The organism is Aeromonas sp. 600886 (genome assembly GCF_049174935.1).
In the GTDB taxonomy this organism is placed as follows: domain Bacteria; phylum Pseudomonadota; class Gammaproteobacteria; order Enterobacterales; family Aeromonadaceae; genus Aeromonas; species Aeromonas veronii_A.
In genome coordinates this window covers 1-57,671 of sequence record NZ_JAAKUB010000025.1, presented here as the reverse complement: position 1 = coordinate 57,671, position 57,671 = coordinate 1, and the positions used below count along the sequence as shown (strand labels likewise).

Genomic DNA, 57,671 nt, shown 5'->3' with positions numbered 1-57,671 from the left:
ACCTGGAAGCCCGCGTGCAAGTAGACCGATGCAAGGAAAAAGCTCACGGCGACCTGGCTACCAACCTGGCCATGCTGCTGGCCAAACCGGCCCGCAAGAATCCCCGTGAGCTGGCGTCTGCCATCATCGAGCACCTGCCTGCCTCCGACCTGATCGCCAAGGTCGAGATCGCCGGTCCCGGCTTCATCAACTTCTTCTTCGACCAGCGCTGGCTGGCCGGTCAGGTCGAGGCCATGGTGACCTCTGCCAACGCCAACGTACGGTTGCCCGCGCCACAAACCGTGGTGGTGGACTACTCCGCCCCCAACGTGGCCAAAGAGATGGCGGTGCACCACATCCGCTCCACCGTACTCGGTGACGTGGCTGCGCGCGCGCTGGAATTCCTCGGCCACAAAGTGATCCGTGCCAACCACATCGGCGACTGGGGCACCCAGTTCGGCATGCTGATCGCCTATCTGGAGAAAATGTCCAACGAGCACGCCAGCGACATGGCGCTCAAGGATCTGGAAGCCTTCTACACCCAGGCCAAGCGTTGCTACGACGAAGACGAAGCCTTCGCCGAGCGTGCCCGTAACTACGTGGTCAAGCTGCAGGGTGGCGATGAGTACTGCCGTACCATGTGGAAGAAGCTGGTCGACATGACCATGGAACAGAACCAGATCAACTACGACCGCCTGAATGTCTCCCTGACCAACAAGGACATCATGGGCGAGTCCATGTACAACGACATGCTGCCGGAGATCGTTGCCGACCTGAAAGCCAAGGGGCTGGCGGTCGAGAGCGAAGGCGCCACCGTTGTCTTCCTGGACGAGTTCAAGAACAAGGATGGCGAGGCCATGGGCGTCATCATCCAGAAGAGCGATGGCGGTTTCCTCTACACCACCACCGACATCGCCTGTGCCAAATACCGTTATGAAACCCTGGGCGCCGACCGTGTCATGTACTTCATCGACTCCCGTCAGCACCAGCACCTGATGCAGGCCTGGACCATCACCCGCAAGGCGGGTTATGTGCCGGAATCCGTGCCGCTCGAGCACCACGCCTTCGGCATGATGCTGGGCAAGGATGGTCGTCCCTACAAGACCCGCTCCGGTGGTACCGTCAAGCTGGTTGATCTGCTGAACGAAGCGGAAGAGCGCGCCGCTGCGCTGCTGGAGAGCCGCAACAGCGACCTCTCTGCCGAAGAGAAAGCCCAGGTGGTCAACGCCATCGCCATGGGCGCGGTCAAGTATGCGGATCTCTCCAAGAACCGCACTACCGACTACATCTTCGACTGGGATCTGATGCTGTCGTTTGAAGGCAACACCGCCCCTTACCTGCAGTATGCCTACACCCGTATCCAGTCCATCTTCCGCAAGGCTGGCGTCGATGCCGCTACCCTGACCGGCAATGTGACCCTGAACGAGGAAGCAGAAGAGGTGCTGGCCCAGAAGCTGATCCAGTTCTCCGACGCTGTCAACGGCGTGGCCGACAAAGGCATGCCGCACCTGCTCTGTACCTACCTGTACGAGTTGTCCGGCAACTTCATGACCTTCTATGAAGCCTGCCCGATCAACAAGGATGGCGTGGACGAAGCAACCCGTCAGAGCCGTCTGCTGCTGTGCGCCGCCACCGCCAAGGTGCTGAAACTGGGCCTCGGCGTACTGGGCATCCATACCCTGGAGCGCATGTAATAGATGGCAACCCGGGATTATGTCGGCAGCCGCCCGCGACGTCGGGCGGGTGGCCGCAATACCAAGAAAGCGGCCCCTCGCCGCTTTCCTGTTATTCCAGTGCTGCTGGTCGTGGCACTGCTGGCAGGCTTTGGTGGCTTCCTTTACATGATCAATGGCAAGGGCAGCGACGCCCCCACCATCGAAGAGCAGGTAAAGGCCAACAAGCCAAAACCACAGAACAACGGGTTGCCACAGGAGAAGTGGAGCTACATCGAACGGCTTGAGAACAAGCAGGTCGATGTTATCGAGCCACCGCCCCAGCCGGGCGTGCTGCCACCGCCCCCCGCCGATACTCTGACCCTGCAGCCGGAAAAGCTGCCGCAACCGGTACCGACCGACATTCCCCAACCGGGGACGCCCATCGGCCAGTCCAAACCCTATCAGACCAATCCGGCGACCACGCCTGACAACGGTGCGCCCGTTGCCAGCGCTCGGGAACAGGTGATCGATCGCCAGGCCGAACGGGAGCGAATGGAGCGGGAGATCCGTGCCGAGCTGGAGCGGGAGCAGGCCGAAGCGGCCAAGGCCAAAGCGGCTAACCCGCCAGCCCAGACCGCAGCCGCCAACAGCGGTCGCTATATGATGCAGTGCGCGGCTCTGCGCTCGCAGGATTCCGCAGAGTCGCTCAAGGCACGTATCGCCTTCACCGCCGGTCTCTCTTCCAGCCTGCAGGTGGTCAACACAGCCAACGGTACCGTCTACAAGGTGATGGTGGGCCCCTTCAACGGCAAGGCGGCCGCCGACGCGGCCAACGGCAAGCTGCAGAGCTCCGGCATCAGCGGCTGCATTGCCAAGAAGGGTTAGCATACTGTCAGGCTGAACCAGCAGAGAACCAGAACATGACAAATTCGAAACAGCCACCAAATGGCCTTCCGGTTTACCGCTTGATTACTGGGCCTGATGACGCGACATTTTGTTTTCGTGTCAGCGAGGCACTAGCTCAAGGCTACACGCTGTATGGTTCTCCCTCGGCGACGTTCAATGGCCAAACTGTGATCGTGTGCCAAGCGGTAGTCTGGTCTGAAACAACATAATGCGGACAGTGTGCAGCAGGGCCGGGTGGCAACACCCGGCCCTGCTCTTTTGGTGTCACTCGCACCCACGCTCTTTATTACCCCGTTTATCCCGACCAAAGGCAGGGTTGAAAAGCCCGTTTGCCATCCCCATCTTTCTTGCCATGCACAGTCAGGCCGTCATTCGGCTCAAGCGAGGTAAGTAAAGTGACTACCATAGTTTCAGTTCGCCGCAACGGTCAGGTCGTCATCGGTGGCGATGGCCAGGTCTCTCTTGGCAACACCGTCATGAAGGGCAACGCCCGCAAGGTTCATCGTCTCTATAACGGCAAGGTGCTGGCCGGTTTCGCTGGCGGTACCGCCGACGCCTTCACCCTGCTCGAGCGTTTCGAAGCAAAACTGCAGGCCCATCAGGGTAATCTGGAGCGCGCCGCCGTGGCGCTGGCCAAAGATTGGCGCACCGATCGCGCTCTGCGCCGCCTCGAAGCACTGCTGGCCGTGGCCGACGAACACAAATCCTTCATCATCACCGGCAACGGTGACGTGGTGCAGCCGGAGCACGATCTCATCGCCATCGGCAGCGGCGGCAACTTTGCCCAGTCCGCCGCCATCGCCCTGCTGGAAAACACCGAGCTGGATGCCAGGACCATTGTCGAGAAGTCCCTCAAGATTGCGGGCGACATCTGCGTCTTCACCAACGGCAACCACACCATCGAAGTGCTGGACTACGCCGCCAAATAAGGCCACCAGCCAAACCCAATTTCCCAAGGGGTGGGCACTGCCCGCCCCGGATACAGGAACACCATCATGTCCGAGATGACCCCGAGAGAAATCGTCCACGAGCTGGATCGTCACATCATTGGTCAGGCCGATGCCAAGCGCGCCGTTGCCGTTGCCCTGCGCAACCGCTGGCGCCGGATGCAGCTCAACGAAGAGATGCGCCATGAAGTGACCCCGAAAAACATCCTGATGATCGGCCCGACCGGTGTCGGCAAGACCGAGATCGCCCGTCGTCTGGCCAAGCTGGCCAACGCCCCCTTCATCAAGGTGGAAGCGACCAAGTTCACCGAAGTGGGCTATGTCGGCAAGGAAGTGGACAGCATCATCCGCGATCTGACCGATGCCGCCATCAAGCTGGTGCGCGAAACCGAGATGGAGAAGATGAAATACCGCGCCGAAGAAGCCGCCGAAGAGCGCATCCTCGACGCCCTGCTGCCCAACCCGCGCAACACCTGGGGTGAGGAAGAGAAAGCCGACAACTCCAACACCCGCCAGATCTTCCGCAAGAAACTGCGGGAAGGTCAGCTGGATGACAAGGAGATCGAGCTGGAGCTCTCCGCCTCCCCGATGGGCGTCGAAATCATGACCCCGCCGGGCATGGAAGAGATGGCCAACCAGCTGCAGGGGCTGTTCCAGAACCTGGGCCAGAACCAGAAGAAGAAGCGCAAGATCAAGGTCAAAGAGGCCATGAAGGCGCTGATCGAAGAGGAAGCGGCCCGTCTGGTCAATCCTGAAGAGCTGAAGCAGAAAGCCATCGCCGCTGTCGAGAACAACGGCATCGTCTTCCTCGACGAGATCGACAAGATCTGCAAGCGCGGCGAGAGCTCGGGCCCCGATGTCTCCCGTGAAGGGGTACAGCGCGACCTGCTGCCGCTGGTCGAGGGCTGCACCGTCAACACCAAGCACGGCATGGTCAAGACCGACCACATCCTGTTTGTCGCCTCCGGCGCCTTCCAGATCGCCAAGCCGTCCGACCTCATCCCCGAGCTGCAGGGCCGTCTGCCGATCCGGGTCGAGCTGACCGCCCTGACCACAGATGACTTCGAGCGCATCCTGACCGAACCGAACGCCTCCCTGACCGATCAGTACAAGGCGCTGATGGCCACCGAAGGGGTCAATATCGAGTTCACCAAGGATGGCATCCGCCGTCTGGCCGAAGCGGCCTGGCAGGTCAACGAGCGTACCGAGAACATCGGTGCCCGTCGTCTGCACACCGTGATGGAGCGCCTGATGGAAGATATCTCCTACGACGCCTCCGAGAAGTCCGGCGAGACCTTTGTCATCGACACCGACTACGTCAACGCCCATCTCGGTGCGCTTGTCGAGGATGAGGATCTGAGCCGCTTTATTCTGTAAGCGCGATCGATGGATCTGAAAACGCCTCCCTTTTGGAGGCGTTTTTATTTCTCCACCGCCTCCGTCATCTACACGGATTCTGGCCCTTATCTGCGGCAACCCATTAAATCAAAAGACGTTTTCAAACCATCTCTTTCGAATGCCCGCCGTTTTTCATCCCTGCTGAAATCTGCTCAAAAAAAGATCTATCAACTTCTGTGTGATTGATTTATACATATGTATAAATCTGTGCAGCAGGAACCAGAAAGATGAATCCAACCCGGCAGAAACTGCTCGATACCGGCCTCGCCATCGCCACCGAGAAGGGGCTGCGCGGCCTGACGGTGCGCGAGCTGGCGGCGGCGGCCGAAGTGAACCTCGGCTCCTTTGTCTACCACTTCGGCAACCGCGACGCCTTTATCGACGAGCTGGTCGAACTCTGGTACGCCCCCCTCTATGACGAACTCAAGGCGGTGGCAGCCAAGGGCTCCTACCCCTCCGCCATCGCCATGTTCGAGGCCACCATGGAGGCGCTGATCGGGCTGGTGGCGCGCCAGCGCGGCTTTATCAACCACCTGTTTGGTGATGCGCTGGCGGGCGAAGGGGCAGCCCAGCGTTTTCTGCTCAGCCTGCCGCGCCGCCATCCCCTGCTGCTGATCGAACAGGTACGGATGGCACAGGCGGAAGGTTCGCTGGTCGCGGGTCACCCGCTCCAGCTGATGATCTTCATCATGGGGTCGGTCGGCCTGCCGCTGGTGATCGCCGGCAGCGGTCGTCAGCTCGGCTGGCTGCCCGAACAGGCCGGCCCCTTTCTCAGCCAGATAGACAGCCCCGAGGCCGCCAGACAGCGGCTGGTATGGGCCCTACGCGGCCTGCGCCCCACCGACATGAAGGAAGGAGAAGCGGCATGAAACAACGCATCGCGATGGTAGCTCTGCTGCTGGCGGTTCCCAGTGGTTACCTCTGGTTACAGCGCCATCCTCAAGGAGAAGCGTTATGAAGCAACGCATTGCCATCGCAGCCCTGCTGCTAACCGTTATCGGTGGCTACCTCTGGTGGCAGGGGCGCCCGGCTGACGGCTCCATCCTCTACGGCAACGTCGATATTCGCGACGTCAATCTGGCCTTTCGGGTCGGCGGCCGCGTCGATCAGATACTGGTCGATGAGGGGGATAGGGTAAAAGCCGGTCAACTGCTGGCCCGCCTCGATCCGGTTCCCCTCACCCACAGCCGCGACAGCGCCCGCGCCAATCTGGCCGCGCTCACTGCCGCCAACACCTTGATCCACAAAGGCTATCGCAGCGAAGAGACCGACCGCGCCCGGGCCGCACTGGCCGCCGCCGAAGCCGCTGCACTGGAAGCCGACCAGCAGTGGCGCCGCCAGAGCGCATTGGCCGCCACCGGCGCCATCTCCCGCGGTCAGCTCGATACCGCCCGCTCCCAGCGGGATCAGACCCAGGCGCAGGTACGCTCGGCACGCGAACAGCTCGCCCAGCTCGAAACCGGCTACCGCCCGGAGGAAATCGCCCAGTCCGATGCCCAGCTGGAAGGGGCCAAAGCGGCGCTCGCCAGTGCCGAACTGGCGCTGGCGGATGCCAGCCTGACCGCCCCCAGCGACGGCATCATCATCAGCCGCGCCATCGAGAACGGCAGCATGGTGCAGAGCGGAGCGACCGCCTTCAATCTCTCCCTGACTGCGCCGGTCTGGGTGCGCGCCTATGTGGAAGAGCCCTGGCTCGGCCACTTCCCGAGCGGCGCCAAAGTGACCCTCACCACCGACTCGCGGCCGGACAAGCCCTATCACGGGGTGGTGGGATTTGTCTCGCCGACCGCCGAGTTCACCCCGAAATCGGTGGAGACGCCGGACCTGCGCACTCACCTCGTCTACCGGCTGCGCATCGTGGTGCAGGATCCCGACCCGGCCCTGCGCCAAGGGATGCCGGTCACCGTCAGGCTGGCGCCATGAGCTGCGCCATCTCCCTTGAGGGGCTCACCAAACGCTTTGGCGAGCGGGTCGCCCTCAACGCCATCTCGGCCACCATTCCGGCTGGCGGCATCACCGGGCTGGTCGGCCCCGACGGCGCCGGCAAGAGCACTTTGCTGCGCCTGCTGGCCGGTCTGCTGATCCCCGAAGCGGGCACCATCCGGGTGCTGGGGCTGGATCCGGTGAGCGAGGGGGATCTGCTACGCCAGCGCCTCGGCTACATGCCCCAGCAGTTCGGCCTCTACGAGGATCTCAGCGTGCTGGAGAACCTCACCCTCTACGCTGACTTGCGCGGCGTACTGGAGCCCGAACGCACGCCCACCTTCGCGCGGCTGCTCGCCTTCACCGATCTTGCCCGCTTCACCGCACGACCGGCAGGCAAGCTCTCTGGCGGGATGAAGCAGAAACTCGGGCTGGCCTGCGCCCTGCTCGGCACCCCGGATGTGCTGCTGCTCGATGAACCCGGGGTCGGGGTCGATCCCATCTCCCGCCGCGCCCTCTGGCAGATGGTGCGCGAGCTGGCCAAGGGGGGGATGACGGTGCTCTGGAGTACCGCCTATCTCGATGAGGCGGAGCTGTGCGACCACGTGCTGCTGATGGCGGATGGCGAGGTGCGCACCAGCGGCACGCCGGCCGATCTGATGGGAGCCATGGCCAGCCGCTGCTGGCTGCTGGAGGCGGGGCAACTGGATGGCCGCGAGCGGCGCGCCCTGCTGCGCCGGGCACTGGCTCACCCGGCGGTGATGGATGGCGCGGTGGCGGGGGAGCGGGTGCGCCTGCTGCTGCACCCGGGCATGACGCCCCCGCCGCTGGCGGAGCTGCAGCTGGCCAACGGAGCTTTTCAACCGGCCCAGCCGCGGCTGGAGGATGCCTTTATTGACCTGCTCGGCGGCGGCCCCGGCGGGGAGTCGAGTCTGGCGGCGGGGATGCGGGAGGCCGAACTGCCGCAGGGGGTCTCCCCCGAGGCGGTGATCGAGGCGCGCCACCTCACCAAGCTCTTCGGCGATTTTACCGCCACCGATGATGTCAGCTTTGCGGTGCGCCGCGGCGAGATCTTCGGCCTGCTCGGCCCCAACGGGGCGGGCAAGTCCACCACCTTCAAGATGGAGTGCGGCCTGCTGCGCCCGAGCGAGGGACAGGCGCTGGTGACCGGCATCGATCTGGCTCACAGCCCCTCGGCGGCGCGCCAGCGCCTCGGCTACATGGCGCAGAAGTTCTCCCTCTACAAGCAGCTCACCGTGGCCCAGAACCTCTCCTTCTTCGCCGGTATCTACGGCCTGTTCGGCCGCCACCAGCAGACGCGGATCGATGCCATGGTGACTGCCTTTGCCCTCGCCCCCTGGCTCGATCAGAAGGCGGAATCCCTGCCGCTCGGCCTGCGCCAGCGCTTATCGCTGGCCTGCGCCCTGCTGCACGAGCCGCCGCTGCTGTTTCTCGACGAGCCCACCTCCGGGGTCGATCCGGTGACCCGGCGCGAGTTCTGGTCTCACATCAACGCGCTGGCCGACCACGGCGTCACAGTGCTGGTCACCACCCACTTTATGGACGAGGCGGAGTATTGCGACCGCATTGCCCTCATCTATCGCGGCAAGCTGCTGGCGCTCGGCACTCCGGACGATCTCAAGGGGCTGGCCGCCAAAGAGGCGGCGACCTCTTTGCCAACCGGCTCCTTGCCGACCTGTTCTTTGCCAACAATGGAAGAGGCCTTTATCACCCTGGTCGAACGGGCCAGCGAGGAGGAAGCATGAGCATCAACCGTCGGCGACTGCTGGCCCTCTGCCGCAAGGAGACGCTGCAAATCGTCCGTGACCCAAGCAGCATCCTCATCGCCTTCATCATGCCGGTGGTGCTGCTGGTGGTGATGGGTTACGCCATCAATCTGGATGTGGACCACCTGCGCCTCGGCATCTGGCGTACCGATAGCGGCGCCCCGGCGGTGCGGCTGGAGCAGGCCCTGCGCGGCTCAACCGCGCTGGAGATCCACAGCGGCCCGAGCAGGGAGTCCCTGCTCGCCAGTCTGGCCCGTGGCGAGATCCGCGGCCTGCTGGTGATCGATGACGGCTTCTCCCGCGCCATGGCCGGTCAGAGCAATGGCACGCCGCAGGCGCTGCTGCTGACTGACGGCTCCGAGCCCAACACCGCCAACTTCGTCACCAACTATGTGCAGGGGATCTGGCAGGGGTGGCTCGCCGGCGAGGGGGTTGCCATGCCGGTGTCGATAGAGAGCCGCGCCTGGTTCAACCCGGCGCTGGTGAGCCGCAACTTTCTGGTGCCGGGCTCCATTGCGGTGGTGATGACCAGCATCGGTGCCCTGCTCACCTCGCTGGTGGTGGCGCGGGAGTGGGAGCGTGGCACCATGGAGGCGCTGCTCGCCACCCCGGTCACCAAGGGGGAGCTGCTGCTCTCCAAGCTGTTGCCCTACTACGGCCTTGGCATCATCGCCATGCTGCTCTGCCTGCTCTTCTCGGTGGCGGTGATGGGCGTACCGTGGCGCGGCTCCCTGCTGCTGCTCTTTCTGGTCACCAGCGTCTTTCTCGGCAGCGCCCTCGGACTCGGGCTGTTTCTCTCCACCGTGATGCGCAGCCAGTTCAACGCCGCGCAGGCAGCGCTGATCGCCGCGTTTCTGCCCGCCGTGATGCTGTCGGGCTTCGTCTTCGAGATCGCCAGCATGCCACCGCTGCTGCGGGCCATCACCCACCTCATTCCGGCCCGCTACTTCGCAAGCTCCCTGCAGACCCTCTATCAGGCGGGCAGCGTCTTCTCGATCCTGCTGGTCAACGGTTTCTGTCTGCTGCTGCTGGCCGGTTTCTGGCTGGCCCTGACCGCCCGCAAGACGCGGCGCACTCTGGAGTAACCCATGCTGATCCGACTCTGGTGGCTGATCCGAAAAGAGCTGCAGGCCCTGATGGGCAATACCCAGGGGCGCTTTCTGCTCATCATGCCGGTGCTGCTGCAAACCGCCCTCTTCCCGTTCGCCGCCACTCTGGAGGTGACCGGCAACACGCTGGCCATCTACAACCAGGATGGCGGTGCCCAGAGCCGCGAGCTGCTGGAGCGCCTCACCCATATGCCCGCCTTCACCACCATCATCCCGGTGCAGGGCGAGGCGGGCATGACCGAGGCCATCACCGGGCAGCAGGCGCTGCTCGGGCTGATTATTCCGGGGGATTTCTCGCGCCGGCTGGCGCGGGGCGAACCGGCCAAGGTGCAGCTGATTATCGATGGCCGTCGCTCCAACGGCGGTCAGGTGGCGGCTGGCTACATCAGTCAGGTTATCGCCCGCTGGCAAAGTGAGGGCAAAGGGCAACCCGAGCTGGCGGTACGTAACCTCTACAACCCCAACGTCGAGTTCCACTGGCATATCCTGCCAGCGCTGGTAGCCATCATCACCACCACCGGCTGTCTGATTGTCACCGCCCTCTCGGTCGCGCGGGAGCGGGAAGAGGGCACCTTCGATCAGCTGCTGGTCTCGCCCCTCACCGCGGGCTGGATCATGGCGGGCAAGGCGGTGCCCGGCATCATGGTGGCGGTGGGACAAGGGTGCATAGTCGCGCTGGCCGCCCGTTTTGTCTTTCACCTCCCCTTTGCCGGCAGCCTCAGTCTGCTGATGGCGGGCATGGTCTGCTACGGGCTGGCACTGGCCGGGATCGGGCTCTTCATCTCGTCGTTCTGCTCGACCCAGCAGCAGGCCTTTCTCGGGGTCTTCTCCTTCACCGTCCCGGCGGTGATCCTCTCGGGCTACATCTCACCGGTGGAGAACATGCCGCAGGTGTTCCAGTGGCTGGCGGCCATCGACCCCCTCACCCACTTCATCGTGCTGCTCAAGGGGGTCTTTTTGAAGGGGTTCGACTGGTCGGCCGCCTGGCCCCTGCTCTGGCCGCTGCTCGCCATCGCCGGCGTCACCCTGTCGCTGGCGCTCGCCATGTTCCGCCGCCATATCGCCTGACGTGCAGCCTTGCTCGGCTGATGCCGGTCTCGCCCAGTGCGAGATCGGCTTTTTCCGACAGAAGTTTTCACTCCCCGGCTTTTGCTAAAGCGCTCTTGCTCTCCACCACCCCTCACTCCAAGCCAGCGCAGAAATCATCAACTGGTATACCTATTTTTGTATATCTTTGAATTTTATCGAATTACCCCTGACGAGATATATAAATAGACACTTGATTTGCATCAATTGCCCGCCCCGACTGACTGGGTAGCCTAGCCCCAGAATGATGTTTTATTACTCCAAACTAGAGGCAATCATGAGCAAAGTCAGACTGGTCGTTGTGGGCAACGGCATGGTGGGGCACCGCTTCATCGAAGAGTTGATCGAGCGGGCCGAGCCGGGCCGCTACGAGATCACCGTCTTCGGTGCAGAACCCCGTCCCGCCTACGATCGCGTCCATCTCTCCTCCTACTTCTCCCATCACACCAGCGAAGATCTCTCCCTCGTCAAACCCGGTTTCTACGACAAGCACGGCATCCGCCTGCTGCTCGGCGAAGCGGTGAAAAAAATCGACAGGGCCAACCGCGAAGTGCACTCCAACAAGGGCTCTGTGGTCGGGTACGACAAGCTGGTGCTGGCCACCGGCTCCTACCCCTGGGTGCCGCCCATTGCGGGCAGTCAGCACCACGAGTGCTTCGTCTATCGCACCATCGAGGATCTGAAAGCCATTCGCAGCGCCGCCAGGAGTGGCAAGAGCGGGGTGGTGATCGGGGGCGGTCTGCTTGGCCTTGAAGCGGCCGGTGCCCTCAAGGCGCTGGGTCTCGAGACCCACGTGGTGGAGTTTGCTCCTGTGCTGATGGCCGAGCAGCTCGACGGTCAGGGCGGCCAGCTGCTGCGCCGCAAGATCGAATCCATGGGCGTGCAGGTACACACCAGCAAGAGCACCAGCGAGATCCTGATGCATGGCGGTGAGCAGGCGAAACACCGCCTCGCCTTCGCCGACGGCAGCCAGCTTGAAGTGGACGTAGTGGTCTTCTCCACCGGTATTCGCCCGCAAGATACTCTGGGCCGTTACGGTGATCTCGCCATCGCCGAACGCGGCGGCATCGTCATCGACGATCACTGCCTCACCTCCGACCCCGACATCTACGCCATCGGCGAGTGCGCCGCCTGGCAGGGCCGCTTCTTCGGGCTGGTGGCGCCGGGCTACAAGATGGCCCAGATCACCGTCGACCATCTGCTCGGCGGCGACAGCCGTTTCGAGGGGGCGGACATGAGCGCCAAGCTCAAGCTGCTCGGCGTCTCCGTCGGCTCCATCGGCGATGCCCATGGTCGCACCCCAGGCAGCCACAGCTATGTGTTTCAGGACGATCAGGCTGGCGTCTACAAGAAGATCGTGGTGAGCGAAGACAACAGCCGATTGCTCGGCGCCGTGCTGGTGGGTGACGTGGAAGATTACGGCAACCTGCTGCAGATGATGCTCAACGCCCTGCCGCTGCCGAGCCACCCGGATACCCTGATCCTGCCCGCCTACGCCGGTGCCAAACCGACGCTGGGGGTAGATGCCCTGCCGGAAAGCGCCCAGATCTGCTCCTGCTTCGACGTCTCCAAGGGCGACATCGCCAAGGCCGTAGCCGAGGGTCACACCACGCTGGCCGCCATCAAGCAGCACACCAAGGCCGGTACCGGCTGCGGCGGCTGTGTGCCGCTCATCAGTCAGGTGCTCAACGCCGAACTGGTGAAGCAAGGCATCGAGGTCAACAACCACCTCTGCGCACACTTCCCCCACTCCCGTCAGGAGCTGTTCCATCTGGTCAAGGTGGAGGGGATCAGGAGCTTCGACGAGCTGCTGGCCAAGCACGGTCAGGGCTATGGCTGCGAGGTGTGCAAACCGACCGTCGGCTCCATCCTCGCCTCCTGCTGGAACGAGCATGTACTGAGCCCGCGCAACATCCCGTTGCAGGACACCAACGATATCTTCCTCGGCAACATGCAGAAGGACGGCAGCTACTCCGTCATCCCGCGCATGGCCGGTGGCGAAGTGACTCCGGAGGGGCTGCTGGCGGTGGCCGAAGTGGCCCGCGACTACAAGCTCTACACCAAGATCACCGGCGCCCAGCGCATCGGCCTGTTCGGGGCCCAGAAGGATGATCTGCCTGCCATTTGGCGCAAGCTGCTGGCGGCGGGCTTCGAGACAGGTCAGGCCTACGCCAAGGCACTGCGCATGGCCAAAACCTGCGTCGGCAGCACCTGGTGCCGCTTCGGCGTGCAGGACAGCGTTGGCCTCGGGGTCTTCCTCGAGAACCGCTACAAGGGCATTCGCACCCCGCACAAGATGAAGTTTGGCGTCTCCGGCTGTACCCGCGAATGTGCGGAAGCGCAGGGCAAGGATGTCGGCATCATCGCCACCGATGCGGGCTGGAACCTCTATGTGGGCGGCAACGGCGGCATGAAACCGCGCCACGCCGATCTGCTGGCTTCTGACCTTGACCGCGAAACCCTCATCAAGCTGATCGACCGCTTTATGATGTTCTACGTCACCAGCGCCGACAAACTGCAGCGCACATCGGTCTGGCTCGGCAATCTGGAAGGGGGCGTCAACTACCTGCGCGAGGTGATCGTCGACGACAAGCTGGGGCTGGCCGAGACGCTGGAGCGCGATATCCAGACCCTCATCGACAGCTACGAGTGCGAATGGTCGCGCACCCTTAATGAAGAGGAGGCGCTCAAGCGCTTCAGCCACTTCATCAACAGCGACAAGCGTGACCCGGACGTCCAGTTCGTCAGCGAACGCGACCAGCACCGACCGGCGACCCCGGCCGAGCGCATCCCCGTCTACCAGATCGAAGTGGAAACCAAATGATGAAATTCGCCTGCCAACTCAACGACATCCTGCCGGGCACCGGTGTCTGTGCACTCATTGAAGGTCGCCAGATTGCCCTGTTCCGCCCGAGTGCGGCCGCCGAGGTGTTCGCCATCGACAACCGGGATCCCTTCTTCGCCGCCAACGTGCTGTCGCGGGGCCTGATCTGCGAACACGACGGCGAGCTCTGGGTGGCCAGCCCGCTCAAGAAGCAGCGCTTTCGCCTGAGCGATGGCCACTGCTTCGACAACCCTGCGATGTCGGTGCAGAGCTATCCCGTTGAAGTGCGCGATCAGCAGGTCTGGGTCGCCGTCTAAAGCCAAATTCACTCTCTTTCGGGCTGCCAGAGGGCAGCCCTTTCAAGGACTCACAAGATGTACACGGAAACCATCAGCAAGTGCGCCACCAACGCGGCCCGCATCAACCGCTTCGAGCGCAGCGACAAGCTCGGCTTCTGGCTCAGCTCCGCCATGGCGGGGGCCTATGTGGGCCTCGGCATCATCCTTATCTTCACCCTCGGCAATCTGGTGGATCCCGCCATCCGGCCGCTGGTGATGGGGGCCACCTTCGGCATCGCCCTGACCCTGGTGATCATCGCCGGCTCCGAGCTGTTTACCGGCCACACCATGTTCCTCACCTTCGGGGTGAAGACGGGCAAGATCACCATGGCCGACCTGCTGCGCATCCTGCCGCAGACCTGGGCCGGCAACCTGATTGGCTCCATCGTGGTGGCGCTCATCTACTCCTACGGCGGCAGCCTGCTGCCGGATGCGGGCAGTCTGGCCCACAAGGTGGCACTGGCCAAAACCCAGGCACCGGCCCTGACCCTGTTTATGAAGGGGATCCTCTGCAACTGGCTGGTCTGCCTCGCCATCTGGATGGCGCTGCGCACCGAAGGAGCCGCCCGCTTCATCGCCATCTGGTGGTGCCTGCTGGCCTTTATCGCCTCCGGCTACGAGCACTCCATCGCCAACATGACCCTGTTCGCCCTCTCCTGGTTTGGCGTCCACTCGGAGGCCTACACCCTAGGCGGCATCGGCCACAACCTGCTGTGGGTGACCCTGGGCAACACCGTCTCCGGCGCCCTCTTTATGGGCCTCGGCTACTGGTATGCCACCCCCAAGGCCGAGCGACCGGTCGCGGTGAGCGAAACCACCAGCACCGCCAACCAGACCCGAACCGCCTGATCCGGAGGCCCCATGGACTACTTGCCCATCTTTTGCCGACTCGACAACAAACCCGTGCTGCTGGTCGGCGGCGGCGAGGTGGCGGAGCGCAAGGCGCGCCTGCTGCTGGATGCCGGTGCCCAGCTCACAGTGGTCGCGCCCAAGCTCGACCCCGAGCTGGCGGAGCTGGCTGCCAACGGCAGCATCGAGTGGCTGGCCGGTGAATTTGCGCCGCAGCAACTGGCGGGCAAGTGGCTGGTGGTGGCCGCCACCGATCGGCGCGAGGTGAATGCGCTGGTCTACCAAAGCGCCAATCAGGGGCGGATCTTTGCCAACGTGGTGGACGACCCGAAACGCTCCAGCTTCATCATGCCGTCGATCATCGACCGCTCGCCGCTGATGGTGGCCATCTCCTCCGGTGGCAAGGCGCCGGTGCTGGCCCGGCTGCTGCGGGAAAAACTGGAAGCCCTGCTGCCCCAGCATCTGGGTGCCGTCGCGGCCTTCGCCGGCAGCCTGCGGGAGCGGGTCAAGGCCCGCTTCGCCAGCATGGGGGAGCGGCGCCGCTTCTGGGAGCGGCTGCTCGGGGCAGACCAACTCGGGCAGGCACTGGCGCGGGGCGATCACGCCTCTGCCCACCAGCTGGCCGACAACCTGTTTGCCGATGAAAGTCACTCCCGTGGCGAGGTGGTGCTGGTGGGGGCTGGCCCCGGCGATCCGGGCCTGCTCACCCTGCACGCCCTGCGCCAGATGCAGCAGGCTGACGTGGTGGTCTATGACCGGCTGGTCTCCGACGAGGTGATGGCGCTGGTGCGCCGCGACGCCAAGCGCATCTTCGTCGGAAAGCAGGCGGGCAACCACTGCGTGCCGCAGGAGGGGATCAACCAGCTGTTGCTGGAGGAGGCGAAGAAAGGCCAGCGGGTGGTGCGGCTGAAGGGGGGCGACCCCTTCATCTTCGGCCGTGGCGGCGAGGAGCTGGAGACGCTGGTCGGCAGCGGCATCGGCTTTCAGGTGGTGCCCGGCATCACCGCAGCCAGTGGCTGCGCCGCCTACGCCGGCATTCCGCTCACCCACCGCGACCACGCCCAGAGCGTTCGCTTCGTCACCGCCCACGGCAAGGGGGGCGCCCGGGATCTCGACTGGCCGCTGCTGGCCAAGGACAAGCAGACGCTGGTGTTCTATATGGGACTCTCATCCTGCGCCACCATCCGCGAGCAGCTGCTGGCCCACGGCAAGGCGAGCAGCACCCCGGTGGCGCTGATCGAGCGCGGCACTCAACCCTGCCAGCGGGTCATTCGCGGCACCCTTGATGAGCTGCCCGCGCTGGCGGTGGGGGTCGAGAGCCCGGCGCTGATCATGGTGGGCTCGGTGGTGACTCTGGCCGACCAGCTCGCCTGGTTTGGCACGGCACCGCAGGTTCAGCGAGCCCTCGCCTGAGGGCTCCTCGTCAAACGATCATGAGGCCACCAGCAGGTGGCCTCACTTTTACCCCCCTCTTCTCCCATCACGGTCATAACCTGTTGTTTTAAGTCTGGTATCCTATGGGCATTGAGCCCTTGGCTACCATCTCAGGAATTCATCCCATGTCTCTTCCCATCAAGAACAGCGCCCGGCAGCGCGCGGATGACAGATCCCGCATTCTCACCCTGCTGCTGCGCGATGATGCCCTCACCGACAGCCTGCTCGATCCGCAGGTGGTGCAGGATGCCGAGCAACGCGATCAGACCAGCGAACTCACCACACTGGTCAACGGGCTGCCTGCCGCCGACGTCGCCGATGCGCTGGAGTCGCTGCCGCCCGATGAACGTCATGCCCTGTGGGCACTGGTGGAGGAGGACAAGCGCGGCCAGATTCTGGTCGAAGCGTCGGAGACGGTGTGGGACAGCCTCATCAGCGGGATGAGCGACAAGGAGCTGCTGCACGCCCTGCGCACCCTGGATATCGACGACCAGATCTATCTGGGCCAGTACCTGCCGCGCAACCTGATGGGGCGGCTGCTCACCTATATGGCCCCCGCCGACCGGGATCGGGTACGCGAGGTGATCCGCTACGGCAAGCACACCGTCGGCGCCATGATGGACTTCGAGATCATCACCATCCGCCCCGAGGTGACGCTCGCCACGGTGCAGCGCTATCTGCGCCTGCGCGGCAAGATCCCCGCCAACACCGACAAGCTGTTCGTCATCGACCGGCGCAACCACCTGCTGGGGGAGCTGGCCCTCACCACAGTACTGCTGCACAAGCCCGCCACCCTGGTGAGCGACGTGATGGAGCGGGATCCGGTCACCTTCGATCCGGAGGATAACGACGAAGCGGCCGCCCGCACCTTCGAGCGGGATGACCTGCTCTCCGCCGCTGTGGTGGATGGCAAGGGCAAGCTGATGGGCCGCCTCACCGTCGAAGAGGTGGTGGATCTGGTCTATGAGGAGAGTGACACCGACCTGCGCCGGATGGGGGGTATCAGCGAGGATGAAGACGTATTCGCGCCCGTCTCCAAGGCGGTCAAGACCCGCTGGGCCTGGCTTGCCATCAACCTCTGCACCGCCTTTGTCGCCTCGCGGGTGATCGGCCTGTTCGAGCACACCATCTCGCAGCTGGTAGCACTGGCGGCGCTGATGCCCATCGTCGCCGGGATCGGCGGCAACACCGGCAACCAGACCATCACCATGATAGTGCGGGCGCTGGCACTGCAGCACATTCAGGCGGGCAACCTCTCCTTCCTGCTGCTGCGGGAACTCGGCGTCGCCTTTATCAACGGGCTGGTGTGGGGCGGCACCATGGGCATTGCCACCTACCTGCTCTATCAGGATGCGGCGCTCGGCGCCGTGATGACCCTGGCCATGATGCTCAACCTGCTGGTAGCGGCCCTGATGGGGGTGATTATCCCCATGACCATGACCCGCCTCGGCCGCGACCCGGCAGTCGGTGCCAGCGTGATGATTACCGCCATCACCGATACCGGCGGCTTCTTTATCTTCCTCGGGCTGGCGACCCTGTTCCTGCTGTAAACCGTGCGTTGAAAACAACAAGGGAGCCACTGGCTCCCTTGTTGTTTCAGGCGCGTTTGCCCGCCCCTGCCGTTGGGCTGCTTATCGCTTGTCAGCGGTGATCAGCAGGCCATTGGTGTCGGGGAAGCCGATGACCAGCGCCTCTTTTTTGGCATCCGCGGTATAGGTGGTGACATAGGCGACGCGGTTATCCATCGCCCGGGCCAGAGCAGCATTCCAGAGGTTTTCGATCGGCGTGGCGGCAGCGGATTGCTTGAAGGTGCACTTGCCAAACCCGGTCATGGTCAGCTTGCTCAACCCGGCAGTGGCACTCCCCTCGCCCACCAGCGTACAACCTGCCGCCGGGAACTCGATCGCCACCGTCAGCTTGCCGCCGTTGTTGGTGGTATCCACCTTGCCCACCATGTCGCTGCTGAAGCCATCGCTGCCCGTGGCGCTCCAGCTGGCCGTGGTCACCGCTTTGGTGGTCAGGGCCGTCACCGCCACATGACCGCTGAAACCGGAATAGATGGGGGAGTTGTCGGAGAACTTGGTGCCGGTTCGGGTGAAATCAAAAACCCAGCGCTTGATCTCCTTGCCCTGCAGATCGATGACCGGCTGATCCTGGAAGGTGATGAGGTTGTGGTCGTTGGTCGCCGAGCTGAGCGCCGTGCTGGTGCCGAGCCGTTCGCTGTTGCGGATCAACTGCACCGGGTAGATCCCGTCTTTGTCGGCTTTCTGGTCAGCCTGACCCAGCCACTGGCTGTTGGTCTCGACCTTGCCCACCTGATGATCCACCCAGACACCCCAGTACTGCACGGTTTCACCCTTCGGGTAGACCAGCGCCAGACCATCCAGATCCTTGATCATGCGCGGCGTCGCCTTGTCGCCGTCGCGGCTCATCAGATTCGCTTGGTAAAGACCCGCCTCCGGCAGGGCCAGTGGCACCCGCTTGGCAATGCTGTTGGCAGCTTTTTCGCTGTCACAGGCAGACAGGGCCGCAGCGCAGGCGATGGCCAGCAGCGCTTTGTTGTGCATTTTCATGAGTTTTTATTCCTTGCTGTCGCTTTGTAATTTTTTAGATGCAATCAATCGCCGCTGAATTTAAGGGAAAGGTCATCAATCAGTCGAATGGAGATCTGTAACCAACCATTACAGCCTCGCAGGAGCGGCAGGCCGCGCAGCTTGCCCCGACCGCACTGCGGTGACGACAGGGTGACTCACGGCGGAAAAGCAGCGAAAGTAGCGGCCCTGAATAAAGACAAAAAAACAGATGAAAATCAGAGCCATAACTCTATTAACAGGAGGGTAATTAGCCCGAATTGCCAGCCTGCTCACAATAGGATTCTTTTGCTGTCGATAGAATGCACCACGCTGGCATACCCATAACAAGAGAATCCAACAATGAAAACCACCCTCAAACTGAGCGCGGTGGCAGTTATCTTTTTGCTGTCCGGCTGTGACGACAACAACTCTCAGGCCCCCGGTGATCTCACCCTGCGGCTGATCGAAACCTCTGATATCCACTCCAACCTGCTGAGCTACGACTACTACCAGAACAAGCCGGATGCCTCGCTGGGCTTCGCCCGCACCGCTGTGCTGATCCGCAAGGCACGCGAAGAGAACGCCAACAACTTGCTGATCGACAACGGCGACCTGATCCAGGGTACCCCGCTGGCCGACTATATCCACGACCAGCAGGTCAAACAGCAGTGGCTGAGCAAGCAGACCCACCCCGCCATCAAGGCGCTCAACACCATGAGCTATGATGTCGGCAACCTGGGCAACCACGAGTTCAACTTCGGTCTCGACTTCCTCTCGGAGACCCTGAAAGGGGCCAACTACCCCTACATCAACGCCAACGTCTTCCAGGCCGATGCCTTCAGCCGTGATGGCAAGGGCACCATCGACTGGAGCAAGCAGAAGTTCAAACCCTATGTGGTGCTGGATCGTCAGGTGAAGGATGCTAACGGCAATACCCAGACCATCAAGGTCGGGGTGCTGGGCCTGACTCCGCCCCAGATCACCCAGTGGGACAAGCGCAATCTGGAAGGCAAGGTGGTGGTGGCCGATATGGTCGAAACCGCCGAGCACTATGTACCCGAAATCCGCGCCAAGGGCGCAGACATCGTCGTAGTCGTGGCCCATACCGGCATCATAGGTGACCCGCGCGAACCCATGATGGAGAACGCCGCCCTGCCGCTGGCCAAGGTGAAGGGGGTCGATGCCCTGCTGCTGGGCCACGCCCACCGCACCTTCCCGGGCGATTACCCCAACATGACCGATGTGGACAACGAGAAAGGCACTCTGGCGGGCGTACCGACCGTGATGCCGGGCGTCTGGGGCAACCACCTCGGCATCATCGACCTGCACATGACCTGGAAAGAGGGTCGCTGGGAAGTGGCCTCCAGCCAGTCCCAGCTGCGCAAGATCGACAGCAGCGCCAGCAGCACCGAAGATCAGGCGGTAGTCGATCAGGTCATTGCCGAGCACGAGCAGGCCAACCAGTGGCTGGACGAGCCCCTCAGCAAGATCACCAAGCCAATCCACAGCTTCTTCGCACTGGTACAGGATGACCCCTCCATCCAGATCGTCAGCGACGCCCAGCTGTGGCACGCCAAGAAACTGCAACAGGATGGTCAGCTCAAGGAGAAATGGCCCATCCTCTCCGCCGCCGCGCCATTCCGCGGCGGTCGCAACGGCCCGACCGACTTCACCTATGTACCGGCTGGCGATATCTCCCTGCGCAACGTGGCCGACCTCTATGTCTACCCCAATACCCTGCAGGTGGTCGCCATCAATGGCGCGACCGTACAGGAGTGGCTGGAGAAGAGTGCTGTCCAGTTCAACAAGATCGATGCCGCCAGCACCGCCACCCAGTGGCTGGTGAACGAGAAGTACCGCACCTACAACTTCGATGTGATCGACGGTGTGAACTATCAGGTCGATGTGACCAAACCCGCCCGTTACGATGTGGATGGCAACAAGGTGAGCGACAGCTATCGCATCACCAACCTCACCTATCAGGGCAAGGCGATCGACCCGACCCAGATGTTCTACGTGGTGACCAACAACTACCGCGCCAGCGGTGGTGGCAACTTCCCGGGCATCAACACCAAGGTGATCGTCCATGAAGATCAGTTCGAAACCCGCGAAGTGCTCTCCGAATACCTCAAGGATCTGGCAGAGAAGAATCCGGCCGGTTTCGAGCCCCCGGCAGACAACAACTGGCAGCTGGCCCCCCTGCCCGCCAATCTGGATCTGCGCATCTACAGCTCGCCACGCAGCGAGGCTCAAGCCCTGACCGGCGGCAAGCTGAACTATGTGGAGACCCTGCCACCCACCGATGCCAAACACCCCGGTTTTGGCGTCTACAAGCTGGTGCTGGCCCCCTGAGCCACACCGCTGACCCAGCAATAACCAGTGCAACCCCCTCCTGATACGAGGGGGTTTTTGATGGTGCAGGCAGAGGGTCAGCTCTTGTACGCCAGCCGCTACCTGCGGCAGTTCACGCAGCCCCTTTATCCCTTCACGCCATCGCCTCCCTCTATCACACCATCCAGATCCCGGTTGGTCTGCCCCATACCGCCCATAAAAAAACAGGCCCACCGAAGTGGGCCTGCAGTTATTTGCGTGGGTGGGAGTATCGCGATAGAGGGCGCTACTCCCGCTCCTTCACATAAGGTGTACCAAGCGCCTTGGGTGCCACCGCACGGCCGATAAAACCGGCCAGCAGGAACACGGTCAGGATGTAGGGCAGTGCCTCGATGGCCTGCACCGGAATGGCGAAGCCACCGATGCTGACCCCTTGCAGGCGGATGGCGACCGCATCGAGAAAACCGAACAGCAGACAGGCAGCCATGGCATTCCAGGGGCGCCACTTGCCGAACACCAGCGCCGCCAGCGCCATAAAGCCCTTGCCCGCACTCATGTTGGGGATGAACTGGGCCGTCTGGGCGACCGCCAGATAGGTGCCACCGATACCGGCCAGCAGGCCGCCGATGAGGAGCGCGGTGTAGCGCATCCGCACCACAGAGATACCGGCGGTATCGACCGCAGCGGGCGCCTCACCCACCGCCCGCAGACGCAGACCGAAGCGGGTACGGAACATCACCCACCAGGCCAGCGGTACGCAGGCGAAGGCCACGTACTCCAGCAGGGAGTGGCCGCTCAACAGCTCGCTGTAGAGCTGGCCGATCACCGGCACATCCCACAACTCCTTGGCATAGGGCAGATCGATGGGGGCGAAACGGGCATCACCGGAGAGCGCCGGGGTCTGGCCACCCTGATCGAACCAGTAACGGCCCAGGGTTACGGTCAGACCGGCCGCCAGAATGTTGATGGCCATACCGCTCACCACCTGATCACCGCGGTGGGTGATGGTGGCAAAGCCGTGCATCAGGGCAAACAGGATGGAGACACCCACCCCGGCACCCAGACCTACCCAGGCAGAACCGGAGACCGCCGCAGCCGCACCACTGGCGAACGCTGCTGCCAGCAGTTTGCCTTCCAGCGCGATATTGACCACCCCGGAGCGCTCGCAAAACATGCCGGCCATGGCGGCGAGAATGAGGGGCGGCGCGGTACGAATGGTCGCATCCAGCATCAGGATCAGAATTTCAAACATGATCAGACTCCTTTAGCTTGCGCGGCTGAGCGGTTGGCAAACGCCAGATAGAGCTGCTCGATGCGTGGACGCATCATGTGCTCAAGGGCGCCACAGAACAGGATCACCAGACCCTGCAACACCACCACGATGTTGCGGTCGACACCGAACTCGAAGCTGAGCTCGGCGCCCCCCTGATAGAGGAAACCGAACAGCAGGCTGGCGATGATGACGCCGACCGGATGGTTGCGCCCCATCAGCGCCACCGCGATACCGGTGAAGCCGAACCCTTCCACAAAGTTGAGCTTGATTTGGTGCAGCTCACCCTGCAGCACGTTGAGGGCAAAGAAGCCCGACAGCATGCCGGAGATGACCATGGCCAGGATCACCACCTTGGGATAGGAGATACCGGCGTAGGCGGAGGCGCTTTGGCTGGCGCCGACCGAGCGGATCTCGTAACCCCAGCGGGTGTGCCAGATAAAGACCCACACCAGCGCCGCACAGATCAGCGCCCAGAAGAAGCTGATGTTGAGCGGGCTATTGGGGATCTCCATCCCGAACAGGTTCGCCAGCCCGCTCATCTTGGGCAGCCAGCTTGCTTCGGCAAACACCTTGCTCTCGGTCGCCATCGAGCCGGGCGGCTTGAACACCTCCACCAGCAGATAGGCCATCAGCGAGGCGGCGATGAAGTTGAACATGATGGTGGTGATCACGATATGGCTGCCGCGCTTGGCTTGCAGCCAGGCCGGAATAAAGGCCCAGGCCGCACCAAACAGACCGCCGGCAATGATGGAGAGCGGCAACAGCAGGGCAAACGGCAGCACATCGCCGAGCATCAGACAGACCAGACCGACACCGAGCCCGCCGATATAGGCCTGACCTTCACCACCGATATTGAACAGACCGGCGTGGAAGGCGACCGCCACCGACAGACCGGTAAAGATAAAGCCGGTTGCGTAGTAGAGGGTGAAGCCGACCCCTTCACCGGTACCGAACGCGCCGTACCACATGATCTTGGCGGCATCGACCGGGTTGATGTCGAGGTAGTAGAACAGAATGGCCGACACCAGGAAGGCCAGCAGGATGTTGACCGCAGACAAGACGCCTACGGAGACCCAGGCAGGAATACGTACTTGGCTCATCAGTGGGCCTCCTTGGCAACTTCATCCGGCACTATATTCGCCATCATCAGGCCGATAGTGCGCTCGTCCGCTTTGGCGGCATCCAGCTCGCCGACGATGCGACCGTCGGCAATGACCAGAATGCGGTCTGCGAGGCTCATGATCTCGTCCAGCTCCACCGAGACCAGCAGCACCGCCTTGCCCTTGTCGCGCATGGCGATGATCTGCTGGTGGATATACTCGATGGCGCCGATGTCGACCCCGCGGGTCGGCTGGCCGATCAACAGCACATCCGGGTCCTGCTCCACTTCACGGGCGATCACCAGCTTCTGCTGGTTGCCACCGGAGAAGTTGGCGGTCTTGTGATCGGGATGGGGCGGGCGCACGTCCCACTTCTCCATCTTGGCCTGACAATCCTGCTGGATCGCCTCCTTGTTCTGCAGCCACCCCTTGTTGTATTGCGGACGGCGGTGATAACCGAGGATAAAGGCCTCTTTCGCCTCGAAGCGGTTGATCAGCCCCATCTTGTGCCTGTCTTCCGGCACATGGCCGAGGCCGTAGTTGCGCACCAGTTCGGGATCGGCCGGGTGCTCCGCGCTCACTTTGTGCACACCGCTGCGGCTGCTGATGGTGAAGCCCCCCTTGCTCGGCTTGAGAATGCCGCCAAGCAGGCTGAGCAGTTCGGACTGGCCGTTGCCGGAGACCCCGGCGATGCCGACCACTTCACCGGCCCGCACCTCGAAGCTGACCGATTTGACCCGCTCCACTTTGCTGGCATCGAAATAGCTGAGCCCTTCGATCTTCAGCTTGGCTTCACCGGGTTGGGTTGGCCCCTTGTCGACCTTGAGGCGCACCTTGCGGCCCACCATCAGTTCGGCCAGCTGCTCCTTGTCGGTATCCTTGGTGGCGACGTGTGCCACCATCTCGCCACGGCGCATGATGGAGACCTGATCGGTAATGGCCAGGATCTCCCGCAGCTTGTGGGTGATGAGGATGATGGTCGCCCCCTGATCCCGCAGCTTTTTCAGCACCTCGAACAGGTGATCCGCCTCTTGCGGGGTCAGTACCCCGGTCGGCTCGTCGAGGATCAGGATGCGGGCGCCGCGATAGAGCGCCTTGAGAATTTCGACCCGCTGTTGCAAGCCAACCGGCAGATCTTCGACCTTCTCGTGCAGCGGCACGTCGAGGCCATAATCCCGCGCCAGTTCGCCCAGCAGCTTTTCGGCTGACGCCACGCTCTGCTGAAGGTGCCAGCCGTTCTCAGCGCCGAGGATGACGTTTTCCAATACGGTGAAGTTATTGACCAGCATGAAGTGCTGGTGAACCATGCCCACGCCTGCGGCAATCGCATCTTGTGAGCCGTGGGGTTTGAAAGGATTCCCGTCGATCAGCATCTCGCCTTTGTCGGCATGGTAGAAACCATAAATGATGCTCATCAGGGTGGACTTACCGGCGCCATTTTCGCCGACAATGCCGTGGATACTGCCTTTGCGAACCTTAAGGTCGATCAGCTTGTTGGCGTACACTTCGCCGAACCGCTTATCGATACCTCTTAATTCGATGGCATAGCGATCTGTCTGGTCCATGATGCAGCCCTGCGTTTCATGAAATAAGACTAAAAACCGGCCCGTGCGGGCCGGTGGTGCGTTGAGAGTCGTAGCAACTATCTAATTAGTATTTGCAGGTGTTATCGCTCATGTAGTCATGAACCTTGACCTTGCCAGCGATGATTTCGGCCTTGATGGCATCCACCTTGGCTTTCATTTCCGGGGTGATCAGCTTCTCGTTGTCCTTGTCGAGCGCCCAATCCACACCGCCTTCGGCCAGACCTAGGTTCTTGATACCCGGCTTCCACTCGCCTTTGGCAGCGTCATCCCAGGTCTGGTAAGCGGCCAGACCCACAGACTTGACCATGGAGGTCAGCATGGTGCCCGGTTGCAGGTGGTTCTGGTTGGAGTCCACCCCGATGGCGAACTTGCCGCTGTCCTTGGCTGCCTGATAGACACCGATACCGGTACCGCCAGCTGCGGCGTAAACCACGTCAGCACCTTTGGCGAACTGGGACTTGGCCAGCTCGGCACCTTTGGCCGGGTCAGCAAACGCGGCCGGGGTAGAGCCCGCCATGTTCTGGAACACTTCGATCTTCGGATTGACGAACTTGGCACCCTGCTCGTAGCCGCACTGGAATTTGCGGATCAGCGGGATATCCATGCCGCCCACGAAGCCGACCTTGCCGCTCTTGGAAGCGATGGCAGCCAGCGCGCCCACCAGGAAGGAACCTTCATGCTCCTTGAAGATGACGGACTGGACGTTCGGCTTGTCGACCACCATGTCGATGATGGTGAACTGGGTTTTCGGGAATTCGGTCGCTACTTTCTCGACGGCAGAGCCCATGTTGAAACCGACCGCCACGATCGGGCCGTTGCCACGGCTGGCCAGACGACGCAGACCCTGCTCGCGCTGGGCTTCGTTCTGGGGTTCAAACTCTTTGACCTTGACGCCCTTGTCCTTGTTGTAGAGCTCGACGCCGTTACGGAACACGGCTTCGTTGAATGATTTGTCATACTTGCCCGCGGTGTCATAAATGACGGCTGGCTCGGAAGCAGCCTGAGCAGAGAGAGCAGCGAGAGTGAGGGAGGCCACAGTGGCCAGCTTGAGCACTTTAGTCACGATCGTATCCTTGATTGTTATTAAGTGAGGGAACTTGCTTGCCTGTCAGAGCAGGCTATCTAGCACGCAGGCTTACTCTAAGTCAGCCCCGATGCGGGTCAAGCAAATGATAAGGGAAAAACGTTTGCGTTAACGGTTTGAATTCTAAGCAAATAACCTTATAAGCAGTTGTTTTTTAGCTACTTTTCAGTTTTTTATGCTAACAACCAAAAGACCCAAACGACATTTCTCTTATTGTTCAGCAAGTTACTGTAAACCGTTTTCCCCTGTTATTCATCCAGCCCCCCGGCAAGCCCGTGATCCGGCTCGCAAAATCCCCACAAACCGCGCGAGCAAGAGTTGGCTACAGCTGGGAACCTCAGCCCCCTCTTCTTTCTGTGCTAGCCAAAATTGGCCGCATCGGCGCCCCTGCAAGTCCCCATCTCGCCCCTCCCCCCGAGTTTGGATTTGGTCTGGCAGGGGGGATGGCCGTATAATCCCCGCCTGTATAAATAAACAGGAGTGGTGATGGACGTTTCAACCCTGCTCGACGGGCTCAACGACAAACAAAGAGATGCCGTTGCGGCACCCCGCAGCAACCTGCTGGTGCTGGCCGGTGCCGGCTCGGGCAAGACCCGGGTGCTGGTGCACCGTATCGCCTGGCTGATGCAGGTGGAACGCTGTTCACCCTTCTCCATCATCGCGGTCACCTTTACCAACAAGGCGGCGGCCGAGATGCGCGGCCGGGTCGAAAAAGTGATCGGCGACGGCGTGCGCGGCATGTGGATCGGCACCTTCCACGGTATCGCCCACCGCCTGCTGCGGGCCCACCATCTGGATGCGGGCTTGCCGCAGGATTTCCAGATCCTCGACTCCGACGACCAGTACCGTCTCATTCGCCGGGTGCTCAAGGCGCTCAACCTCGACGAGAAGCACTGGGCCCCGCGCGCCGTGATGGGCTACATCAACGGCAAGAAAGATGAAGGCTTGCGCCCCGGCGACATCGATCTCTACGGCGACCCCGTCACCCGCACCTATCAGCAGATCTACAAGACCTATCAGGAGACCTGCGATCGCTCCGGTCTGGTGGACTTCGCTGAACTCTTGCTGCGCGCCCACGAGCTGTGGCTCAACAAACCCCACATCCTCGAGCACTACCGCGACCGCTTCCAGAACATCCTGGTGGACGAGTTTCAGGATACCAACGGCATCCAGTACGCCTGGCTGCGGATGCTGGCGGGCAACAGCGGCAAGGTGATGATCGTCGGCGACGATGACCAGTCCATCTACGGCTGGCGCGGCGCCAAGATCGAGAACATCCAGCGCTTCCTGACCGACTATCAGGGGGCCGAGACCATCCGCCTCGAACAGAACTACCGCTCCACCGCCAATATCCTCAAAGCCGCCAACAGCGTCATCGCCAACAACGCCGAGCGCCTTGGCAAGGAGCTGTGGACCGAAGGGGCCGAGGGCGAGCCGATTTCGCTGTATGCCGCCTTTAACGAGGTGGACGAAGCGCGCTTCGTGGTCGGTCGTCTCAAGGATTGGAAGGAAAAGGGCGGCCTCCTGGCCGACTGCGCCATCCTCTATCGCTCCAACGCCCAGTCACGGGTGCTGGAAGAGGCGCTGATGCAGGACGCCATGCCCTATCGCATCTACGGCGGCCTACGCTTCTTCGAACGGCAGGAAATTAAAGACGCCATGGCCTACCTGCGGCTTATCAACAACCGCGGCGACGACGCCAGCTTCGAGCGGGTGGTCAACACCCCGACCCGCGGCATCGGCGATCGCACCCTCGAGATCCTGCGCGGCAACGCCCGCGATCAGGGGCTCAACCTGTGGCAATCGGCCAAGGCGCTGCTCAACGACAAGGTGCTGACCGGTCGCGCCGGCAATGCGGTGCGCGGCTTTGTCGATCTCATCGACGCGCTGGAGGAGCAGGTCGCCATGCTGCCGCTGCACCAGCAGGCAGATATCGCCATCCAGAACTCCGGCCTCAAGGCGATGTATCTGGCGGAAAAGGGCGAGAAATCCCAGGCACGGGTAGAGAACCTGGATGAACTGGTCACCGCCTGCCGCCAGTACCAGCGCCCGGACGAGCTGGAGGATATGAGCGATCTCTCCGCCTTCCTCGCCCACGCGGCGCTGGAATCCGGCGAGAATCAGGCGGATGAATATGCCGATGCGGTGCAGCTGATGACATTGCACAGCGCCAAGGGACTGGAGTTCCCGCTGGTGCTGCTGGTCGGCGTCGAGGAAGGGATGTTCCCCAGCCAGCAATCCACCGAGGAGTCGGGCCGGCTGGAAGAGGAGCGCCGCCTCTGTTACGTCGGCATGACCCGCGCCATGGAGAAGCTCTACATCTGTTATGCCGAGAGCCGCCGCATCTACGGCCGCGAGATGTTCCACAAGCCGAGCCGCTTTATCCGCGAAATGCCCGCCGAGTGTCTGGAAGAGATCCGGCTGCGCACTCAGGTCAGCCGCCCCACCCAGTACGGCCGCTTTAGCCAGAACGAGGTGCAGCAGAGCTTCGACGCCAGCGGCATCAAGCTCGGCCAGCGGGTGCTCCATCCAAAATTCGGCGAAGGGGTGGTACTCAACTTCGAAGGGGTCGGCCAGCAGAGCCGGGTGCAGATCCAGTTCGACGACGTCGGCGCCAAGTGGCTGGTGACGGCGTATGCCAGATTGGAAGCACTTTGATTTCTTCCGCTTTTTAAAATAACCAACCCGACTTAGGCCGGGTTGGTTATTTCAAACATTACAATAGAATATAGGGTCAATTAAGTAATCGTCTGCTGACCTTCCCTATATTCTACAATAAGAGCAGGCAACCTATTAATAAAGTTGTTGTTGGCATTTATAAATTTGTTATAAATTTCCTCTGCTGTATCACTCACTTGAAATAAGGCATAGTTCTCATGTGCAAGCTTATTTCTAAGACGTCCAATTGATATGAAGTCAGAAATGGCTAACGACAACTCATCTGACTCCCTAACTTTGGTTGCCATATACGATTTAAATCCATCCCCCATCAATGAGAAAAACTGATTTGCGTTACTTGAATCCCAATTAAACAATGTGTGATATTGTCTTGTAAGTGCCTTCCTAGAAATAAATTCTTTTGTTAGCTCACAATTACTTGGATTTAGGTTTGTTTTTATTTCTTCAACTACCCGCGCTTCAAAAAAACTAGCTGCCGATAGAACCATTATTTTTGAAAATTGGGATTTATACTCTGTCGCAAAGCTAATCATCCCTTGCCCAAGAAGGAAGTTATAGTTATCAATGTAATCCTCATACATTGATTCTATAGCCGTAAATCCATCATTCATTGGTAATGCCTATTATATATTTCTTTAGCACGTTCTAAGCGTTTAAGAACAGACTCTTTCCGTGTTGTTTTCCCTGTGCTGTAACGCATAAAGTCAGCATCATTGCGTAGGTCCCAAATATAACGCTTCGTTATTTTATTTACAGCTACTGTCTCCGCCATATAAGAATCTATACAGGAAGCATAAAATGCAGATTCAAAGAGAGTGATGCTTAAACGATGAGATCCTGCAACGAAATCGCTATCTTCAAGGTCTTCACATGCATCCATGAATGCCCCCCACAAATCACCAATGAGCTTAATGGTTTCTGGTGTGAATTTCTTAGCCTGATTAGAAAAACTATTAAGAAAACCTGATATTGATCTTTTATAACTCTCAGAGTTAACTAGCATCGCAACAGTTCTTAAAATAGCCTCAACATCACTTAGACGCAGATCTTCCTGCGGTTTCCCCAAGAGAGCTCTCCATCTTGCATTCTTATTTAGCTCCAATAGCGAAATAATAAATGGTGATTGATATAGGCTCATTCTAATCTCTTGTGGCGCCAAGTTAACACCACCACTGTTCAAACGGTTAAAGATCTCGAACATGGCACCATCTTCATCATCACCAGCAACTGGCTTTATCACCATATTTCTTATGGTTGCAAGATTAAGCGTCATTTGATAGTCGCCTAACGTTTCATAGTTTTTTCCATGAAATCTATTTTCCTGCCCTTCAAATACGCCATCTAATTTTAAATTGAACTTTTGGAAAAACTCATCATCCGCCATTATCTCTTCAGGAATATAGCCATGAGCATCAAATATATCTCTCAATTCAGAACGTTTTTCTTTTTTAGGGAAGCGACCACTTACAAAATAATAAAGTGACATTAGTCTTTGCTGCCCATCAATCACTAAAAATTCATTTCTACCACTTTCATAGAGGAAGACTTGTGGTATAGGTAATCCAATTAGCAGTGACTCTATTAGCTTGGATGCCCTCTTGATATCCCATACATAATGCCGTTGAAACGCAGGGATTTTGAATACCTTTGACTTTATAAATGAAATAATGGTTAGTATATTAAAGTCATTAGGTGTTGTTGTAAGTTGAAATTCATTTATTGGGTAGCTTTCATCTTCAGCGTCGGTGTAACTATCATTATTGTAGGCGTCCATATATATAACCTTTCATAATTTAAATTTATGATATATTGCCCCATCTGAGTCGAATAGGTCAATGGGTCATCGACTTAATAAAAAGCTGTAGGTTCGATTAGCGAAGCGTAATCGGACGATCGCGTAAGACGTTCGCGTAATCGGTCGCTTACAACGGAACAATCCTGTTAGGGGTTTACTCCAATCCCCCCAACGCCCCATCCACCGACCCACACCAATCCGATGGATAGACGCCGCTCGCCACATAACGATGGAAGGTGGAATACGGCCAATCGGCCACCCGCGTGACATGACCATGTTTGAGCGGGTTGATATGGACGTAATCCATATGGCGGCGGTAATCCTGCTCATCCCGGATCAGGTGCTCCCAATAATGGCGCTGCCAGATGCCCCGCTCCCCGTGACGTAACCGGGTCTGGCTGCGCCGCTCGTTCAGCGGCAAGGCACGGGAAAAGTGGCTTTTGATCAACCGCCACCGCAGGGGGAAATCGGTGTCCCCCTCCGGCAAAGAGAGAATGCAGTGGAGATGGTCGGGCAACACCACCCATGCGTGAATGGCGAAGGGGTGAGCCTGTTGCACCTTGGCAACGCTGCGGCGCAGCAGGTCGATCTGCTCCACCAGCAACCGGTTGTTGCGCCGCTCCAGCAGGTTGACGGTAAAGAACCAGGTTCCTCCGGGCCACCATGCCCGCCGCCAATTGGCCATCCCTTTCCCCTCGTTGAGACTGAAAAGCCAAGCATAGCCTTGCCTCACTTCGATCTGCTTGCGGGCCGTGATGGTACGGATGTTCCATTACACGATTGTTCGATTACGCGATCGTCCGATTACGCTTCGCTAATCGAACCTACACGATGACTCAATGCAGCTTGAGGCGATGTAATTGATGGGTGGGTAAAGCAGAGAGGGGAAATCAGAAACCCGGCCGCCAGATGGGACGCGGCGGCCGGGTGAATTGTAAAGAGTAGGGTGACAGGGAAAGGGATCAGCCTAGTCTAATCAACTCGATGGGGGCGTAGCGCTCACCGGAGTTTGCCAGCAGCACGCACTTCTCATGCTCCGCCTGATAGGGGGTCATATTGTCGGTGTGGGCCTCTTTCAGAAAGTCGACTGCGCCAGTGGCGGCAATCATGACGCGCTGACCCAGGTTCAGCACATTGCGGTTACGGTCATAGATCTTCATTTCATTCTCCTTTTCTTGTGTCCTGGCGGATGCGCAGGCGTCTGTCCAGGACAACGGCATTCAGCCTACGCTTCTGAAAAAAGGTGATTTATGTCACAGATCAAAAAAGGGGGCGATATGGGACTCACAGGTTCAGAAAGCGATCATGGCCCCTTGGCCAGCGGCTGTCGCGCGAAGTAGCGCTGCCCTGCCCTTTTCGTCGTAGCGGGCTCGAACCCGGCAGCGGTTGGGGTATATTGGTGGCCGATTAGCCAGTCTCATTCACTGTGGCCGCGCACGCGGGCCGCTGTTTCAACAAGATGGAGAGTGCTCATGAATCGCGATATCACCGCCCAGTTCATCAAGATGCTGACCAATCTGGATCACTGTCTGGCCAAGGCCGAGGCCCACGCCGCGGCGAAGCAATTCAACGTGGACAACTTCTTCGGCGATCGGCTGATCGTCGATATGCTGCCGCTGTCCAAGCAGGTGCTGATCTGCTGCGATTCGGCCCGCGCCGTGGTCGCCACCGCCAGCCACAGCGAACTGCCGGCCATGGGCGATGATCCCAAAACCATCGCCGATCTGCGCGCCCATATCGGCAAGACCATCAGCTATCTGCAAGGCAAGCTGGACGCGGACTACAGCCAGTATGCCAGCGGTCGCTACGTGCCCCACTGGGCGGGCGGCAAGGGGATGGATGGCCATACCTGCGTCCATGAGTACGGCATTCCCAACTTCTACTTCCACCTCACCATGGCCTACGCCCTGCTGCGCCGCGCCGGGGTCGATCTCGGCAAGCGCGACTATCTGGGCGGGCTCAACCTGCAATAAGCGCTGCCCACTCGGGGCGAACAGATAGCAAAAGCCTGCCATGCGGCAGGCTTTTTTATATCGGGTGGTGCTGGGCTGGTGCGCAGAAAGGCTGCGCCCTAGAAGGGGCCATTGTTCTCGCGCAGCTTGTCGGGCAGGCCATCGTGATCACCCAGCTCGCGCTCGGGCACGTCATCCCAGTGCAGCTTGCCAAGGGTGATATTGCGCTCGGGATGCACGGCGTAGTGGATGCGGTTGTCCTCCCGATCGGTATCGCCGATGCAGAGCAGCCGGACAGTCTCTTCGGTGTTGTTGATAAAGGCGTGGGCCAGCCCGTCACCGGCCTTGAAGCCGACCGAGTCGCCCGGTTGCAGCCGATAGAGCACGCCATCGAGCCAGACATCCGGCGTCCCTTCCAGCACGTGAACAAACTCGTCTTCGGTCTTTTCGGCATGGGGCCAGCTGGTGCGATGGCCGGGCTCGACAATCTCGTGGTGAATGCCGATGCGGCTAAAGCCGAAGTGTTTGCCGAGGGCACAGCCGCGAGAAAGGGGCTCCTGACTGCCGGAGTAGTAGCGCGGCGTCTGCTCTTGCAGCTCGCTCCAGTGTTTGATGCAGGGGTGGCGATTCATAGCGGTTCCTTTTCCATGAGGATGCAGTCACGGGAAGGGTCATCCTGACTGTCAGAATGCGGGGAGAAAAGCAGAAATTTTCTGGTCAGATGAGCCCCTCTGACGAGGGGCTCAACAAGCAGGAATTACTTGGCCTTGACGCAAGGCAAGGGAGGAAGCTCGCCCTGTGCAGCCGTGCGGGTCATCTGGTAGTTGCCGGCAAGATCCCGATAGACACGGGTGTTCCACACCTCTCCGTTGTCGAGCTGGAACTCGATGTCGTAGTTGACCCCGGAGACCACCTGGCTGCGCACCTCGCGGATGCTCTGCAGTTTGGCGGCCGTGTTCATGCGAGCCAGCACGCTGGCCAGCGCAGCCTCTCCTTCAGCATTGGGCAACGGCTGACTCTGCCAGCCACCCGCCATCGGTGCACACTCCGGCGTGGGTGACGAGGTGCTGCAGGCACTCAACAGGCCAGCAACAAGGATGGGTAACAACACGCGTTTCATATCATTTTCTCCTGCCTGCAAAATGACCACCTTATCAACATCTTGCCATTATTGCAGCCCAAAAGGCTCCCGCTGCGCCCCGCTTGGACGCACCAATCGATCAGCGCCCCAGATTATCCGCCAGCTGTTTGGCGCGGCTGGCCGCCCACTGGTCGATCATCTTCTCCATCTCCTCGGCGGTGATGGGCTCATCCTTGTGGGTAGTATCCGAGCTCTCACGGGCATCCATCACCCGCACCAGCAGCTTGCCGCTCCGGGAGTCGAGCAGCTGGGCCATGCTGCCCACCTTGAGCAGATAGGGCTCCTTGCCGATCACTTCGCGGGTGACATTGATGGCGATCTTGGCCGGCAGCAGGTCACGCAGCTTGGGGTCGGGGCGGGTCAGGTCGAAGTTGGTGACGGCGGCCTGGATCCGCATCACTTTCGGGCCGGGGGCGGTGGCGATCTTGACGCCCTGCTTGATCAGCTCGCTCTGGAACTTGTCGTGGTAGTAGCGGCCAATCTGGTTCTGTTCATTGGCGGTCAGCAGATACCACTGGCCGTTCTCCTGCCGGATAAACTGCAGCGGATCGAGCAGCACCTCATTGTATTGGCGCAGGTCAACGCCTGGCTCCTTGTAGACACGCTGATTGGGGTTGCTCTCGCTCTGCTGGAAGGCAGTCAGCGGGATCGCCTGCAAGCTGTGAGATACCTGATTCTTGACGGCGCAACCACCCAGCAGGGCCGCAGCCACGGCAACCATCACGACCTTTTTCATATTTGCTCCTGCATTTTAATGTTTGTTTTTGCTGTGGATTTAGCACCACATGGCTGGAGAACCCGTGCCGGATGCCGCCAATGTCACAGAGAAATAACCTATTCACCACCTTCCCACAAGGGACAGATCAGGATTGTTCAGCTCACATCCAAGTTGTCACAATTGAGGCACTTTTGTACAGGGTCAGCCAAGGTACGAACGGCAATCTGGCGAGGGTTCGGTTGTTTAATCCGGCTAAATGGGGCTGCGGTAAGCGCTCAGTTTTTTCAAACGATGTGAGCCCGCGAGCGGCGTGAGTTGAACGGGGGAATACCCTGGAACGGGTGATGACCGATCATCAACCATCTTGCGCAAACTTGCCTGCTGCCGGAGAAGCGGCAGGCTCATTCATCAGTTATCGAGATCCCAGGGGCACTGCTTGACCAGCCCCTCTTTGCCGCTGGCGACGATCGCCTGCTGCACCATCCGTTTGTAGCGATTCTTGATATGGGCGGGCAACGCGGGCACCAGCAGCCGCTCGTCAAACTCCGGCAGCGGGCGATCCGGCAGCACCGCCTGCTCCTGTGGGCTGAGGGGCGGCCGGGAGGCCATATTGCTGGCCGAGATGGTGGGCGTGCCCACCAGCATCTGGCGTTGCAGCGGCGCGCTCAGCAGAAAATCCACCAGCAGGTAGGCGGCCTTGAGCCGTGCGGGATCATCCCCGACATGGCGGGCGATGGAGATCGCATCGAGGGCATAGATGGCCCCCTCCTGCACCATGGCGATCCGCCACTGCTGATCGTTCTGCTTGTTGCACTCCACCAGCTCCAGCCCCCAGGTAGTGGCAAAGGTCTGCTGGCGCAGATCCTCGCAGCGGTTGGCCTGATTGAACCAGAAGCCGCGACTGGCTTGCAGCCGCTGCGAGAGCTGCTGCTCCACCTCTTGCTGCAAGGTCTTGTCGGCCAGCATCTCGCCGCTGGCAAACAGGGCGGGCGACTTGCCCAGCGAGAGCAGCACCGAAAAGAGCAGCGGCTCGAACTGGTCGCAGAACTCGGCAAACTGGCCCGGCGGCGAGCTGTTGGCGAGCACCTGCCAACTGGTGGGCGCTTGCGGCACCTGCTTGCTGTCATAGGCGAGGCTGAACATGGCGTAGGAGAAGGGCACCGAGTAGTTGCGCTCCCCCTGCTTGTCATACTCGGTGTTCTTGAGGGCGTGCTTCACCTCGCCGTAGTGCTGCAGGCGGCTGAAATCGATGGGGAGCAGCAGCTTGAACAGTGGCTGGTGATGGGCCTTGTAGAAGTAGCTGGTCGGCAGCACCACATCGGCGCTGCGGGTGCGCAGGGCGCGGTAGACGCTGTCGAAATCGGTCAGCAGCGGCTCGATCCGGCTGACCGTCGCCTCCACCCCATGGGTTTTGGCGTAGTCGGCAAACTGTTGTTCATAACCCGCTGGCAGATAGCCCCACTCCAGCAACTTGAGCTGAACCGGGGCCGCCAGCGCCGGGGTCATCCCCAACAGCCAGCAAAGAGGCAGTAGACGCATGGCCGGGTACTCCTGACAGGTAAACCTTGTTGGAGTATAGGCCCATGCGCCGACTCGTCAGGCCACCAGCTCGGCCCCCATGCTCACCAGAATGGAGAGGCTGACCACCGCAAACAGCACGCCTGTCACCAGATTGAGTGGCCGCTGCACCCGCAGCAGCAGGCGCTGGGCACGCTCGGTGGAGAGGCTCCACGCCAGCAGCCCGAACCAGCAGAGGGAGATGATGAAGAGCTCTCCCACCAGCAGGCTGCGGGTCATTCCGTCCACCTCTGGCGTCACCATGGCGGCCAGCAGACCGATAAAGAACACCAGCGCCTTGGGGTTGAGCAGGTTGGTGGCAAGGCCAGTGCGCACTCCCCTGCCCCAGCCGCGCAGCTCGTTGGCGGCGCTCTGCATCACGGGACTGCTCTGCTGCCGAGCTGCCATCAGGGCGCCCCACCCCAACCAGCCCAGATAGAGGGCGCCGCAGCACTTAATCACCATAAACAGCAGCGGATGGCTGGCAATCAGCATGCTGATCCCGGTCAGGCTCAGGGTAGCGTGCACCATGATCGCCAGCGAGATGCCCAGCGCCGCGCCAAGGGCGGTCGGCCGGTGCAGGCTGGTGCGCAGGATCAGGGCGAAATCGGGGCCGGGGCTGGCCAGTGCAATCAGGTGCATCAGGCCGAGGGTAACGAACAGACTGGTCAGCATAACAACTCTCGCTTTAACGACGGAGAGCCAGCATGGCGGATCAGCGGGGGGCGCGGCTTGTAAAAGATTGCATCTGGGCACGAAATTCGGCGGGCGTCAGACCGAATGCCTGGCGAAAGCCGTGGTGGAAGTGACTCTGATCGAAGAAACCGACCGCCAGCGCCACCTCGCTCACCGCCATCCCGCTCGCCAGCAGCCGCTTGCCCTGCTCCAGCCGCAGCCGTTTCAGCCAGGCGTAGGGAGTCATGCCGCTGCGCTTCTTGAATTGGCGCAGGAAGGCGAAGCGATCGAGCCCGAGCAGCCCCGCCAGCTCTTCCAGCGAGTGGGGCTCGTCGAGGGCCGCCATCAGGTAGTCGCGCAGGAATCGCAACTGGGGATCCGCCAGCTGGTGTACCTCGGGGGCCAGATGCAGCAGTTCCCCCAGCAGGGCAAGCAGCTGGCTCTCGATCAGCAGGCCATCGGCCTTGGGGTTGTCGAGATAGCCGTGCAGCTGGGCAAAGCCCAGATAGAGGTCGGGGCGGCTCTGCAATCCCTTGTCGAAGAAGGGTTCCGGCTGCTCCGGCAGCCAGAGCGCCAGCTGCTGCGGATCGATGGCGAAGACCCTCACCTCATACCCTTCCGGCAACAGGCTGAGGCCGTCGTGCACCTCGTCCGGGTTGACGGTAGAGAGCACCCCGCGCACCAGATGGTGGCTGTTCCCCTTGTGGATAAACTTCTGGCCACCCCGCTGCACCAGCCCGATATGGTAGTCGAGATGGACATGGCGGCCATAGCTGAACGCCCTGTGGTGGGAGTGTGACAGCTCGACCCCCGGCAGGTGCGGGGATTGCCAGTAGCGGATAAGGGAATCGGTGGTATTCATGGGTTATAGATACACCGCAAACAAGCTGAAAGCTTGTAGATTATTGCATTCCGGCTATGCCCTTGCAGCTGGTGCAATGGCCACCAAAGCAGGTCGGCTACGCCACCAGCGATAACCGGCAACCACAACCCGCTTATTGAGCTACGGAAAAAGCAAAGGGAGGCATTACGCCTCCCTTCGACTGATCACACAACCCAGTTACTTGGGTTGCAGCTTCATCTCCTGCAAATACTCCTGCACCTGCTGCTTGTAGTCCGCCTGATAGGAGAACTTGGTGCTGTCGCTCGCCGCAATCAGGTTCACAGCGGTGCAGAACAGGGTGGCTGCCAGCAGCCCCTTGCCAACCCACTGAGGATGGTTGCGGCTCCAGCTAACCAGCAACAGCAGGATCGGGAACAGGGCATAGGGGAATATCAGCATCAGGTGCCAATAGTTAAAGATGATGGGCGAGAGCGCCGCACTCACCAGCACAGCCAATACGGCCGCCAGCGCATAGAGGCCGAGCCAGCTCGTGCCGTCCACTGATGCACGGTCGCTGCGCAGCAGACGCGGCTTGAGATCCCGCCACAGTTGCCAGTTGGCCTTGGCCGCCAGCAACACGGTGGCAGAGCCCACCCCGTAGATCACCACCCGCCACAGCCAGACTGCTGTCATCTGCAAATATTCATGACCCGCCAGCCAGATGAACTGGGTGTCGTTGACCAGCTTGCTGGCAAACAGCCAGGAGCCGTAACGCAGCCAGTAGATCACCGATTTCAGCACCGGATAGACATGCACCAGCCCCCATCCGATATAGCGCTGACGCGCTTCGGGATCGACGTTCTGGGTGATATGGCTGTTGCTCATCACTTCCATGGCGTAGGGGATCAGAGATGCACCGATCAGCAGGGCAGCGACCACCACCCCGCTCCAGCTCACCTTGAGGATGCGGCGCCAGAAGAGGTAGGTGGAGATCACAGCCAGCAGCGGCCAGGAGTAGTGCAACTGCATTGCCATACCGATAGCCAGCAGGTGAACAATCATGTGCCAGAATGAGGCCCGATCGCGCATATGCCAGGCCGACCAGCAGTGCATGGCCGAGAAGAGGAAGAGATAGGAGGGGTTGTAGAGCAAACTCTCATACTGGAACCAGGGGTTGAGCCAGCAGAGCACCAGAAACAGCAACCGCGCATTGCCCTTCGATACGGGGTCAACAAACACCTGGCGGATAACCGCATCAAATAGCAGAAAACCGACCAACCGCATCACCAGCAGCAACACCATGGGGGCATAGGGAGAATCCCACAGTAGCAGCGGCCCACCAATCAGCCAGGCCGACAAGCTCCCCGGCACATTGCCCACCGCACTCGCCGCATTGCCATAGCTGAGCCAGACCCCCTCATAGGCTCCAAGGTAACCCTTGTAGAGCATCTGGGTCTGGTCGCCGGTGAGGAGCTGATTAACAGAAAACAACCAGGAGAGCAGCAGCCCGGCAAATATACAGGCCGCGAATAATGCGTTATGGTAGCGCCCACTAAGACCAATCATTGATCCACACCTATTGAAAAAATTGCTAACGACTTTAACAGTTGCCACCTGATTTTGCTCGTTTACGATTCACATTTTTAGTAGATTTACCAGTCAGTTATGAGACCCGCGGAGCAGTTATGACCCCACCAGTTAAAAAGTTTTTATTCATTGTTGAAGACTTGTATGGTGGTGGTGCGGAAAAGGTTCTGCTCAATACCGCATCCTTGCTAAAAGATGCAGGTGTCGATGTTACCTTGTTTACCTTGCGGGAAAAAATAGACCATACGCTACCTGACAACATTCACCCGATTAATCTTGGCATTGTCACAAAGCTGACTAAAGCCATATCCAATGTTGCGGTTGAAAAAATACAAGCATCTCTGATCTTGAAAAAAGTCCAAGAGATCTCGCCTGACGTAATTATCTCATGCTCATGTGACAAAATTACCAGACACCTGCCTGATACACTGAATATTTATTACTGGATCCACGGAAATGTCACCGGCTTTGCCAAAGACAATGCCAAAGGATATGAAAAATTCAAGCGTTTCTATAATGGCAAGAAACTGATCTGCGTATCTCGTGGCATCGCGGACGACATTTTGCACAATGTAAGAGCCACACCAAAATCGTGTCAGGTTATCTACAATCCGTTTGATATCGAGAAAATTCAGGCGTTGGCCGATGAGCCTTTCAACAAGCCATTTGAAAAGTATTTTATCCATGTCGGCACCTTCGAAGAACGAAAACGCCACGATCGTCTCTTGCAGGCATATCAGCTAAGCGGCGTTGCTACGCCACTCGTTCTGATGGGCAAAGGGGAGCGACGCCCTCACATTGAAGCCATGATCGAGGAGATGAACCTTGCCAGCAAGGTGAAGATCATCGACTTTCAGAAGAACCCCTACCCCTATATCAAAGCCGCTCAGGCGCTCATCCTGACATCCGATGCTGAAGGGCTGCCAACAGTGCTTATTGAAGCACTCATCTGCCATACCCCGGTGATCAGCGTGGATTGCCCGTCTGGACCGGCAGAAATTCTTACTGGGCCACTGCAAGATAACCTTTGCGCCCTTTTTGACATTCCCAAAATAGCGCAAAAAATATCTCGTATGGATATTGATAAAATGCATATACCAGATCATTTTTACAGCCCATTCTCTAGTACAGAGACCATAAAATCATTTATGTCACTTTAGTTTATTAAATTTAATGAAATAACATTGAAATGTCATTTTGAGAGCTAATCCAATGAATATCCTATTAATAGGTATTGATAACGCAGGGCTCATTACCCCGATAGTTGAAGAGATGCGACAACAAGGACACGTGGTTACATTTATTGAGAATGGAGAAATATCTAGATATGATTACCTGCACCCAGTAGAGAGAATATCAAACTTAATTTCAAAGGCTCTGTTTAAAAGAAATTTAAAACAAGAAAGAAGCTGGCTGTCGACCACCCAGTTTTTGAATGGTTTTACAAAAAACCGCCACTTTGATATCACTATCCTCACTAATCCTGATATTTACACGGCAGAACATCTGACACAGCTCAAAAAATGCACCAACAGGATGATTTGCCACCTGTGGGACAGTACTCTCAGAATGCCAAATAATATCAAAAACATTTCACTTTTTGATAAAGTTTTGAGCTTTGATCCGCAAGATGTTAAAAAATATGGCTTTACACCAGTAACTAACTACTATAAAAAGAATTTAACCCCACTCCAACCAAACAGAAACTATGATGGTGATGTGTTTGGTATTTTTAGCTTTGATCGTGAACGCTACGCCTTTATAACTGCATTTCTGGATGCCAACCCAGACTTAAAAATTAAAATCATGATTTATGTTGATCACCACCGAAAGATCAAAAAAATAAGAGACAAGAGAATCGAAATAATTACCAAGCCAATTACTGGTGATGAACTATTGGCAATCTCATCGGCTTATCACTGTATTCTTGATATAGGATACCAGTCACAAAAAGGCTTGTCTTTTAGATTCTTTGAGTCTCTTGCCTATGAACAAAAGATAATATCAAATAACAATACCGCAGAGACATTTCCGTTCTTTCATCCCAACAATATATTTTGCATAACAGATACAGATCTAAAAGTCTCACCTGACTTTTTAACGATCCCTTATCATCACATATCTGACGATATAAAAAATCAATACAGACTAGATATATGGGTAAATAAATACATAAAGGCGATGCTTTAATTTTTATTCTGCACCAGGCTATGGTGCAGAAATCTAAATTATTGTGCTATGTACTGAACATACCAATCATTAAATTGATTCTCAAACTCCTCCATATTAATGTAGTTTACATTTTGTTCTTTTTTAGCATCAACATACATTACCATGGCTTTCTCAAAATTTGGTAACCACTCCCGGTTTTCACCTTTACCAAAATTATCATTATATATTCCAAATATAGGTTTTTTAAGCCCTGCAGCAATGTGTACTGTCGCCGTATCTACAGACACGATACCGATACTATTTCTTATTTGAGCGAATAGAACACCTAAAGAATGGGATGAGTCATGTGTGATAACTCTTTCCCTTAAGATATCAGGCATTCTCCTGATATTGTGTTCTGTTTCAATTTTCTTTATCGGTGGATAGAGCAAACATACATTATATCCAGGCTTGCTCAACATAACCTTCAGGATCTCGATAATTTTTTCATCATTAAATGTTCGTGAGCTGCCACTACCGTAAGGATTAAAACAGATTGTGGGATTATCAGGCCAGCTAGATTTAACGCTTGACTCATCTTCAAGATATTCTGGAACAATATAATCTGTATCGGGGTTATCAACCCCCATTTTATTAACGGCCAAGGCAAACTTCTGTGAGAAGTGAATATTCTTGGTTAAATGACCAATTTTAATATTCACACATTTTATTTTGTCATCTATACCAATAACATTTTTTACAGATAATTTTGAGATAAAGAAAATATCTTTCATCTTCATTTCATTAGTAAGATGAACAAGATATTCAATATCTCCTATATCTCTAGCCAATGAGGCGAGTGCTGCATAACTTGGTCTTTTCGGAATAGAATAAACTTCATCAAAAAGAAACTGGTTTTTAAATAAAGACCTCATCTCAGGGGTTGTAATTGCAACTACTTTTTTGCCTGGAAACTTCTTTTTTATTTCACGAGTGACCCAAGATGATACTATGGCATCCCCCAATTTGGCATCCCAACGAACAAAGACTATAGCACCATCTTCATTTGAAGACGATCTCAAAGATCGGTCAAAAAGCACAATCCCTATTTTACGACGAATGATATCGCGCCATGATTGCAATTTCTTAATCATTTTCTTCCCTCCAAAGGCGATACCTTTATTGTGGTAATTAAAGCCGAAAATAAAAACATGAAGAATATCATCCCGGAGTTATGGCTTATAAATGCTTGACTCAAGCTATAATCAACAAGAGTTAATGATGAAACCGCCAACATACTACTGACCAATAAGTTATCTCTATTTTTACTCGCAACCCAAAGTGGATAAAAGTACAGCAGGGCTAACATCAAGAAGCCTATAATGCCGCGTTTAGCCAATTCATCTAAAAATTGATTATGTGCATGTGAGTTAAAATTATAAATGAACTCGGATATAGAACCATTATTATATTGGTTTAATTGTGATAAGCGAATTCCGTTATTTCCCCAGCCAAATATTGGTTTTTCCAAAAAAGAGTTATATGCACTTTCCCACAACTGCAATCGAATGCCTAGAGATGTATCCGGATTCACACCATCAAAATAATGAACAACATCTGCTTTGGCATTATATATCCTATCCATTACGCCACTTTGCGGAAGCATAGCCAAGAAAAGCAACAAGGCACATACAGTGCTTGCATAGAGACCATCTTTCAGGGATAGCTGTTTTCTAAAATAAAAAACTATTGTAAACAAGACGATTGGAAGTAAAACCCAGCCACCTCTGGTCCCGGAGAGAAAACTGCCTATACCCCCCATTAAAAATGAAAGAAGCATAAAGGCAGCAATGTTTTTCTTCCCTAAATGGCGGAACCAGAAAAAAGCACACAGACATAACAATGCCAATGTCATGCTGATGTTTCCTGACTGAATCGGCATGCTTTCATCAAAAGCTCGAGGCATTCCAAGATAAAACTTTTCATATATTGCGATTAGACCTGAACTCACTGCTCCTATAGAGAGGCCAGCAATAAGAACGTTTATGTTAATGGGGAACACACTTAATAAAGGTAAGGTCATTGCAGCCATTAACAAGCGACTTGGTCGGTCTAACTCTTTGAGAGCGCCACCATCAATCCCGATTGATACTGCTTGGATGACAAAAAAAGAGATGAATATATATGATAATATTTTCACCTCTGAACTCATTGCCAAATAATATTTTTTACGCCAAAAGACAAAAACACTTGCCAAAACTAAAATGCTGGGCCCATATCCATAGCCACTGGGGACCGTTAAAACTATTGCGCCAAATAAAAAAGCTGCAAATTGCACAATAATATTTAGTCGTAGGCAATTTTTATCTAAATTCACAAGTTATTTCCTGAACACATAATTCCCACGAATTTTTCGCCACAGCCCGAATACATCGGTACGGGGGAAGATGGCAATCCGGCGGATCTGGAAAGGGTCCTGGTGCATTGCTTTGGGGCCGCTATTGGTAGCGACAGCAAAACGATACCCGGCGGTGATAGCCTGTTCCTTGGCACTCTCATCCATATCTCCGTAAGGGTAGGCAAACGAGAGCAGCGGATGGCCAAGCAGGGCCTCCAGTTGGCGTTTATTCTCCTGAATTTCATGGGCTTGTTGTTCGGGTGTGAGCTTGCTCAAGCGGGGATGGGTCAGGGTATGACCACCAATTTCCACATGACCGCTGGCGGCCAGCGCTTTGACCTGCTCACCACTCATTAGCGAAACCTTGGTATCCGGATTGGTCGGATGCTCCACATCCCAACGGTTATAACCTTCACCTGTGACTACGTACACCACAGCTTTGTAACCATATTTTTCCAGCAGTGGCAGCATGCGGGTCAGGTTGTCCTGATAGCCGTCATCGGCGGTGATCATCAGGTACTTCTTGCCGTATTGCAGACGGTGGATAAAGCCTTTGTCCGCCAAATCGCGGAAAGTCAGGGTCTCGTAGCCGAGCCACTTCATCAGGCGCAGATGCTTCTCGAACATGGTGATCGGCATCCAGGTGCCGTGCACCCCTTTCTCGCTATCCTGTTCGATAAAGCGGTGGTACATGATGACCGGCATCTCGCGGCGCAGGGTTTCAACCACCGCATCCTGATAGATGGTTTCGAGGCCGGATACTACCCCCTGCAAGCCATACTCATCCTGAATGCGCTGCCGAATGACTTCCGGCACCACCTTGCTTGCGAGGGCGGATTCGATTTCTCCCTTAAGGGCAGCAAAATCGATAGCCAGATCCTTGGGACCGATATCGCCAAAATTACTCGCCAGCGCCTCGTCCAGATTTCGTTCCGTCACCAGACCAATGGCCCTGGCTTCACCAATGGCAAAGGCGGGCCGACCACAGAGCAGTGCTTCCATCGCTACCCGACCGGCACCAATCACCAGATCGCAACTCGCCAGCAGAGCGGGCACATCGTCAACATAGCCAACAAACTCGGCACGGCCTTCGAAACGGGCAAAGCGCTCCGGCACCTTGGTACCGCTGACAATCCGTACCTTGCAGGCATCCAGATCGAGTACTTCGTCGAGCAGGCGGTAGCAAAGCTCTCCTTTGGGGCCGCTCAAACGGCCAATGATGGCGATCACCGACTTTGGATTATCCGGCGCAGGCACAGGCTGGAATTTGTCGGTTTCGATACCGTTGCGCAGAACCTGCACGATCGCGGGATCCACTCCCAGATTGTCGACTATCTGATGGGCAATATCTTCACAAACGGCAACCGCCCGATAGCCGAGTGCATGGAAGGCCTTGCGCGAAGCGTGTACCGGCTGGCGACCATGCACCGTGGTGATCATCGGGGTGCCAGTCAACTTGCAGGCCACATAACTGCTCCAGCCGGAGGCGCGGGAGTGAGCATGCACCAACTGGATATGATGCTTCTTGATGAGATAGATGAGGTAAAAGACGTGCCAGAAGCGGCGCAGAATACTGCGCTTGTTGAATCTCAGTTTGAAGACGGGGCCAAGCGTCGGCTTGGTCAGGGTATCTGACACATAAAAGACGTTGTGACCACGCCGGGTCAGTTCGTTACCGACCGTGGTGGCATAGACCTCAGCTCCCGTTACCTCGAGCTGGGAGAGTGCCATCAATATATTCATCGCGCGGTTACCCGGTAGATAAGAGAGGAACGGCAAGCAGCCACAGAGACCAGAAACCGGAAGCAGGCGAGTGCCCACTTCCGGTTTTGCGCTCAAACTGCCGCGTTGTGCTCACCCGTTAGCGGTTGAGCCAGGCCATGTAATCCGCTACCCCTTCGGCAACGGTTTTGAACTCGGCGTCATAACCCACGCTGCGCAGCTTGGTCATGTCAGCCTGGGTGAAGCTCTGGTAGCGACCCTTGAGATGATCCGGGAAGGGAATGTACTCGATAGCGCCCTTCTGATGATGCTTGATCACCGCTTCGGCCACGTTCTGGAACGGCTCGGCACGGCCGGTACCGCAGTTGAAGATGCCGGAGTGCTGCGGGTTCTGCCAGAACCAGAGGTTTACCTTGCAGACGTCGTCGATATAGATGAAGTCACGCATCTGACCACCGTTCGGGAAGCCATCGCAACCTTCAAACAGCTTGGGATTCTCGCCCTTCTTCACCTGTGTATTGAGGTGGAAGGCAACGGAAGCCATGGAGCCTTTGTGCTGCTCGCGCGGGCCGTAGACGTTGAAGTACTTGAGGCCAACGACCTGAGAGTTGATCTCCGGCATCCAGCGGCGCACGTACTGGTCAAACAGCTGCTTGGAGTAGCCGTAGACGTTGAGCGGCTGTTCGAACTTGGGATCTTCGATGAAGTTGTCGTTGCGGCCACCGTAGGTCGCGGCAGAAGAGGCGTAAATGAACGGGATTTCACGCTCGATGCAGTAGTGGAACAGATCCTTGGAGTACTCGTAGTTGACCTCCATGATGAACTTGCCGTTCCACTCGGTAGTCGCAGAGCAGGCGCCTTCGTGGAAGATCACCTCGATGCCGTTGTCCCACTCTTCAAACTCGTCACCGGAGACGATGCGAGCCTGAAACTCGTCTTTGTCCATGTAGTCAGCGATGGTCAGATCGACCAGGTTGACGAACTTGGTGCCGTCGGTCAGGTCATCAATGACCACGATATCGGTCCGTCCTTGAGCGTTCAGCTGCTTGACCAGATTGCTGCCGATAAAGCCAGCACCGCCAGTTACTACGATCATGGAGTTTGCCTCTCGTACGTTGATGGCTACATGTGACTGCTTGTTAAAGCTGTGTATAGTGAGCCAATTTGAAATTGCCGAAAAGTTTATCACGGGCCGTCCGGGGATTCGACCTTGTTCAAAACTGCCCCGAGCGGAACCTGTTGGAGGAATGAGTGATGAAAACCAGAGACAGGATCATTCACAGCGCGACCGAGCTGTTCAACGATCAGGGTGAACGCAACATCACCACCAACCACATTGCGGCGCACATGGGTATCAGCCCGGGCAACCTCTACTACCACTTCCGCAATAAAGAAGACATCATCCACTCCATCTTCGACCAGTATGCCCGTCACCTGAGCGAGAGCTTCGTGCCGACCCGCAACCGTGAAATCACCCTACAGGATCTGATGGGCTATCTCGATGCCATCTTCTATCTGATGTGGCAGTTCCGCTTCTTCTACGCCAACCTGCCGGACATCCTGAGCCGTGACGAACCGCTGCAACAGAAGTACCTCAAGGCCCAGGAGCAGATGCGCTCCTCCGTGGTCGCCCTGCTCCGGAGCCTGCGCGAAGGGGGCATCATAGATGTCAGCGATGAAGACCTGCCGGATCTGGGCCAGACCATCAAGATGGTGGTGACCTGCTGGATCCCCTTCCAGATCGCTCAGGCTCCCAACACCCGCATCACCAAACCGCTGCTCTATCAGGGCGTATTAAAGGTGCTGTTCCTGCTGCGCCCCTATGTGCAACCCCAGGTGGCCGGACAGATCCAGCAACTGGAACAACACTACCGCCAGCTGGCCCAACCAGCTGGGTGAGATCTGTTTCACATTTGTTGAATATCAGCACAATCATTTGAATTTACCGCAACAGATTGCAGTAAAATGTCGCCCTCTGTTGATACGCAGCTGAAATAGCCACTAAGGATCGAGGATGTCTAACGGATTCTATCGTCACCTGACCGAGCAACTAAACCAGGTGCAAGCTGAAGGGTTGTACAAGCAGGAGCGCATCATCACCTCCGCCCAGCAGGCCAGCATCGCCGTCGGCGGTGAGCAGGTACTGAACTTCTGTGCCAACAACTATCTGGGATTGGCCAACCACCCGGATCTGATCGCCGCCGCCCATCAGGGACTCGACAGCCACGGCTTCGGCATGGCCTCGGTACGCTTCATCTGCGGCACCCAGGATCAGCACAAAGCGCTGGAGCAGAAGATGTCTGCCTTCCTCGGCACCGAAGACACCATCCTCTACTCCTCCTGTTTCGATGCCAATGGCGGTCTTTTTGAGACCCTGTTCGGCGCCGAAGATGCCATCATCTCCGATGCCCTCAACCACGCCTCCATCATCGACGGTGTGCGGCTGTGCAAGGCCAAGCGCTATCGCTATGCCAACAACGACATGGCCGAGCTGGAAGCCCAGCTCAAGCAGGCTGACGCCGATGGCGCCCGCTTCAAGCTGATCGCCACCGACGGTGTCTTCTCCATGGATGGCGTCATCGCCGACCTCAAATCCATCTGCGATCTGGCGGACAAATACGATGCGCTGGTGATGGTGGATGATTCCCATGCCGTCGGCTTTATCGGCGAAAACGGCCGTGGCACCCACGAATATTGCGGCGTGATGGATCGGGTCGACATCATCACCGGCACCCTGGGCAAGGCGCTCGGCGGCGCATCCGGCGGCTATACCTCCGGCAAGAAAGAGGTGATCGACTGGCTGCGTCAGCGCTCCCGCCCGTACCTCTTCTCCAACTCGCTGGCCCCCTCCATAGTCTCTGCCACCATCAAGGTGATCGACATGCTGGCGGAAGGTCACGACCTGCGCGCCCGCCTGAAAGAGAACAGCCGTTACTTCCGCGAGCGGATGAGCGCCGCCGGCTTCACTCTGGCTGGCGCCGACCACGCCATCATTCCGGTGATGCTGGGGGATGCCAAACTCGCCTCCGAAATGGCGAGCCGCATGCTGGCAGCCGGCATCTATGTGGTGGGCTTCTCCTTCCCGGTCGTGCCCAAGGGTCAGGCGCGCATTCGCACCCAGATGTCTGCCGCCCACACCCGCGAGCAGCTGGACAAGGCGATCGACGCCTTTATCCGCATCGGCCGTGAACTCGGCGTTATCTGATTTGAATCAAGGGGCTGCAGCCCCTTTTTTCTGCATTCATATTGAAGGAACAGCCATGAAAGCACTCTCCAAACTGCACAAAGAGGTCGGCATCTGGATGACGGATGTGCCGGCCCCCGAGCTCGGCCACAACGACCTGCTGATCAAGATCCGCAAAACCGCCATCTGCGGCACCGATATCCACATCTACAACTGGGACGAGTGGTCCCAGAAGACCATTCCGGTACCCATGGTGGTCGGCCATGAATATGTTGGGGAAGTGGTAGCCATCGGTCAGGAGGTGCGCGGCTTCGCCATCGGCGATCGGGTCTCCGGTGAAGGGCATATCACCTGCGGTCACTGCCGTAACTGCCGCGCTGGCCGCACTCACCTCTGCCGCAACACCATTGGTGTTGGCGTCAACCGCCCGGGCGCCTTTGCCGAGTATCTGGTGATCCCCGCATTCAACGCCTTCAAGCTGCCGGACAATATCCCGGACGAGCTGGCTGCCATCTTCGACCCGTTCGGCAATGCGGTGCACACCGCCCTCTCCTTCGATCTGGTGGGTGAAGATGTGCTCATTACCGGGGCAGGCCCCATCGGCATCATGGCCGCCGCCGTCTGCCGCCATGTGGGTGCGCGCCACGTGGTGATCACCGACGTCAACGAATACCGGCTGGAGCTGGCCCGCAAGATGGGCGCCACCCGCGCGGTCAACGTGGCCAAGGAGAAGCTGGCCGACGTGATGAGCGAGCTGGGCATGACCGAAGGCTTCGACGTGGGGCTGGAGATGTCCGGCGTCCCGAGCGCCTTCCAGGAGATGCTCGACAAGATGAACCACGGCGGCAAGATCGCCATGCTTGGCATCCCGCCCTCCACCATGGCCATCGACTGGAACAAGGTGATCTTCAAGGGGCTGTTTATCAAAGGGATCTATGGCCGCGAGATGTTCGAGACCTGGTACAAAATGGCCAGCCTGATCCAGTCCGGGCTGGATCTCTCCCCCATCATCACCCACAGATTCCACATCGACGAATTCCAGCAGGGGTTCGATGCGATGCGCTCCGGCCACTCCGGCAAGGTGATCCTGAGCTGGGATAAATAGGCCGTTTCACCCCTTGGTTACTCGAAACCCGGCGAATGCCGGGTTTCTTTTTATCTCCACCACCCGAATTGCCGTGAGATCGCCCAAAACTTTGTACGCAGAGTGTTTAACACTTCACACACAAGCGTTTAAATGGCTGTAACTATTCGGTTATAATCCCGTCGTTTACATGGATAATAAAAGACTGCTGGGAGTATATGAGCGTGTTGAAAAAACTGAGCTATTTGCTGGCTGTCGGGATGACGGCCGCCAGCTTGTCTGGGGCAGTGCTTGCTGCCGATGAGATGTCACCGGAGGCTATTGCCGAGCGGATCAAACCGATCGGTCAGGTCTATACCGCCAAGGATCTGGAAGGTATTGCCGGCGCGGGTGCTGCACCTGCTGCGACCGCCTCTTCCGGTCCCCGCGATGGCGAAACGGTATACAAGGGCGCCTGCTTTGCCTGTCACGACACCGGCGCCGCCGGTGCCCCCAAACGGGGTGACAAGGCAGCCTGGGATCCTCGCATCGCCCAAGGCATTGATACTCTCAAGAAACATGCCATTGAAGGCTTTACCGGCAAGTCCGGCATGATGCCTCCGCGCGGCACCTGTGCGAACTGTAGTGATGAAGAGATTGAAAACGCCATCCACTACATGACTGACAACCTCTAAGTATTTGAAAGGGCCGCAATTGCGGCCCTTTCAATCTATCGGCTTCCGACTACTCTTGTAGGGTAGGCATAGTCGGGAGTTGCTCATGTCGCCCCATTCCACCGAATCCCACTACTCAACTCCTCTGCTGGCGTTGGTCTCTGCCATTATGGATTTTCCGGCTCCCCCTACAGCGCAGAGCAGCGATTATGATGATCTGATAAAGCAGATAAACCAGCTCTGCCCGTTGCAGCATTTCGGCATGCTGGGCCTCTCCGACAGTGGTCTGAACTGGCTCTACGCCTACAAAATCAGCGATACCTTCAAGCAACAACTGGGGCGGGAGCAGTCCCGCATCACCGATCAGCTCACCCAGCTCGATGAGGCCGAAGGGTGGTGCGTCTTTCCTATCGAACATGGTCAGGTGCAGTGGCTGCTGGCTCGCGGCGAACCATCCGACCTGCCCACATTACGCCTGCTGCTGGAGTGTCTATCCAAACGGCTGACCGAAACCCAGGCGGGCTCCCATCTCACCGAGCTGCCTTCTCCGCTGATCCGCAAAGACCCGAACTGGAAAAAGAAAATCGAGAGCATCAGCCGCATCATGCGACTGGCCAACACCCTGCCCGGTCAGGCGCTCTTCTCCCAGCTGGAGGCGGTGCTGCGCCAGATGCTCGCCATTGAGGATATGCTGCTGGTCAGGCTCCACAGCCATACGCTTGAGAAGATTTATCCCGCACATCCTCGTCAAAGCGACGAATTCATCAGCGGTTTGTGCCACAGCACCAGCAATATCGAGGTCAACAGGGAGGCAACCTACTGGCACAGCATGCCGCTACGGCTGCAACAACAGTACTTCGCCCACTTCATCATCAGCACCGCGCAACCGCTGGAGACAGACGACAAGCTGTTTCTCGACTTCCTGCGTGGTCAGCTCACCCTGCTGTTGGAGCTGAAGCGGATCCGCCAGCAGCTTAACGACATCAATAGTGAAGACTCCATCAACCAGCGGCTGCAACAGCTGCGTCAGACCAACCTCAGGCTGCAAAAGCAGCTCAAGCAGCATCAGGAGCTGGAACGGCGGCTGCAATTCGATGCGCTTCACGACCCGCTGACCCAGCTACCGAACCGGGCGCTGTTGATGAACCACCTCAATCAAGCCATGACCCACTACAACCGCTACAAGTCACCGGGGTTTGCGGTGATCTTCATCGATGTGGATCACTTCAAGCAGATCAATGACACCCTGGGCCACAGTGCTGGTGATCAGCTGCTCAAGGAGGTAAGCCGCCGCCTGCAGACCTGCATCCGGCAAAACGATATGGTGGCCAGATTGGGGGGCGACGAGTTCGTCATCTATCTCGATAGCAGCAAACATGAAGATGACATCAGCCCGGTGCTCAACCGTATCATCAGCCGCCTCTCCTATCCGTTCCGGCTGCTTGGCAATGAGCTGAGTATTACCGTCAGCCTAGGGGTATCGAGTGTGTCCGAACAGACATCGGATATCAGCCAGTTACTCCACCAGGCCGATCTGGCCATGTACCAGGCCAAACGCAATGGCCGCAGCCGCATCGTCAGCTACTCGGATGATTGCATCAACCAGAACTGGAATTCGCCGGAAGAGATGCTGGCTCGGGCCCTGCGGGAAGGGCGTATCGTCCCCTACTACCAACCGGTGATCCGGCTACAGGATAGCCGCCTGACCGGTCTGGAGGTGATGGCGCGCTGGCTGACCGAAGAGGGAATTCTGAAGGATGCATTCGACTTTATTCCGCTGGCGGAGCAATGTGGCCTGATTCTGGAGCTGGATTATCAGATCCTGCGCCACACCTGCCAGCAACTGAAAGTGTGGCTTCCGATCTCGGGCCAGAGCAAGTTCAAGGTCGCCATCAACCTCTCCGGCAAACATCTGGTCAACCATGATCACATCATGCGGTTGGTGGACATTATCGATGAGGAGGGGATAGCACCAGGCTATCTGATCTTTGAATTCAACGAGCGGGAGCTGTCGCGGCAGGATTCCGATGCGCTGGCCTCCCTGCATGAACTGCGTGCCAAGGGCATTCAGATCAGCCTGGACGACTTTGGTACCGGCTTCTCCTCCCTCAACGCCCTGTTCCATTTCCCGGTAGATTACATCAAGGTGGATGACAGCTTTACCCAGCGGATGCTGCAGTCCCCCAAAGATCTGGCGCTGATCCGCGCCATGCGGGATATCTGTCAGGATCTCGATTACACCCTTGTGGTTGAAGGCATTGAGAACCAGCAGCAGTTACAGAAGCTGATAGATATCGGCTGCCGGATGGGGCAAGGACGCTATATATCTCCCCCCATGCCGGGAGCAGACATCATTCCACTGCTATCCCCCGGCAACGCAACCTCCTAATCTTTCTTGAACATGGCGCGCAGATTGGCCACCGCCATCTGCCCCTTCTGCTGGCGCTCCTCGGCAGTCACCTTCTTCTGGTTTTCCCATTCAAGGTCATCCTGCGGCAGCTCCAGCAGGAAGCGGCTCGGCTCTGGCCGTACCGACTCGCCAAACTGGCGCCGCTCCTTGCAGAGGGTAAAGGTCAGCTCGGTCTGGGCCCGGGTAATGCCCACGTAGGCGAGACGCCGCTCCTCCTCGACGTTGTCTTCATCGATGCTGGTCTGGTGGGGGAGCAAGCCCTCCTCCATCCCCACCATGTAGACATAGGGGAACTCCAGCCCCTTGGAGGCATGCAAGGTCATCAACTGCACCTGATCGGCATCATCTTCCCCCTCATTGCGCTCCATCATATCGCGCAGGGTGAGTCGAGTGACCACCTGAGCCAGCGTCATCGACTCCTCCAGCTCATCCCCTTCCAGCATCTCGGTAATCCAGCGATAGAGGGTGGAGACGTTCTGCATCCGCATTTCGGCCGCTTTCGGGCTGGGGGAGGTCTCGTAGAGCCACTCTTCATAGTGGATCTCCTTGATCATGTCCCGCACCGCCTCCACCGGATTGCCGCGCAGCGCCTGATCACCAAGGCGAACCAGCCAGTTGGTAAAGGCCTGCAAAGCCGTCAGGCCACGGCCGGAGAGGTGCTGTTCCAGCCCCAGCTCGAAGCTGGCGGCAAACAGGCTCTTGCCGCGCTGGTTGGCGTATTGGCCAAGCTTTTCGAGGGTGGTGGGGCCGATCTCGCGTCGCGGCAGGTTGACCACCCGCAGGAAGGCAGTGTCCTCATCCGGATTCACCAGCAGCTTGAGGTAGGCCATGATGTCCTTGATCTCGGTACGGGAGAAAAACGAGGTGCCGCCGGAGATACGGTAAGGGATCCGGTTGGTCATCAGCGCCTTCTCGAAGATGCGCGACTGATGGTTGCCCCGATAGAGGATGGCGTAATCCTTGAACCGGGTGCGGTTCATAAACTTGTGGCCCATCATCTCGGCAGCGATCCGCTCCGCTTCGTGCTCCTCGTTCTTGGCGAACAGTACCTTGAGCTTCACCCCTTCATCCAACTCGGAGAAGAGCGCCTTGTCATAGACGTGCGGGTTGTTGGCGATCAGGATGTTGGCGCACTTGAGGATCCGCCGCTTGGAGCGGTAGTTCTGCTCCAGCTTGATCAGCTTGAGGCTGGGGAAATCTTCACTCAGCAGCACCAGATTCTGCGGCTTGGCACCGCGCCAGGAGTAGATGGACTGGTCATCGTCCCCTACCACGGTAAAACGGGCACGCTCGCCGACGATCTGCTTCACCAGCTCGTACTGGCTGGTGTTGGTGTCTTGGTACTCATCGACCAGCAGATAGCGGATCTTGTTCTGCCAGCGCTCACGCACCTCCTGATTGCTCTTGAGCAGCAGGGTCGGCATCACGATGAGGTCGTCAAAATCCAGCGCGTTATAGGCCACCATCTGGCGGTGATAGCGCTCGTAGAGCTGGGCCATCAGCACCTCTTCCGGCCCGCGGGCGATGCGCATGGCACGGGCGGGCAGGATAAGGTCGTTCTTCCAGTTGGAGATTTGGCTGATAAGAGCCGAGAGCTTGTCCTTGTCGTTGTCGAGCTCGTCTTCAGTCAATTCTTTCAGCAGCGCCAGCTGGTCGGTGTCATCGAACAGGGAGAAGTTGGCCTTGAGATTCAGGCTCTTGTGCTCACGACGAATGATATCGAGACCCAGTGTATGGAAGGTGGAGACCATCAGCCCCCGCGCCTCCTTACGTCCCAGGGTCTGGCCGACCCGCTCCTTCATCTCCCGCGCCGCCTTGTTGGTAAAGGTGACCGCAGCGATGTTGCGCGCACTGTAGCCGCACTGCTGCACCAGATAGGCAATCTTGTTGGTGATGACGCGGGTCTTGCCCGATCCGGCACCCGCCAGCACCAGGCAAGGGCCGGAGACATACTTGACCGCTTCGTTCTGATTGGGGTTGAGCTTCATGGGCCGGATCTCTTGGCTTATGATGAGGGGCGGCATTGTACCAGAAATCACCCGACGAGCCGTACCTGCTGCACGGCAGGCAACCGCCCATCTGGCTTATCGCGCCTTGTGTTCGGGCGCTATTTTCAGGATCATGGCCGACCTTTCGAGATGATGACTTTTTCCAGATGATGAGGGGAACATGAATCAGCAACAGCACGACCAACTGCGCAGCCAGTTTCCGGCCTTGGCGCAGGAGGTAAACGGCCACCCTCTGGTCTATCTGGACAACGCCGCCACCACCCAGAAGCCGCAAGCGGTACTGGATGCCATCGCTCACTACTATGGGGCCGACAACGCCAACGTGCACCGCGCAGCCCATGCGCTGAGTGGTCGCGCAACCCGCGCCTTCGAGGCCGCCCGCGAGACGGTCGCCCGCTTCATCAATGCACCCCGCAGCCAAGAGGTGATCTGGACCCGCGGCACCACGGAAGCGATCAATCTGGTAGCCCAGAGCTGGGGGATGAGCGAGCTCAAGGCGGGGGAGGAAATCATCCTCAGCACGCTGGAGCACCACGCCAATATCGTCCCATGGCAGCTGGTCGCCCAGCGCACCGGCGCAGTCATCCGGGTTATCCCGCTCGATAAGCGGGGCGATCTCGATCTGGCCGCCTATCACGCCATGCTGGGGCCACGCACCCGGCTGGTGAGCGTGGCCCACGTATCCAATGCCCTTGGCACCGTCAATCCAGTCAAAGAGATGGTGGCGGCCGCCAAAACGGTTGGCGCCGTGACGCTGATCGACGGCGCCCAGGCGGTGGCTCATCTCGAGGTGGATGTACAGGCCATCGGTTGCGACTTCTATGCCTTCTCCGGCCACAAGCTCTATGGCCCGACCGGCATCGGCGTGCTGTGGGGCCGCACCGAGCTATTGGAACGGATGCCGCCCTGGCAAACAGGTGGCGAGATGATCGATCGGGTCAGTTTCAGCGGCACCACCTTCAACACCCTGCCTTTCAAATTCGAGGCGGGCACCCCCCATATCGCTGGCGCTATCGGCCTCGCCGCCGCCATCGACTTTGTGATGGCGCAAGATCGGCAATGGCTCGCCCAACATGAGCAGGCACTGACCGACTATCTGGTCGCTGGCCTGCAACAGGTGCCGGGGTTGCGTCTGGTCGGCGAACCCAATCAGCGCGCCGGTGCGGTCTCTTTCTTGCTCGAGGATATCCACCCGCAGGATGCCGCTACCCTGCTCGATATGCAGGGGATCGCCCTGCGAGCCGGCCATCACTGCGCCATGCCGTTGATGGAGTCGCTCGGGATCGGCGGCACGATGCGCGCCTCGCTGGCCTGCTACAACAATCGGGGCGATGTCGACGCCCTGCTGGCCGCCCTGTACAAACTCAGTGACTTCTTCTAAGGCAGATAACCGAATGAGTGACCTCGCAAGCTATACCCAGATTGGCCTTGAGCCCAACGCCGACACCATCCGCCAGCAGTTTGCCGCCGCCCACGGCTGGGAGAACCAGTACCGGCTCATCATCCAGCTCGGCAAGCAGTTACCGGTGCTACCCTGCGAATGGCAGCAGGAGGCATTCCGCCTCAAGGGTTGTGAAAGCCAGACGTGGCTGAAGGGAGAGAAAAGCGAGGATGGCTGCTGGCACTTTGCTTGTGATTCCGATGCCCGCATCGTGCGGGGCCTTATCGTCATCGTGCTGGCGGCGCTCAACCACCAATCGTCTGCGGCGATCCAGGATTTTGATATGGAAGGCTATTTCAGCGAACTTGGGCTTGAGAAACACTTGAGCCCGTCACGAGGTAACGGGCTCAGAGCGATCGTACTGGCGATCCGGGAACAAGTGATCTAACCCGCCTTGTTCAGTGGTTGATTAGGCTTCGCTAATCGACCCAACGCTTTCATTCCCGGCCTCTTTCTCGGCGCGGGCACCCCGCTCGGCAATCTTCTTCAAGACCCGGGACGCAGCAACCAGCCCGAAAGTTGCCGTCACCGGCGTCACGGCGCCAAAACCGGAGGCGCAATCCATCTTCATGGTGCCATCGCTGGCCGCCTTGGCCTGACAGGTGCCACCATTGCCATCCGGATAACTCAGCTGCTCGGTTGAGAAGACACACTCCACCCCGAACTTGCGCGCCGGATTCTTGCTGAAGTTGTGCAATCGGCGCAAATCGGAACGCACCTTGGCGGCCAACGGATCCTGAATAGTCTTGGCCAGATCGGCCACAGAGATCAGGGTCGGATCCATCTGTCCACCGGCACCACCCGCGACGATCACCGGGATCTTGTTGCGCTTGCAGAAGGCAATCAGCGCCACCTTGGCCTTGACCGAATCAATGGCATCCACCACATAGTCAAACTCCTGCTTGATATGCTCGACCAGGTTATCGGCGGTGACGAAATCATCCACCTCGATCACTTCGCAATCCGGATTGATGGCGCGAATACGCTCAGCCATCACCTCGGTTTTGAGGCGACCAACCGTACCCTGCATGGCGTGGATCTGGCGATTGGTGTTGGTGATGCAGATATCGTCCATGTCGATCAGGGTGATCTGGTTGATACCGGCGCGGGCCAGCGCCTCGGCCGCCCAGGAGCCCACACCGCCGATCCCCACCACACAGACCTTGGCCTGGCTAAAGGAACGCAGGGCATTCTGACCATAAAGACGGGCAATGCCCCCGAATCGCTGTAGATATTCTGCTTTCATACCACCACCTTGCTTGAGGGCGGCCATTATAACGGCAACCACCGCCAGCCGCGATGGCATAACCGGAGAAAATCGGGGAGGAAAAACAGGGAAAACGACAGAGAAGAGGGAATAAAAGGTCAATTATCAGACGATTTTCTGAATTGCAGGCAATAAAAAACCCCGCTCGATGAGCGGGGTTTCTTGTATTGGGTGCCTGGCAGTGTCCTACTCTCGCATGGCGAATGCCACACTACCATCGGCGCTACCGCGTTTCACTTCTGA

49 protein-coding genes (1 of these 49 running past the window's edge) are annotated in these 57,671 nt (G+C 58.2%); 27 read left to right on the top strand and 22 right to left on the bottom strand.

Going from position 1 to position 57,671, the window contains the following annotated elements:
* From argS to mgtE, 15 genes are all read left to right on the top strand, one after another.
* Nucleotides 1–1,673 carry the 3' portion of an arginine--tRNA ligase gene (gene argS, locus G5179_RS17305; RefSeq protein ID WP_421258802.1) on the top strand. 73 nt of this gene lie to the left of the window's left edge, so 1,673 of the gene's 1,746 nt are visible here — the last part of the coding sequence; its start codon lies beyond the left edge, outside the window; its stop codon occupies nucleotides 1,671–1,673.
* Between the two features lie 3 nt (nucleotides 1,674–1,676).
* A complete protein-coding gene (locus G5179_RS17300; RefSeq protein ID WP_421258801.1) occupies nucleotides 1,677–2,519 on the top strand; it encodes an SPOR domain-containing protein in 843 nt (280 codons plus the stop codon).
* Between the two features lie 35 nt (nucleotides 2,520–2,554).
* Nucleotides 2,555–2,749, top strand: coding sequence for a DUF1737 domain-containing protein (locus G5179_RS17295; protein ID WP_216952631.1), 195 nt, complete (start codon nucleotides 2,555–2,557; stop codon nucleotides 2,747–2,749).
* A gap of 186 nt (nucleotides 2,750–2,935) precedes the next feature.
* A complete protein-coding gene (gene hslV, locus G5179_RS17290; protein ID WP_005342555.1) occupies nucleotides 2,936–3,469 on the top strand; it encodes an ATP-dependent protease subunit HslV in 534 nt (177 codons plus the stop codon).
* A 66-nt stretch (nucleotides 3,470–3,535) separates the two neighbouring features.
* The gene (hslU, locus tag G5179_RS17285) at nucleotides 3,536–4,864 is read left to right on the top strand and encodes an HslU--HslV peptidase ATPase subunit (protein ID WP_005340773.1); all 1,329 of its coding nucleotides are present in this window, start codon (nucleotides 3,536–3,538) and stop codon (nucleotides 4,862–4,864) included.
* Between the two features lie 248 nt (nucleotides 4,865–5,112).
* Entirely contained in the window at nucleotides 5,113–5,754 is a 642-nt protein-coding gene (locus G5179_RS17280; protein ID WP_421204075.1) for a TetR/AcrR family transcriptional regulator, read from the top strand.
* A gap of 85 nt (nucleotides 5,755–5,839) precedes the next feature.
* Nucleotides 5,840–6,808 (top strand): secretion protein HlyD, encoded by a 969-nt coding sequence (gene hlyD / locus G5179_RS17275; protein WP_421236191.1) that lies wholly within the window; start codon nucleotides 5,840–5,842, stop codon nucleotides 6,806–6,808.
* Complete coding sequence (locus tag G5179_RS17270; protein ID WP_421258800.1) at nucleotides 6,805–8,574, top strand: ATP-binding cassette domain-containing protein; 1,770 nt, start codon at nucleotides 6,805–6,807, stop codon at nucleotides 8,572–8,574. Before hlyD ends, G5179_RS17270 begins: the two co-directional genes overlap by 4 nt.
* Nucleotides 8,571–9,680 (top strand): ABC transporter permease, encoded by a 1,110-nt coding sequence (locus G5179_RS17265; protein ID WP_421258799.1) that lies wholly within the window; start codon nucleotides 8,571–8,573, stop codon nucleotides 9,678–9,680. The genes G5179_RS17270 and G5179_RS17265 overlap by 4 nt, the downstream gene beginning before the upstream one ends.
* Before the next feature lie 3 nt (nucleotides 9,681–9,683).
* Nucleotides 9,684–10,772 carry an ABC transporter permease gene (locus tag G5179_RS17260; RefSeq protein ID WP_005355575.1) on the top strand — a complete coding sequence of 363 codons (1,089 nt, stop codon included), beginning with the start codon at nucleotides 9,684–9,686 and terminating at the stop codon, nucleotides 10,770–10,772.
* Between the two features lie 295 nt (nucleotides 10,773–11,067).
* Nucleotides 11,068–13,614 carry a nitrite reductase large subunit NirB gene (gene nirB / locus G5179_RS17255; protein WP_421258798.1) on the top strand — a complete coding sequence of 849 codons (2,547 nt, stop codon included), beginning with the start codon at nucleotides 11,068–11,070 and terminating at the stop codon, nucleotides 13,612–13,614.
* Nucleotides 13,614–13,931 (top strand): nitrite reductase small subunit NirD, encoded by a 318-nt coding sequence (nirD, locus tag G5179_RS17250; RefSeq protein ID WP_039039697.1) that lies wholly within the window; start codon nucleotides 13,614–13,616, stop codon nucleotides 13,929–13,931. The genes nirB and nirD overlap by 1 nt, the downstream gene beginning before the upstream one ends.
* Before the next feature lie 57 nt (nucleotides 13,932–13,988).
* Nucleotides 13,989–14,801: a nitrite transporter NirC gene (gene nirC / locus G5179_RS17245; protein ID WP_421258797.1), complete on the top strand. Its 813-nt coding sequence runs from the start codon at nucleotides 13,989–13,991 to the stop codon at nucleotides 14,799–14,801.
* Nucleotides 14,802–14,813: 12 nt separating this feature from the next.
* Nucleotides 14,814–16,214, top strand: coding sequence for a siroheme synthase CysG (cysG, locus tag G5179_RS17240; RefSeq protein WP_421258796.1), 1,401 nt, complete (start codon nucleotides 14,814–14,816; stop codon nucleotides 16,212–16,214).
* A 146-nt stretch (nucleotides 16,215–16,360) separates the two neighbouring features.
* The gene (mgtE, locus tag G5179_RS17235; RefSeq protein WP_421258795.1) at nucleotides 16,361–17,785 is read left to right on the top strand and encodes a magnesium transporter; all 1,425 of its coding nucleotides are present in this window, start codon (nucleotides 16,361–16,363) and stop codon (nucleotides 17,783–17,785) included.
* An 81-nt stretch (nucleotides 17,786–17,866) separates the two neighbouring features.
* On the opposite strand, the gene G5179_RS17230 is transcribed toward mgtE, so the two are convergent.
* Complete coding sequence (locus G5179_RS17230; RefSeq protein ID WP_421258794.1) at nucleotides 17,867–18,808, bottom strand: hypothetical protein; 942 nt, start codon at nucleotides 18,806–18,808, stop codon at nucleotides 17,867–17,869.
* Nucleotides 18,809–19,168: 360 nt separating this feature from the next.
* Here G5179_RS17230 and G5179_RS17225 point away from each other — a divergent pair, with 360 nt between their 5' ends.
* Nucleotides 19,169–21,160 carry a bifunctional 2',3'-cyclic-nucleotide 2'-phosphodiesterase/3'-nucleotidase gene (locus G5179_RS17225; protein WP_421258793.1) on the top strand — a complete coding sequence of 664 codons (1,992 nt, stop codon included), beginning with the start codon at nucleotides 19,169–19,171 and terminating at the stop codon, nucleotides 21,158–21,160.
* Nucleotides 21,161–21,425: 265 nt separating this feature from the next.
* On the opposite strand, the gene G5179_RS17220 is transcribed toward G5179_RS17225, so the two are convergent.
* From G5179_RS17220 to G5179_RS17205, 4 genes are all read right to left on the bottom strand, one after another.
* Nucleotides 21,426–22,391, bottom strand: a complete 966-nt coding sequence (locus G5179_RS17220; RefSeq protein WP_005340795.1) for an ABC transporter permease — start codon at nucleotides 22,389–22,391, stop codon at nucleotides 21,426–21,428.
* A gap of 2 nt (nucleotides 22,392–22,393) precedes the next feature.
* Nucleotides 22,394–23,512: an ABC transporter permease gene (locus tag G5179_RS17215; protein ID WP_005357011.1), complete on the bottom strand. Its 1,119-nt coding sequence runs from the start codon at nucleotides 23,510–23,512 to the stop codon at nucleotides 22,394–22,396.
* Nucleotides 23,512–25,077: an ABC transporter ATP-binding protein gene (locus G5179_RS17210; protein ID WP_421258792.1), complete on the bottom strand. Its 1,566-nt coding sequence runs from the start codon at nucleotides 25,075–25,077 to the stop codon at nucleotides 23,512–23,514. The genes G5179_RS17215 and G5179_RS17210 overlap by 1 nt, the downstream gene beginning before the upstream one ends.
* Nucleotides 25,078–25,162: 85 nt before the next feature.
* Nucleotides 25,163–26,161, bottom strand: a complete 999-nt coding sequence (locus G5179_RS17205) for a BMP family lipoprotein (protein WP_005340803.1) — start codon at nucleotides 26,159–26,161, stop codon at nucleotides 25,163–25,165.
* 507 nt (nucleotides 26,162–26,668) lie between these two features.
* On the opposite strand from G5179_RS17205, the gene uvrD reads away from it, so the two are divergent.
* On the top strand, nucleotides 26,669–28,840 hold the full coding sequence (gene uvrD, locus G5179_RS17200) for a DNA helicase II (protein ID WP_158114110.1): 2,172 nt from the start codon (nucleotides 26,669–26,671) through the stop codon (nucleotides 28,838–28,840).
* Nucleotides 28,841–28,920: 80 nt separating this feature from the next.
* On the opposite strand, the gene G5179_RS17195 is transcribed toward uvrD, so the two are convergent.
* From G5179_RS17195 to ydfZ, 4 genes are all read right to left on the bottom strand, one after another.
* Entirely contained in the window at nucleotides 28,921–29,472 is a 552-nt protein-coding gene (locus tag G5179_RS17195) for a HEPN domain-containing protein (protein ID WP_421258791.1), read from the bottom strand.
* Nucleotides 29,469–30,635 (bottom strand): DUF262 domain-containing protein, encoded by a 1,167-nt coding sequence (locus G5179_RS17190; RefSeq protein ID WP_421258790.1) that lies wholly within the window; start codon nucleotides 30,633–30,635, stop codon nucleotides 29,469–29,471. Before G5179_RS17190 ends, G5179_RS17195 begins: the two co-directional genes overlap by 4 nt.
* A 175-nt stretch (nucleotides 30,636–30,810) precedes the next feature.
* Nucleotides 30,811–31,341: an REP-associated tyrosine transposase gene (locus G5179_RS17185; RefSeq protein ID WP_421258789.1), complete on the bottom strand. Its 531-nt coding sequence runs from the start codon at nucleotides 31,339–31,341 to the stop codon at nucleotides 30,811–30,813.
* A gap of 277 nt (nucleotides 31,342–31,618) precedes the next feature.
* Nucleotides 31,619–31,816: a putative selenium delivery protein YdfZ gene (ydfZ, locus tag G5179_RS17180; RefSeq protein ID WP_005342516.1), complete on the bottom strand. Its 198-nt coding sequence runs from the start codon at nucleotides 31,814–31,816 to the stop codon at nucleotides 31,619–31,621.
* A gap of 312 nt (nucleotides 31,817–32,128) precedes the next feature.
* Here ydfZ and G5179_RS17175 point away from each other — a divergent pair, with 312 nt between their 5' ends.
* Nucleotides 32,129–32,629: a DUF1993 domain-containing protein gene (locus G5179_RS17175; RefSeq protein ID WP_421258788.1), complete on the top strand. Its 501-nt coding sequence runs from the start codon at nucleotides 32,129–32,131 to the stop codon at nucleotides 32,627–32,629.
* 98 nt (nucleotides 32,630–32,727) lie between these two features.
* On the opposite strand, the gene G5179_RS17170 is transcribed toward G5179_RS17175, so the two are convergent.
* The 7 genes from G5179_RS17170 to G5179_RS17140 all read right to left on the bottom strand — a co-directional run bounded on the left by G5179_RS17170 (nucleotide 32,728) and on the right by G5179_RS17140 (nucleotide 38,971).
* Nucleotides 32,728–33,240: a cupin domain-containing protein gene (locus tag G5179_RS17170; protein WP_124928175.1), complete on the bottom strand. Its 513-nt coding sequence runs from the start codon at nucleotides 33,238–33,240 to the stop codon at nucleotides 32,728–32,730.
* Nucleotides 33,241–33,365: 125 nt separating this feature from the next.
* On the bottom strand, nucleotides 33,366–33,728 hold the full coding sequence (locus G5179_RS17165) for a cystatin domain-containing protein (RefSeq protein ID WP_026034886.1): 363 nt from the start codon (nucleotides 33,726–33,728) through the stop codon (nucleotides 33,366–33,368).
* Between the two features lie 100 nt (nucleotides 33,729–33,828).
* Complete coding sequence (locus G5179_RS17160; protein WP_216949941.1) at nucleotides 33,829–34,485, bottom strand: DUF3313 domain-containing protein; 657 nt, start codon at nucleotides 34,483–34,485, stop codon at nucleotides 33,829–33,831.
* Between the two features lie 390 nt (nucleotides 34,486–34,875).
* Nucleotides 34,876–36,006, bottom strand: coding sequence for a spermidine/putrescine ABC transporter substrate-binding protein (locus G5179_RS17155; RefSeq protein WP_421258787.1), 1,131 nt, complete (start codon nucleotides 36,004–36,006; stop codon nucleotides 34,876–34,878).
* A gap of 57 nt (nucleotides 36,007–36,063) precedes the next feature.
* Nucleotides 36,064–36,699 carry a LysE family translocator gene (locus tag G5179_RS17150; RefSeq protein WP_236398573.1) on the bottom strand — a complete coding sequence of 212 codons (636 nt, stop codon included), beginning with the start codon at nucleotides 36,697–36,699 and terminating at the stop codon, nucleotides 36,064–36,066.
* 40 nt (nucleotides 36,700–36,739) lie between these two features.
* Nucleotides 36,740–37,561, bottom strand: coding sequence for an AraC family transcriptional regulator (locus tag G5179_RS17145; RefSeq protein ID WP_421258786.1), 822 nt, complete (start codon nucleotides 37,559–37,561; stop codon nucleotides 36,740–36,742).
* 198 nt (nucleotides 37,562–37,759) lie between these two features.
* Nucleotides 37,760–38,971 carry a 3-deoxy-D-manno-octulosonic acid transferase gene (locus tag G5179_RS17140; protein WP_216980247.1) on the bottom strand — a complete coding sequence of 404 codons (1,212 nt, stop codon included), beginning with the start codon at nucleotides 38,969–38,971 and terminating at the stop codon, nucleotides 37,760–37,762.
* 236 nt (nucleotides 38,972–39,207) lie between these two features.
* Here G5179_RS17140 and G5179_RS17135 point away from each other — a divergent pair, with 236 nt between their 5' ends.
* Together G5179_RS17135 and G5179_RS17130 are read left to right on the top strand one after the other, a co-directional pair.
* The gene (locus tag G5179_RS17135; protein ID WP_421209189.1) at nucleotides 39,208–40,269 is read left to right on the top strand and encodes a glycosyltransferase; all 1,062 of its coding nucleotides are present in this window, start codon (nucleotides 39,208–39,210) and stop codon (nucleotides 40,267–40,269) included.
* A 52-nt stretch (nucleotides 40,270–40,321) separates the two neighbouring features.
* The gene (locus tag G5179_RS17130) at nucleotides 40,322–41,299 is read left to right on the top strand and encodes a hypothetical protein (protein ID WP_371167165.1); all 978 of its coding nucleotides are present in this window, start codon (nucleotides 40,322–40,324) and stop codon (nucleotides 41,297–41,299) included.
* Nucleotides 41,300–41,337: 38 nt separating this feature from the next.
* Here G5179_RS17130 and G5179_RS17125 read toward each other — a convergent pair whose 3' ends face one another.
* The 4 genes from G5179_RS17125 to rfaD all read right to left on the bottom strand — a co-directional run bounded on the left by G5179_RS17125 (nucleotide 41,338) and on the right by rfaD (nucleotide 46,476).
* On the bottom strand, nucleotides 41,338–42,414 hold the full coding sequence (locus tag G5179_RS17125) for a glycosyltransferase family 9 protein (protein ID WP_421222007.1): 1,077 nt from the start codon (nucleotides 42,412–42,414) through the stop codon (nucleotides 41,338–41,340).
* Nucleotides 42,411–43,637 carry an O-antigen ligase family protein gene (locus G5179_RS17120; RefSeq protein WP_421209186.1) on the bottom strand — a complete coding sequence of 409 codons (1,227 nt, stop codon included), beginning with the start codon at nucleotides 43,635–43,637 and terminating at the stop codon, nucleotides 42,411–42,413. Before G5179_RS17120 ends, G5179_RS17125 begins: the two co-directional genes overlap by 4 nt.
* A gap of 3 nt (nucleotides 43,638–43,640) precedes the next feature.
* Nucleotides 43,641–45,401: a polysaccharide deacetylase family protein gene (locus G5179_RS17115; RefSeq protein ID WP_421258785.1), complete on the bottom strand. Its 1,761-nt coding sequence runs from the start codon at nucleotides 45,399–45,401 to the stop codon at nucleotides 43,641–43,643.
* Nucleotides 45,402–45,519: 118 nt separating this feature from the next.
* Complete coding sequence (gene rfaD, locus G5179_RS17110) at nucleotides 45,520–46,476, bottom strand: ADP-glyceromanno-heptose 6-epimerase (RefSeq protein ID WP_005340846.1); 957 nt, start codon at nucleotides 46,474–46,476, stop codon at nucleotides 45,520–45,522.
* 158 nt (nucleotides 46,477–46,634) lie between these two features.
* On the opposite strand from rfaD, the gene G5179_RS17105 reads away from it, so the two are divergent.
* The 5 genes from G5179_RS17105 to G5179_RS17085 all read left to right on the top strand — a co-directional run bounded on the left by G5179_RS17105 (nucleotide 46,635) and on the right by G5179_RS17085 (nucleotide 52,690).
* Nucleotides 46,635–47,279 (top strand): TetR/AcrR family transcriptional regulator, encoded by a 645-nt coding sequence (locus G5179_RS17105; RefSeq protein WP_005340848.1) that lies wholly within the window; start codon nucleotides 46,635–46,637, stop codon nucleotides 47,277–47,279.
* A 115-nt stretch (nucleotides 47,280–47,394) separates the two neighbouring features.
* Nucleotides 47,395–48,585, top strand: a complete 1,191-nt coding sequence (locus G5179_RS17100; protein ID WP_113740206.1) for a glycine C-acetyltransferase — start codon at nucleotides 47,395–47,397, stop codon at nucleotides 48,583–48,585.
* Between the two features lie 55 nt (nucleotides 48,586–48,640).
* Nucleotides 48,641–49,669 (top strand): L-threonine 3-dehydrogenase, encoded by a 1,029-nt coding sequence (gene tdh, locus G5179_RS17095; protein ID WP_005340852.1) that lies wholly within the window; start codon nucleotides 48,641–48,643, stop codon nucleotides 49,667–49,669.
* 197 nt (nucleotides 49,670–49,866) lie between these two features.
* Entirely contained in the window at nucleotides 49,867–50,322 is a 456-nt protein-coding gene (locus tag G5179_RS17090; RefSeq protein ID WP_204480583.1) for a c-type cytochrome, read from the top strand.
* An 85-nt stretch (nucleotides 50,323–50,407) separates the two neighbouring features.
* On the top strand, nucleotides 50,408–52,690 hold the full coding sequence (locus G5179_RS17085; RefSeq protein ID WP_216979758.1) for a putative bifunctional diguanylate cyclase/phosphodiesterase: 2,283 nt from the start codon (nucleotides 50,408–50,410) through the stop codon (nucleotides 52,688–52,690).
* Here the strand turns inward: G5179_RS17085 and rep are convergent.
* The gene (gene rep, locus G5179_RS17080) at nucleotides 52,687–54,699 is read right to left on the bottom strand and encodes a DNA helicase Rep (protein ID WP_421209184.1); all 2,013 of its coding nucleotides are present in this window, start codon (nucleotides 54,697–54,699) and stop codon (nucleotides 52,687–52,689) included. The genes G5179_RS17085 and rep overlap by 4 nt on opposite strands.
* A gap of 181 nt (nucleotides 54,700–54,880) precedes the next feature.
* Between rep and G5179_RS17075 the strand changes: the two genes are divergently transcribed.
* Together G5179_RS17075 and G5179_RS17070 are read left to right on the top strand one after the other, a co-directional pair.
* Entirely contained in the window at nucleotides 54,881–56,101 is a 1,221-nt protein-coding gene (locus G5179_RS17075; RefSeq protein WP_421258784.1) for a cysteine desulfurase, read from the top strand.
* 13 nt (nucleotides 56,102–56,114) lie between these two features.
* Nucleotides 56,115–56,549 carry a SufE family protein gene (locus G5179_RS17070; protein WP_421258783.1) on the top strand — a complete coding sequence of 145 codons (435 nt, stop codon included), beginning with the start codon at nucleotides 56,115–56,117 and terminating at the stop codon, nucleotides 56,547–56,549.
* A 21-nt stretch (nucleotides 56,550–56,570) separates the two neighbouring features.
* On the opposite strand, the gene tcdA is transcribed toward G5179_RS17070, so the two are convergent.
* Nucleotides 56,571–57,407: a tRNA cyclic N6-threonylcarbamoyladenosine(37) synthase TcdA gene (gene tcdA / locus G5179_RS17065; RefSeq protein WP_421258782.1), complete on the bottom strand. Its 837-nt coding sequence runs from the start codon at nucleotides 57,405–57,407 to the stop codon at nucleotides 56,571–56,573.
* Between the last annotated feature and the right edge of the window lie 264 nt (nucleotides 57,408–57,671).

Coding starts and splice junctions, on each gene's coding strand:
- G5179_RS17075 (WP_421258784.1), top strand. CDS start 54,881: ATGAATCAGCAACAGCACGACCAACTGCGCAGCCAGTTTCCGGCCTTG.
- G5179_RS17115 (WP_421258785.1), bottom strand. CDS start 45,401: ATGAATATATTGATGGCACTCTCCCAGCTCGAGGTAACGGGAGCTGAG.
- hlyD (WP_421236191.1), top strand. CDS start 5,840: ATGAAGCAACGCATTGCCATCGCAGCCCTGCTGCTAACCGTTATCGGT.
- G5179_RS17130 (WP_371167165.1), top strand. CDS start 40,322: ATGAATATCCTATTAATAGGTATTGATAACGCAGGGCTCATTACCCCG.
- G5179_RS17155 (WP_421258787.1), bottom strand. CDS start 36,006: ATGCGTCTACTGCCTCTTTGCTGGCTGTTGGGGATGACCCCGGCGCTG.
- G5179_RS17100 (WP_113740206.1), top strand. CDS start 47,395: ATGTCTAACGGATTCTATCGTCACCTGACCGAGCAACTAAACCAGGTG.
- cysG (WP_421258796.1), top strand. CDS start 14,814: ATGGACTACTTGCCCATCTTTTGCCGACTCGACAACAAACCCGTGCTG.
- G5179_RS17260 (WP_005355575.1), top strand. CDS start 9,684: ATGCTGATCCGACTCTGGTGGCTGATCCGAAAAGAGCTGCAGGCCCTG.
- G5179_RS17090 (WP_204480583.1), top strand. CDS start 49,867: ATGAGCGTGTTGAAAAAACTGAGCTATTTGCTGGCTGTCGGGATGACG.
- nirB (WP_421258798.1), top strand. CDS start 11,068: ATGAGCAAAGTCAGACTGGTCGTTGTGGGCAACGGCATGGTGGGGCAC.
- nirD (WP_039039697.1), top strand. CDS start 13,614: ATGAAATTCGCCTGCCAACTCAACGACATCCTGCCGGGCACCGGTGTC.
- ydfZ (WP_005342516.1), bottom strand. CDS start 31,816: ATGAAGATCTATGACCGTAACCGCAATGTGCTGAACCTGGGTCAGCGC.
- G5179_RS17140 (WP_216980247.1), bottom strand. CDS start 38,971: ATGCTCTACAAGGGTTACCTTGGAGCCTATGAGGGGGTCTGGCTCAGC.
- G5179_RS17185 (WP_421258789.1), bottom strand. CDS start 31,341: ATGGCCAATTGGCGGCGGGCATGGTGGCCCGGAGGAACCTGGTTCTTT.
- G5179_RS17300 (WP_421258801.1), top strand. CDS start 1,677: ATGGCAACCCGGGATTATGTCGGCAGCCGCCCGCGACGTCGGGCGGGT.
- hslU (WP_005340773.1), top strand. CDS start 3,536: ATGTCCGAGATGACCCCGAGAGAAATCGTCCACGAGCTGGATCGTCAC.
- G5179_RS17230 (WP_421258794.1), bottom strand. CDS start 18,808: ATGAAAATGCACAACAAAGCGCTGCTGGCCATCGCCTGCGCTGCGGCC.
- G5179_RS17170 (WP_124928175.1), bottom strand. CDS start 33,240: ATGAATCGCCACCCCTGCATCAAACACTGGAGCGAGCTGCAAGAGCAG.
- G5179_RS17280 (WP_421204075.1), top strand. CDS start 5,113: ATGAATCCAACCCGGCAGAAACTGCTCGATACCGGCCTCGCCATCGCC.
- G5179_RS17220 (WP_005340795.1), bottom strand. CDS start 22,391: ATGTTTGAAATTCTGATCCTGATGCTGGATGCGACCATTCGTACCGCG.
- G5179_RS17215 (WP_005357011.1), bottom strand. CDS start 23,512: ATGAGCCAAGTACGTATTCCTGCCTGGGTCTCCGTAGGCGTCTTGTCT.
- G5179_RS17165 (WP_026034886.1), bottom strand. CDS start 33,728: ATGAAACGCGTGTTGTTACCCATCCTTGTTGCTGGCCTGTTGAGTGCC.
- G5179_RS17190 (WP_421258790.1), bottom strand. CDS start 30,635: ATGGACGCCTACAATAATGATAGTTACACCGACGCTGAAGATGAAAGC.
- G5179_RS17295 (WP_216952631.1), top strand. CDS start 2,555: ATGACAAATTCGAAACAGCCACCAAATGGCCTTCCGGTTTACCGCTTG.
- G5179_RS17145 (WP_421258786.1), bottom strand. CDS start 37,561: ATGAATACCACCGATTCCCTTATCCGCTACTGGCAATCCCCGCACCTG.
- mgtE (WP_421258795.1), top strand. CDS start 16,361: ATGTCTCTTCCCATCAAGAACAGCGCCCGGCAGCGCGCGGATGACAGA.
- G5179_RS17175 (WP_421258788.1), top strand. CDS start 32,129: ATGAATCGCGATATCACCGCCCAGTTCATCAAGATGCTGACCAATCTG.
- G5179_RS17265 (WP_421258799.1), top strand. CDS start 8,571: ATGAGCATCAACCGTCGGCGACTGCTGGCCCTCTGCCGCAAGGAGACG.
- G5179_RS17135 (WP_421209189.1), top strand. CDS start 39,208: ATGACCCCACCAGTTAAAAAGTTTTTATTCATTGTTGAAGACTTGTAT.
- G5179_RS17270 (WP_421258800.1), top strand. CDS start 6,805: ATGAGCTGCGCCATCTCCCTTGAGGGGCTCACCAAACGCTTTGGCGAG.
- G5179_RS17225 (WP_421258793.1), top strand. CDS start 19,169: ATGAAAACCACCCTCAAACTGAGCGCGGTGGCAGTTATCTTTTTGCTG.
- uvrD (WP_158114110.1), top strand. CDS start 26,669: ATGGACGTTTCAACCCTGCTCGACGGGCTCAACGACAAACAAAGAGAT.
- G5179_RS17160 (WP_216949941.1), bottom strand. CDS start 34,485: ATGAAAAAGGTCGTGATGGTTGCCGTGGCTGCGGCCCTGCTGGGTGGT.
- tdh (WP_005340852.1), top strand. CDS start 48,641: ATGAAAGCACTCTCCAAACTGCACAAAGAGGTCGGCATCTGGATGACG.
- rep (WP_421209184.1), bottom strand. CDS start 54,699: ATGAAGCTCAACCCCAATCAGAACGAAGCGGTCAAGTATGTCTCCGGC.
- G5179_RS17070 (WP_421258783.1), top strand. CDS start 56,115: ATGAGTGACCTCGCAAGCTATACCCAGATTGGCCTTGAGCCCAACGCC.
- tcdA (WP_421258782.1), bottom strand. CDS start 57,407: ATGAAAGCAGAATATCTACAGCGATTCGGGGGCATTGCCCGTCTTTAT.
- G5179_RS17125 (WP_421222007.1), bottom strand. CDS start 42,414: ATGATTAAGAAATTGCAATCATGGCGCGATATCATTCGTCGTAAAATA.
- G5179_RS17150 (WP_236398573.1), bottom strand. CDS start 36,699: ATGCTGACCAGTCTGTTCGTTACCCTCGGCCTGATGCACCTGATTGCA.
- G5179_RS17195 (WP_421258791.1), bottom strand. CDS start 29,472: ATGAATGATGGATTTACGGCTATAGAATCAATGTATGAGGATTACATT.
- G5179_RS17210 (WP_421258792.1), bottom strand. CDS start 25,077: ATGGACCAGACAGATCGCTATGCCATCGAATTAAGAGGTATCGATAAG.
- rfaD (WP_005340846.1), bottom strand. CDS start 46,476: ATGATCGTAGTAACTGGCGGTGCTGGCTTTATCGGCAGCAATCTGGTC.
- G5179_RS17105 (WP_005340848.1), top strand. CDS start 46,635: ATGAAAACCAGAGACAGGATCATTCACAGCGCGACCGAGCTGTTCAAC.
- G5179_RS17085 (WP_216979758.1), top strand. CDS start 50,408: ATGTCGCCCCATTCCACCGAATCCCACTACTCAACTCCTCTGCTGGCG.
- nirC (WP_421258797.1), top strand. CDS start 13,989: ATGTACACGGAAACCATCAGCAAGTGCGCCACCAACGCGGCCCGCATC.